Here is a 57036-nt window from a genome sequence, read left to right as displayed (position 1 = left end):
TTTCTCCGCCAGCGGGAGCAGCGTTTCGGCGGCTTCTTCCGCGATGAGGGACAGGTCGACGTGTTCGCGGGTGAAGGACCGCTCGTTGGCGCGGCTGAGCAGGAGCAACGCTTCGGTGAGGTCGATCGCTCGGGCGTTGACGAAGTGGAGGCGGTCGACGAGTTCGCCGGTGTGGCGGTCCGGATCGTTGCGGGCCACGTCGAGGAGCGTCTGCGTGATCGCCAGCGGGGTGCGCAGTTCGTGGGAGGCGTTGGCCGCGAATCGCCGCTGTTCGGCCACGTGCGCTTCGAGCCGTGCCAGCATGGCGTCGAAGGCGTCGGCGAGTTCGCGGAACTCGTCCCTGCGGCCCGGTAGCCAGATCCGGTGGGAGAGCGATCCGGTGGCGGCCATGCGGGTGGCGTCGGTGATGCGAGTCAGCGGGGCGAGCATGCGACCGGCGAGCAGCCACCCGCCCAGCAGGCCGAACACCAGCAGGAACACCAGCGCCGCGGCGGCGGCCTGCGCGAAGCCGCGCAGCAGGGCGGAGCGGATCAGGATGCCTCCGGGGACGTCGGCCCGGGAAGGCAAGTGGCGCAGGACGAACACCCACACGACCGCGAGCAGCAAGGTGCCCGCGACCATGAGGAACCCGGCGTAGCTGAGGGTGAGTTTGAGGCGAACGCTCAACCCGGGCTGCCTATCCACGCTCGCCTCCGGCGTCCGCTCCGGTGTCGATGCGGTACCCGACGCCGGGCACCGTGGCGATCAGCCAGGGTTCGCCGAGCCGTTTGCGCAGGGCCGAGACCGTGATGCGCACGGCGTTGGTGAACGGGTCGGCGTTCTCATCCCACGCCCGCTCGAGCAACTCTTCGGCACTGATCACCCCGCCTTCGGCGGCGACGAGGACTTCGAGCACGGCGAACTGCTTCCTGGTCAGCGCGACGTACCGGCCGTCCCGGTAGACCTCGCGGCGGAACGGATCCAGCCGCAGGCCCGCGATCTCCCGCACCGGCGGCCGGTGGTGCGCCCGCCTGCGATCGAGTGCTCTGAGCCTGAGCACGAGCTCCTGCAGCTCGAACGGCTTCGTGAGGTAGTCGTCGGCGCCGAGCCCGAACCCGGAGGCCTTGTCGTCGAGCCGGTCGGCGGCGGTGAGCATGAGGATCGGCATGCCGCTGCCGGAAGCGACGATGCTCTCGGCGATCTTGTCGCCGGAGGGCCCGGGAATGTCGCGGTCGAGGACGGCGATGTCGTAGGCGTTGACGCTCAACAACTCCAGAGCGGTGTCGCCGTCACCGGCGATGTCCGCCGCGATCGCTTCCAGGCGCAGCCCATCGCGGATGGCCTCGGCCATATAGGGCTCGTCCTCGACGATCAACACGCGCATGCGCTCCACGCTACGAGCCGGAGCCTATCGTCGTCATATCGAAAACCGGATACGTGCCGGCAACACCGTGCTGCCTTGACTGGCTGCATGCTCTACCACGAATCAGCCGTCCGGCGCGCCCTCGGCAAGGCACATGGCGCCGTCCCCGCCCCCGTGCCGGTCTTCGACGACGAGACCCCGGCCGTGGCCAACCTCGATCCCGAGCTGCTCGGTGCCCTGCGCCGAGCCGCGACCGACGCCGCCGACGACGGGGTCGAGTTCTTCGTCAACGGTGGCTGGCGCTCCCCGGAGTACCAGGAACAGCTTCTTCGCGACGCCATCTCCGAATACGGCTCGGCAGCGGAAGCCGCCCGCTGGGTCGCCACCCCGGACACGTCCGCGCACGTGTCCGGGAAGGCTGTCGACGTCGGACCCTCCGATGCCCAGGCGTGGCTGTCCGAACACGGCGCCAAGTACGGACTGTGCCAGATCTACCGCAACGAACCCTGGCACTACGAACTGCGCCCCGAAGCCGTCGATCACGGTTGCCCGGCCATGTATGCCGACCCCACGCACGATCCACGGATGCGGCGGTGACCGGTGCCATAGGAATTCCCCAAAGCGCCCGCTGACATTTCGTCTTTGTCTCGGCGGCCGGGGAGGCAGGGCGGCGATCGACCTCCCGGACCGCCGCCCTGCCTTCACCGTTGAATCGCTTGACGCAGCGCTCAGACGAGCGAGCCGAGAACCTGCGCCAGGTGGTCCAGCGCGCCGGTGAGGGTTTCGTAGCCGCTCGAGATAATGGTGGTGAGCATGTTCTTCTCCCTTGCAGGACCGATCAGGAAACTTTGGAACATTCGCCTTCGAAAGCGGTCTTAGAATTTCACCGTTGGGATTCCGCTGTCAAGACGTGCTACCACGACTAATTGTGACATGTTCGCACATTGTTTTAGGGCATGCCAAAATCGCCGAACCCGACAGGATTGCCGAAAAAGAGTGTCGAACAACGGTGATGAGTTGTCAAGGCATCTTGCAAAGTTGCCGTAACACTCGAAAACACTCATTTCGTTGACAGATCGATGACACCCGACCAGCAGCATCTGACAACACCCGAGCACGTTTTGGACGTTCCACGGTCTCGAAAAACCCGCTTGTCATAAAGATGAGTGTTTCCGAGATCCGGATTCGCCCTGCCGTGCCACCACGCGAAGCACACCTTCCGGACACCTTCCCGCGCCGGACCAGTCAGTTAAGGTGAATGAGATTCGCACAACGCGTTGAGCCTCCCAATCCGCCGCGGGGCGGGGAGCGCCGGTGTCCCCTCACCGGGGGAAAGATCTGCGGGTGATCCCTTCGCGCCTTACACTTCTCTGCGAGGGGAGTACTTCCCTAAGGTCGGCCCGGTCAGCACGGACATCCGACGGTGTCCTCGGGAGGCCACCCTCATCGCGCGGGTGAAGGAGACCTCGGACGCTTCTCAATGTTTGAGGAGGCCCGGGTGTCTGATCGTGTGTTTACTCTTGCTGCTTCATCGGAGTCAGTCGGTTCACCGTGGATGTGGACGGCCAGCATCGCGGTACTGGCGGGACTGCTGGTCGCCGATTTCCTGGTGACCCGCCGCCCGCATGAGGTCTCGACCCGGGAGGCCGTGGGCTGGTCGGTGTTCTACCTCGCCCTGCCGGTGGTGTTCGGACTGTTCCTGTGGGCGAGCTTCGACGGCAGCCAAGCATTGGAATTCTTCACGGGATTCGTGGTCGAGAAATCCCTTTCGGTGGACAACCTCTTCGTGTTCATCCTGCTGCTGACGGCCTTCGCCGTCCCGCCCGAGCTCGCGCAACGCGTGCTGCTGTACGGCATCGTCGGCGCACTGGTGCTGCGCGGGATCTTCATCGCGCTGGGCGCCGCCATGCTGCAAGCCGGAACCTGGGCGTTCCTGGTGTTCGGCGCGATCCTGTTCGTCACCGCGATCAAGATCCTGCACCAGGCAGCCAGCGGGGAACCCCTCGAACGCGACGTCTCGACCATGCGATCGGTGCGGTTGCTGCACCGCCTGATGCCCGTCACCGACGGTTACCGCGGCACCCGGCTCACCGTACGCGAAGACGGGCGACGCGCGCTGACCCCGCTGACCGTCGTGGTCGTGGCGGTTTTCGCCACCGACGTGGTGTTCGCCGTCGATTCGGTGCCCGCCGTCTACGGCGTCACCGAAGACCCCTTCCTGGTCTTCACCACCAACGCCTTCGCCCTGCTCGGCCTGCGTGCCCTGTACTTCGTGCTGCAAACCACCCTGGGCAAGCTCGTCCACCTCAACCACGGACTCGCGATCATCCTCGCGTTCATCGGAGTGAAACTGGTACTGCACTGGGCCCACGGAATCTGGCCCGCGGTACCCGAGGTCCCCACCCCGCTCTCGCTCGCGGTCATCGTGCTCATCCTCGCCACCGTCACGCTGACCAGCATGCGCGCCCGCCGCCGCGACACCGACCGAACCACCACCGGGACATGACCATGCTCACCGACACGCTCACCGACATCGGCCTGACCATCCTCGTCACACTCGCCCTGATCATCACCTGCGCGGCGCTGTCCTCCCCACGGCCACCCGGACCGCCCCGGCCACCCCGGCACCGTCCTGGTCTCGACCGGTGACGGCTTTTCGGCATCCGGGCACGTGACGGTCAGGTGGTGCGGTCGCGGCGGTTCCCGGCCGCCTCGCGACGCAGTTGGTCGGTGTGCTCGCTGATGGCGCCGAGCCGGTCGGCCAGCCCCGCGTGGTCGCGCGTCAGGTGCGCGCGGACCGCGGCCAGCGGCGGCAGCAGGCTGGTGACGTCGTCGTCGCCGAGCGCCGCGCCGAGCCGGTCGGCGCTTTCCCGGCCCGCCGCATCGAGGCCGTCCAGCGCGCTGACCTGACCAGCCAACTGCCGCAGGACCGCGGAGTTGCGCCGCGCCCAGTCCGCGACCGCACGGTCACCCGCGCGCCGGTCGCGCTCGGCGTCCACGCGCGCCTCCCCGGTCGTCTCCCCCGTCGCCGACGGCCGCAGCCGCAGGAACCGCCGCTCGGCGGCTTGGCGGCTCGCCACCCCCAACGCCGGGGCAAGGGAGGCCCAGCTGGTGCCGCCGGCGCGGGCCGCCGCGATCAGCTCCGGCTCCCAGGCGCCGAGCTGCTCCCGCACCGACCGCAACGCGGCCAGCGCCGCCAGAACCTGATCGGAGGGCACCGCACCACCCCGGGCGGCCAGCACCACCCCGTGCACGCGCTGAACGACCCGGGCCGGGTCCGCGTCTGCCATTTGTCATCCTCTCGACGACTCCATTCTTGTCATCGTTTCGATGACATGCTAGAACATTGCTGCGTGTTGACACCACGGCATCGTCAAACTCACCGGAGGTGGACTCGATGTTGATGCGCACCGACTTTCGCGAGTGGGACCGGTTCGCCCAGCAGATGCTCGGCGCCGCGGCTCCCGGGACCTGGTCCAGGCCGGCCGCGATACCGATGGATGCCTACCGGGCCGGCGACGAGTTCGTCGTCTGCTTCGACCTGCCCGGCCTCACCCCCGACGCCATCGAAGTGGACATCGAACGCAACGTCCTGACCGTCAAGGCCGAACGGCGCCCCCTGCCCGGCGGGGACGACGTCCAGACGCAGATCTGTGAACGGCCTCTCGGTGTCTTCTCCCGCCGACTGTTCCTCCACGACAAACTCGACGCCGACCACATCGCCGCAGCCTATGAAGCCGGCGTGCTGACCTTGCGCATCCCGATCGCCGAGAACGCCAAGCCCCGGCGCATCGAGATCACCGGCACCTCGTCCGACCGGAAGGAAGTCGAGGCCTGACCGCCTCGCCCGCGCACGAAAGGCACCACCGTGACCGCATCGCTGCACCTACCGACCGGCCACTCCCACCCCGCCATCACCGCGCTACGCGCCTACCTCGCCGACGTCACGAACGCACTCGGGATCGGCCTGGAATCCTGCACCGTCGACCACGACACCCCGGTCTCCGCCTACATCGCCCTCGACGAGCGCCTGCCCGGCTACCCCGACCGCGACGTCGCGCTGCTGTGGGACGAAATCCACGGCTGGTCCACCGCGATCGAAACCCACTCCGGCGAAGACCTCATCGTCATCCGCTACCTCGGCGGCACCACCATCACCCCCGCCCCCAAGCACATCACCCGATTCCTCACCGCCCTGCGCGAGGACGACCACCACATCGGACGCCTCGACCCACCAGCCATCCGCACCGCCGGCAACCTCACCGACCTCGAAACCGTGCTCCGCACCCGGAACACGACCTGAGCCGGGCGCCCGCTCAAGTTCCCGGCGTGGGGGTTGCCGGGGTGGCGCGGGCGAGGGGGTGGGTCGCGCACCGGACGCCGCCGCCGAACTCGGAGACGAGATCGAAGGTGAAGCCGCTGACGACGTCGGCATCGTGGCGCGCCAGCGCTTCGATCAGGCGGGTGTGTTCCTGGGGAACGACGACCTTGTTGGGGGCCAGGCACAGGGTGTTGCAGCCCATGGCGTGCGCTTCGTCGGCGGTGGCCTCGATGATGTCCCAGTCGCTGACGACATCCGGAAGCCCGTGCCGGAAAGCCGGTCGGTGACACATCGCCAGACCCGGGCGGATCACCGCGAAGACGCAGTCGAGGTGCAGCCACTGGCCGGCGAGGGGAACTTCGTGGACCCGGTAACCGGCGGGACGCAGCAGACGGGTCAGCCAGTCGATACCGGCGCGGTTCGAGGCGAGCCCGGAATTGCCCACGAGGATGTCGTGACCGAGCACGAACACGTCTCCCCCTTCGAGGAACGGACCCGCGCCCTCGGGGGCGATCGGATCGAGCGCGCTCGGCGCGGGCGAGGGCACCGCGAGGTATTCGGTGTGCGGTTCGGCGGCGAGCCGCCGGGTGAGGATTTCGCGGTAGGCGAAGATCTCTTTGCGTCGCGACGGCATCATCAACGATGCTTCGATCACCCGGTTGCCGATGACCGGCATCGGATCCCGGGCGAACATCGGATCTCCCCCGGCGACCACGTATCCGGCTTCGTGCTCGGTGAACCGCCGGGGCCGGTGCACCACCACCCCGTGCTCGCGGTAGCGATCGGCGAGGTCCTCCAGTTGCCGGTGCGTGGCTTCGATCCGCTCGGGGGAGTCGACGTCGCGGAAGGTTTTCCCGGCGCATCGCTCGGTCAGCTCGACCGCTTCAGCGGACAGGTACTTCCGCAGCGAATACGACACCGGCGCGATCAGCGAATCGGGATCGAAAATCCCGACGAACACCTCCCGCAACGGGGCGAACTCGTCGTGCACGCCGATCGACGGGGTGCGGACCATCGGGACAACCCTTTCTGGGCCTTGGCGGCCCGGCTCGCCGAGGGTGTCAGGAGGACTGCTGGCAACGAGTCAGGGCTTGTTGCGCGTCGTTGAGGGCGCTGGCCGCTTCGCTGGCCTTGGTCCGTGCCTGTTGCGCGTTCTCGTCGGCGAGTTTCGAGTCGGCGATGAGTTTGGCGGCCTCGGCGAGGAGTTGGGCCGCCCTGGCCTGGCTCGCGGCATCAGGGGAGGTGTTCGCGGCGGCATTGGCCTCGTCCGCCACGGTGTTGGCTTTGTCGGCCGCGGCTTTGCTTCCGGCGGCGGTGGTGTCGGCGGCCTTGGCCGCGCTCTCCGCGTTGGTCTTCGCGGTTTCCGCGGACGCGACCGCTTGCTGTTGTGGTTCACATGACCGAGCCGGGCTGGATGCGGGCGCCGTGCCACAGGCCGTGGTGACCGCGGCCAGCACGACCGCGGCCACTGCGACAGCTGAGGAGGCGCGGAGCCGCGAGACAGCATTCATGGAGGTATCTGATCCTTAGGTCATGAGTATCGGAAGCACGCTGAGGGCCACGCATGCGCGGGCTCAGGCGACTTCAGCATAGACGATGCCGCGCAGCCGGGCTCCGGCGCTCTCGCCAGAAAGGATCGGCCGCGTCCACGCGCACGACAAGCGGGAATTCGCCCATTCGTTTTTCGATCTCTGGTGAAATTCCGGCCTCGCCCATTATCGCCCTCGCCGCCTTCCGGGCGCCATGGTGATTGATGTACTTTTCCGGGAAACGGCGTGATCAGGTCGGCGCGGAGCATCGATTTTCGCTGGCCGGACAGCCATTGTGGCTGGGCTCTCACCCCCGCGGGGGTCGCAGTGGACCACTCCGACGTTTCCGCTTACCATGAGTTATCGGCCCCTCTGCGCAGAAAGTGGTTGCCGATTCCCTTCGCAAGGCGATGCCCGTCGGGGGCTCGCCAACAACATTCTTCACAACGAAAACGAACAAGGAAGATCAACGACGATGTTTCTGAAAATCGCGCCGGACGTCGCGCTGACCGCTGGGTCAATCGCGCAAGCGGTCGAGAAGTAGCCGAAAGTGGTAATGGTGCGGCAAGACAGTGCAGGCGCGTTCAGCCGTGAATTGGCGCGGCGGCTGGCGCAGCGGCGGTTGTCGTGGCGGAAGCTCGCCGATTTGGTCGGATACACGCCGAGCTGGTTGAGCAAGGTGAAGAACGGTGCACCGCCGTCGCTGGAGCTGGCCAGGCGGTGTGATGAGGTGCTGGACGCGGCGGGGCAACTGGTCGCGCTGGCCGAGGTCGAGGGCGACGCGGTCCCCCCGGCGCAGTTGCCCGCGGTCACGGCCTGCTTCACCGGCCGGGAACACGCACTGCGGCGCCTGGACGACGCGGTCGAACGCCCCGCGGAACCGGGGGCGCCGGCGGTGCTGGTGATCGACGGCCCGCCCGGCGCGGGAAAGACCGCGCTGGCGCTGCGCTGGGCGCACCAGGTCACCGACCGGTTCCCGGACGGGCAGTTGTACGTCGACCTGCGTGGGTACACCGCCACCGGACTCCCGCTGGCCGCGGAGGAAGCCCTGGAGGAGTTCCTCCGCGCCCTCGGAACACCCGCCCGCTCGATCCCCGCCACGGTTGGCCAGCGTTCGGCGTTGTACCGCTCCTTGCTGGCTACCCAGCGCGTCCTGGTCGTGCTGGACAACGCGGCCCATCCCGGCCAGGTCGAGCCGCTGCTGCCCGGTTCGGCGGAGTGCGCGGTCGTGGTCACCAGCCGCAGCCACCTGTCCGGGCTGGGCGTGCGGGCCGGTGCGCGGCACATCACCATCGGTTCGATGCCGACCGAGGAGTCCGTCGCGCTCCTGCACGGCATTCTCGGCGACGAACCCCTGCGCGAGGAGCCGGATGCGGTGTGGGCGCTGGCCGATCGCTGCGCGCACCTGCCCCTGGCGCTGCGGATCGCCGCCGAACGGGTCGCCGCCAGCCCGGACCACTCCGTGGCGGACGTGGTCGCCCAGCTGGCCGCCGAAGGTCTGGATCTGCTGACGCTCGACGACACCACCGCCGTGTGTCGCGTGTTCTCCTGGTCCTACCGCACGCTGACCCGCGCGGCGGCCCGGCTGTTCCGGCTGTCGAGCCTGCTCCCCGGGCCGCACTTCGGCACGGCGGTGGCCGCCGTCCTGGCCGAGGTGCCGGTCAGCGAGGCCCGCCGGTTGATCGACATCCTGGTCGACGCGCATCTGCTGGAGTCGCTCGGTCATGGCCGCTACCGATTGCACGATCTCCTCCGGAGCTACGCCGACGAACGCTCGCGCGCCGAAGACGGCCCCGCCGACCGCGCCGGGGCGATACGGCGGCTGGTCGAGTGGTACCTGGGCAGCGCGGTCGCCGCCACCGTCCAGATCGCGCCCTTCCGCACCCGCCCGCCGGACCTGGCGCCGACCGGCACCGACGTCGCCGCGATGACGTTCACCGACCCCGCCGCCGCGCTGCGCTGGTGCGAGACCGAGAACCACAACTTCGCGCCGATCAGCCGCCTCGCGCTCGAGCACGGCATGGCCGATGCCGCCTGGAAACTGGCCATGGCGCTGTTCGACTACTTCCTCCTGCGCAAACCGTGGTCGGCGTGGCTGGCCACCCACGACACCGCCCTGCGCGCCGCACAGGACACCGGCGCCCGGCACGCGCAGAGCTGGCTGCGGATCAACCTCGCCGTCGCCCACGCCAAGCGCCGCGACCTCGACCGCGGCCACCGGCTGTACCGGGAAGCCCTCGACATCAGCACCCAGCTCGACGACCAGCACGGCCGAGGCTGGGCGCTGTACGGGCTGGCGGGCCTGCTGTGCGAGCGCGGACAGCACCAGCACGCCCGCGAGCACGCCGAACAAGCGTTGACCTTGTTCAAGCAGCTGGATGAGCAGGAGGGCCAAGCGGTCACCCTGGCGGTCCTGGGCGAGATCCACCGCCAAACCGGCCAGTGCGACGCCGCGCTCGCGGCGACCCAACAGGCGCTGCGGCTGTGCGAGAAACAGTCCAACCACTACGGACGCGGCCGGAAGCTGGCCAAGATCGCGAAGATCTACCTCGCACGCGGAGACCGGGAACGAGCCCTGCAGTACCTCGCGCTCTCCCTGGAAGTACGCCAGGAAACCGGCGACCGATGGGGCCAAGCCGACACGCACCTCCTCCGCGGTGACATCCTCCGCGACCTCGGCCACACCGAAGCGGCGCACACGGCCTGGACGGCAGCACTACAGCTGTACCAGGAACTCGACGATCCCCGCGCCACCGACGCCACTGGCCGCCTCAACACATCCACCCACGAAAAGTGTTCCACGCGGGACCCGAATCGAGAAAACAATTGACCTCCGGGAATGCACACGATGAACCCGACGATTTCGGTAAGCCTCGACCCGTCCGAAGCACCCCGCTACTGGGCCGACCGGCGGGCCTTCGCACTCGTCCTGGCACGCGAGGACGGGAAGACGACGGGCGCCGTCGCACTGCTCGACCCCGACGACCCGGAAAGCGACCGCGGTATCGTCGCCGTACCGGACGCGCCCGCGGACCTGCTGGTCCCCCTCATGCGGGCCGCCGCGCGGCACGGCGGTGATGTCGGTGCCACCGAATTGCGCTGGACCGTCGACACCGGACACATCCCGTGCTCGGTGTTGGCTGAGTTGGGCGCTTTCCCGGGCCGCTTGGTCCGCCGGTGGTGGCAGCTCGAGCTACCGGCCGTCCGGAACCTGACCCACCGCACCCTCCTCGCGCACCGCCTCTCCACGCACGACGGTCCAACCCTCACCATGGAATTCCGCGGCGCCACCTACAGCGCCCGGGTCGACGGCGACACCGCGACCCTGACCCACCATCGCGACGACCCGGGCACCGTCAGCGGGCTGCTCGCCCTGCTGTCCACCACGCTCATCACGCTGCGCTGCGGGCATCCCGCCCTGCGCCACGTCGAGACCACCACCGCACCCGACGACGACAGGCACATCGCGGCACTGGTCGGCCTCGGCTTCACCCCCGCCACACGACAAACCGTCGAGTACCACCTACCGCTCGGCCCCAACCGCTGACTTCCCCAGTCGCCCGCGAACCAGGCCGGTCAGCGGATCTGCTTCGCGAGGTCGGCGGCAAAAGTCGAAATCCTGGTGTAGACGCCGGGCTTACCGGGTGCCCCGCATCCGCTGTCACTACCGAAGGAGACGACCCCGATCACGGTGTGGCCCACCACCAGCGGGCCGCCGGAATCTCCTTCACAGGAGTCCTTGCCGCCCTCCTGGTAACCGGCGCAGACCATGGTGCGCGGATCGTAGCCGGAATACGCTGCCGAACAGGCCTGGTCGGTGGTGACCGGGACGGTCACCGACCGCAAGGTGTCCGACCGCTCGCCGTGCAAGGCCAGCCGTCCCCATCCGAAAACCGTCGCTTCCGTGCCGGGGGCGTAGAGATCGCGGTGCTGGTCCTGTGCTACGGCTGCCGCGGGAAAGGGGATCCGCTGGCCGAGGGTCAACACCGCCATATCGCTACCGGTGCCATAACCGCGGTAGTCGGGGTGCTTCCACACGCTGGACACCGACGCCTGAACACCATCGCTGTCCCGCTGATGCTGCCTCCCGGCCACGACCCGCACCTCGCGTTGCGGCACATCCTCGGTGCAGTGCGCGGCGGTCAGCACCTTGGCCGGTGCGACCAGCACACCGCCGCAGAAAGTCCCACCGGAAGAATCCGCCAGGTACACCACGGAAGAAAACCGCTCAACCGGAAACTCACTACCACCCGTAATAGCACTGGCCGACCCCGGGACGGCGAGCCCGAACCCCATCGCCACGCCATAAACCAATACCCCACGCAAACCACGGCGCGGCCAACACAGCATGTCCGGTCCTCTCCCAAGCCACCGATCTTTGGAGGACAGCGTAGCGATATTCGCCAGCACGATCGTTCACTGAACTGGGTGGTCCATCAGGCCGGAAAAGACAAAACGGGCAGACCCGCCAACGCCCGGATCACCCACAGCGGCCAATGGGGGTGGGTCCGGTGTATCCGCGCCACGGCGGCGAGCCGCTCGGCCTCGGTGAGCGGAAAACCACTGACGCCGTTGTAGTAGACCGAGAGCACAAACGCATCATCCAAGGTGCCGCTGAAGAATTTCACCCGCATGGCTTGGTCGCCCCGGACACGAGCCGCGAGAAGGCGATGGATCCCATCGACAACGCGCATGGTGGGCCAGTGGACGACAATGGGCGGCACCGCGGCGGCCTCGGTCGCGAGCGCGAGGACGAGATCCCGGTCCACATCCCCGAAACGCGGCGATTCGCCGACACGCAAGGCGCTGAGCGCCACCAAACGCACGGTCGGCTCATCCGGCGTCCCGCCGCCCTGCGGCAGTAAAGAATCACGAGGTCGAGGAGGCTCGTCCAGCTTGATTCGACATGACACGCGAGTTCTCCCTCACGGAAAATGGTGCCAGGCCACCCAAGTATCACCGCAGCCAACCCGGGCCGCGAGTGGTGATCCGTTGAGAGTTTCAGGAAACAAACCGGCACACTACCGGTTCCGGCATGGCACCCCGCCCGCGTTCACACTGACCGCCTTCTCTGTCATTTCCTTCGATTGTCAACTGATCAGCACTGGTTTTCCTGCCGGCGTGCCCGGAGAGTGGAGCATGCACCTCCGACCACGACAAGAAACCGCCATCCATTATTACCGGAGTCATCTATGTGGGCACCGATTTCGATCGCTCTTCTCATTGGCTTCTTCGGTAACATGGCCCGTGGACACATCGAGATCGCGCTACCGTTCGGCTTCGCGCTCCTGGCCGTGATCGGTGTCGTACTCGGTCGGCGTAGGCGACCAACCGTGCGTACGGTACGACGAGAACGCAACCTGTGATCGAATGCGCTCCGCCAGAGCACGGATGATCAGTCAACCGTGATGGCTCCGTTTTGCTCCGGGTTCCGGGGTTATTCGCGGATTGGTCAGCCGACGTGGATTCGGGGGCGTTGTTCGGGGTTGGGCTCGATCTTGCGGATGATTTCGCGGACCACCGGCGGTGTGTCGCCCTGGCCGAGTACCAGGTACCGGAACATGTGGTAGAGCGGGCTGCCCTCGGTCCATTCGAAATGGCAGTGCGGCCTGGTGCCGGTGCTGTCCCGCAGCGCCAGCAGGATCGCGGCGAGCGCGTTGGGCACCGCTGGGCTGTCCGCGCGCAGGATCCGGTGGCCGTCTACTTCGACGCCGCGCACCCGCAGGGCGCCGCTGAACTCGGACGGGTCGCTGATGTCGATCTCGAGGAACAGGATGTCCGCGGCTCCGGGGACCGGGTTCATGCCGCGTTGCTCGATCTCCTTGGCGTCGTACTCCGCCTTGTCACCGGCCTGCCGTTTGTTGGCGATGATGGTGAGCCTGCCGTCGTGGTTGATCGAGTCGGTGACGTACCGGCGGGCGGTCTCGTCGAATTCGATCTTCTCCGCCCGCAGCTCGGTGGTCCGCGACACTCGGGAGATCAGCGAGATCACCACGATCCCGGCGATGAACGCCGCCGAGATGGCGATGCCGTCCGGGTGCTTGATGATGTTCGCGACGATCGCGTAGCCCAGCACCAGCGTGACGACCAGGAACCCGATCGCGGCGCGGCGCTGGCCGTGCCGCAGCGCGGACACGGTCACCGCGAACGCGGCGGACACCATCATCGCCAGCACGCCGGTGGCATAGGCGCCGGCCTGCTCGTTCGGATCCGCCTCGAACGCGATGGTGATCAGCACCGTGATGGCGGTGTACACCAGCACCACCGGTCGCACCGCGCGGCTCCACTCCGGCGCCATGCCGTACGCGGGGAGGTACCGCGGCACGATGTTGATCAACCCGGCCATGGCCGACGCCCCGGCGAACCACAGGATCAGGATCGTGCTGATGTCATACACCGTGCCGAATCCGCCGCCCAACTCCTGGTGCGCCAGGTAGGCCATGGCCCTGCCGTTGGCCGCCCCGCCGGGCTGGAATTCCTTGGCCGGGATGAGCACCGTGGTGATGAAGCTGGTCGCGATCAGGTAACACGACATGATCAGCGCGGCGATGGTGAGCAGTTTCTTCGAGTTCTTGATCCGCGACGCGAGCCGCTCCCGCGGGGTCTGGCCGCGCGCGGCCACCAGCGGCATCATGCTCACGCCGGTCTCGAACCCGGACAGGCCGAGCGCGAGCAGGGGGAACGCCGCGATGGCCGGCCACACCAGGCCGCCGAAGCCGAGACCGCCGGCGGTCAGCGAGTCGGTCCAGCGGGACAACGCATCGGAGGAGCCGAACACGTCGACCAGGCTGACGACCACGACGGTCGCGTTGGCCAGGAGGAACAGCGCCACCAGCGGGATCGCCACCGCGACGGCCTCGCTGAACCCGAGCAAGAACACCGCGCCGAGGATGAGCAGCAGGACCACGGTGATCAGGACCTCGTGGCCATGCAGGAACGCCGGGAACACCGGATTCTCGACCAGATGCACCGACGCGTCGGAGGCCGACAGCGTGATCGTGACGATCCACGCCGTCGCGACGAACCCGAGCAGGGCGAGCACGAGCAGCTTGCCCCACCAGAACGGCAGCAGCTTCTCCAGCATCGCCACCGACCCCTGGCCATGCGGGCTCTCCTTGGCCACGCGCCGGTACGCGGGAAGCATGCCGAACAGGGTGAGCGCCACGATCAACAGCGTCGCGAACGGGGAGATCGCCCCCGCGGCCAGGGCGGCGATCGCCGGGATGTAGGCGAGCGAGGAGAAGTAGTCGACGCCGGTCAGGCACATGACCTTCCACCACGCCTGCGGCTTGTGCGGCTCGTCCGCCTCGGGCCCCGGCATCGACACCCGGTGTTGCAGCATCCACCTGCCGAAGCCGCTGCCCTGCCCTTTCGGTGGCACCGGGCTGGTGACCTCGGCGGGCACCACGTAGTCCGCGTCCGTGTTCACTCGTGAACCCCCGTGATCAACGTCGGCAGTGCTGGGGAAAGCATGCCGTACAGATCGGCAAAGGCCGCACAGGCACTCGGTTTGACCTTGCCCCTGGGGCAAGGTCGCATGCTGGCCGGGTGAATCATTTCGAGACGACACGGCCCGCTCGCACGGACATGCTGCGGGTGGACGACACGGCGCTGGCCATGACCGACGGCGGTGGGGCCGGGCAACCGGTGGTGTACGTGAACGGCGCTTTCAGCAGTCAGCGTGCGTGGCGTCGCGTCATCACCGACCTGGGGGCATCGTGGCGGCACATCACGTTCGACATGCGCGGCCGGGGTCGGTCCCGGAGGTCCTCGGACTACTCGTTCGACGCAGCCGTGCGCGACCTCGGTGCCGTGCTGGACGCCACCGAGGTCGACCGGCCGATCCTGGTGGGCTGGTCGTACGGGGCGGCTGTCGCGTTGCATTGGGCGGCGCAGCGTCCCTCCCGCACGCACGGCCTGGTCCTGGTCGACGGCGGCTACCCCTACGCCTGGGTCGACGACGACGCGCGAACGCAGATCCGCCGCCAGTTCCGCCGGATGCGGTGGACGTACCCGGTCCTGCGCCGACTGGGCATGGCGGGCTGGATGTCCGCCGAGGAGCATGCCGAGGTCAGTATCGAGGCCAACGAGGTCATGGGCGCTCTCGACGGTCGCTACGACGCGGTGACCTGTCCGGTACGGTTCATCGCCGCCTCGGGCTCGAGCGTTGGAGGCACTGATTCGGAGTTCGCCCGCATGCGCGCCACACTCGACCCGGTCCTCGCCCGCAACCCCGACGTCCGACTCCACGCGACCGTCCCGAGCAACCACGTCACAATCCTGCGGAAGGACTTCCGGACCGTGGCGGGCGCTATCCGCGACACCGCCGCCGATCGAGGACACCGAACAGGAACATGACAGGTCACGGGCTCACCATCGGACAGGCCGCGTCGTTCGCCGGTGTCACGACGAAGACCGTGCGCCACTACCACCGCCTCGGACTGGTCGACGAACCACCTCGCGACCAGTCCGGGTACCGGCGGTACGGATCCGCGGAACTGTTGCAGCTCGTCCAGGCCAGAACCCTGGCCCGGGCCGGCCTCCCGTTGGCCGACATCCCGGAACTGCTCGCCGCCGAACCCGACCGGTTCGCGGCCACCATCGCCGAGGTCGACCGTCAACTCGCCGACCACATCGCGGAACTGACCGCCCGGCGCGAGACCCTGAACCGGCTCGGCAGCGGTGAGCGAGCACTGCTCCCCGATCGAGCCTGCGCCCTGCTCGACACCCTCCGCCGGCTCGACTTCGGCACCGAAACCGTCGGCATCTTCCGCGAGGGCCTGGTGCTGGCCAAGGCACTCCTCCCGGACGTCTTCGACGACTACCTCCGGCGGCTCGAGGTCGCGTTCGCCGACCCCCGATATGTCGATCTGATCAAGCGGTGCTGGCGGGTCGCCGAGTGGGAGCCCGACGACCCCCGCATCGACGACCTCGCCGCAGCCGCGGCCCAGTACCTGCTCGAGCACCCCCAACTCCTGGAAATCCCGCCCGAGCTTCGCACCCGCCCCGGCGCCACCCGCTACGGCCTGGTCAACCACCACCGGCAGGAACAGGCACCCTCATGGGCACGCCTGACCAGCCGTATCGAGGCCCACCTCCGCGACGCGGGAATCACCATCCCCGACCAGTAGGCACACAGCACAGCACGCCAAGCCCGGCCACACAGCTTCTCACCGCCCAACAGACGTCCTACTGCCTGCGACTTGGCTGAGGCCGACTGCTCCCTATCGGGTGTCTGATCGCTCAGGGCGTGTGATCGCCGGTCAGCGGCGGAGCCGCCGGGGCCGCGCGGTTATTGGGGTAGTGCTTCCGCGCCTCTCGTGAGCAGGGAGAAGAATCCCATCGCGCCGGTGCGGAAGGCCACGGAGAGGGCGTAGCCGATCGCGGCGTCGGCTGGGAGCACGTTGCGCCGTTCCTGAATCCAGTAGACGATGAAGTCGCCTTCGTCGTCGTCCATGGAGAAGTCGGCGAGCTTTGTTCCGTTGCGCACCAGCCCGGTGGTGGCGATCGAGTTGGGTTTGAACAAGTAGTCCGCTTCCGGGGTGGTGACCCGGACCCGGTACGAGCCGCGTGTCCACTTGCCCGGCCCCGGCACGATCTCCACGGTCGCCGTGTCGACGGTCATGGTGAGGTCTTCCGGTCGGCGGGAGCCGATGGGCACGAACCGGTCGACCTGCCCGCCGGGGATCCGTCGGATGACGACCGTGGGAACGCTGGGTCCGGAGACCTCGACGGTGCCGCGGTGGTCGTCGGTCAGGATTTCCATTTCTCCGAAGAACGCGTCCTCGACGACACTGGTTCGGATGAGACCCATCAGCCTGCCTTCTCTGGTTCCACTTCGGACACTAACAACTGCGTCGCCGCCAGTTCGCGGTAGAGCGTCGGGCCACTCGATGGACTCGAACAGAAAAGCGGGGCGCCAGGGCCTGGGGCAGGCTTCGACGCGGGCATCGTGTGCGTCGAGAAGCTTCGCTCGATTCCTCCGCGGTTTTCTTCTGCTTGGCTACCGGTACGACAGGATTGCTGCCAGAGACCGTCCCAGGTGAATTTCGCGCTACTACCCGGTGAGGTTGGCGGTGCCGGTGGCCACGACGGTCATCCAGTGCGGGCGCAGCCGGTAGTAGACCACCTCCGCGTCCCACTCGAACGCGTCCTCACCGTAGAAGCCTTTGAAATATGCGAGCAGCTCTGGCCACTCCGCGGCCGGCTCGGCGCCCTCGGGATTGAGGATTTCCACCGTGCCGTGCGTGAACACGCCCAGATCCCCGCCACGCATGTGCGCGACGCTGGCGGCGGGACGGGCGGCGAGGTGGCGGGCCTTGGCGGCGCCGCGGGCCGTGCCGAAGTACCACTTGCCATGCAGGAAGTGCCCGTCCACGCCGCTGATCCGCGGCTCCCCCTTCGCCGTCACGGTGGACAGGGCGAGGGTGCACATGCCGTCCAGGATCTCGGTGAGCTGCTTCGCGGTCAGGGTTTGCCCGGTGACGACCGAACGCAGGTGAGCGGTCGAGCGAGCCAAGGAGGCATCGAGCAGGGCTTGGAGCTCGTTGAGTTCTTCGGGCGTTTCACGCATGAGTCCACAGTAGCCAGCGCTGGACGATCCGCGCCGTAACACCGCTTCCAGGACGCCTGCAACGGTCCCGCTGCGGGTGTCCGCACGAAGGTCACGCCGGTGAAGCTCGACCGCAAGGTCATTTCTCCCGCCACCCACGTGGAGGCGGCAGCGCACACCGATAGGGCTGCATGGCCAGCGGCTCCGCCACCGGCCCGGCCGCCGGTGGTTGTCCGTTCAGCGCGAGAGACGCTGCATTTCCGGAATCGCCCGACAAACCAGTGATCAACTTGTTACCGTGAGTGCCCGTCGTCTTTGTGAGGGTGCTGTGACGACAGAACGCGAGAGGTCCGGAAGCGAGCAGCGACGAGCTGATTCGGCCGCTACGGTCGACAACGAGGTCCATGGCTCGGTGACAGGCGCGGTCGTGCAGGCGGGTTCGATCCATCATGTCTCGGTTGTCGCGCCCGCACCGGCACCGCCGTCAGACGAGAAGTTGCGCCTGCTGGCCACGGCATCCTGGAATCAGTGGACGGCCGCGGCCAACGAACGGCGGTTGCTGCATCCCGCTCCGTTGCCGATCCGGTGGCGCCGCTCGACAGCGCCGGTGGCCGGCCCGGAATCGGCCGCCACGTACCCGCGGTTCGATCCACTGCCCGGACTGACCGCCGTCGGCAGCGGCGAACCGCGTGCGGGCGCTCAAGACGCGTTGCACCGGATCTACGGGGGGTTGCCATCGGGGCGGCTACTGCTGATCGGGAAACCGGGGTCGGGCAAAAGCACCGCCGCGATTCTCCTGCTGCTGGACGCACTGCGATACCGAGCGCAGGCCACGCCGGACGAGCAAGCGCGGATTCCAGTGCCGGTGCTGTTCACCCTGCACGGCTGGCACCCCGGTCGCGGCGAATCCGTCACCGACTGGATGGCCGGCAAACTCGCCGAGACCTATCCGATGTTCCGCGGCCGCGCTGGTCGTCACGCAGCAACAGGCTTGCTGGCCGCCGGCCGCGTGGCCGGGTTCCTCGACGGCCTGGACGAAATCCCCGAGTCCGTTCGGCCTGGCGTCCTCGAAGCGTTGGCGGACGCCCCGTTTCGCCTGGTCTTGCTCACCCGCACCGCGGAAGCGGTCGCCGCGGCCGGCCACCGTCCCCTGGCCGGCGCCGTCGCGGTGGAACTGCGACCCGTGCACCCCACCGACGCCGCCACCTATCTCCGCCAACCGCTGGTCCACCCGCCACCAGCGCCCTGGCAGACGATCTGCGATCACCTCGCGGGGGTAGCGGAACACCGTCGACCGGCCAGCGCATTATCGGAAGCCCTGACCACCCCGCTCGCCCTGAGCCTGCTCCGCGACGTCTACGACCCGGCAGATCCGGTCGACGAACTCCTGGACACCGCGCGATTTCCCACCGCTGCCGCCATCGCAACCCATCTCCTCGACCACGCCATCACCGCCGCGTACACACCCCGCCCCGGACATCCCACTCCCCGCTACAGCGTGACGACCGCCCACCGCACGCTGCGCTACCTCGCCACCCGGCTCACCGAACAACACACCTCGGACCTCGCCTGGTGGCACATCCCCACCTGGACACCGCACCGCTCCCGACTGATCACGAGCGCCGTCGCGACCGTGTTCACGAACGAACTCATCTTCGGGCTGGGGATCGGTCTCGCGGTCGGGCTCGAGCTTGGTCTCGCGATCGGGTTCGTGTTCGGGCTCGCGCCCGTCTTCGTGGCCTCCACCGCCAAGCACGCGCGGGGAGTACCGGTCATGCCACGACGGATCGCCCCGCTCACCTACCGGAGCGCATCGCAGAATCTCGTGTTCGGGCTCGCGTCCGGACTCTCGGGCGGTCTGCTGGCTGGGCTCTCCGCCGGTCTCGTGTCCGGACTTTCCGCCGGGCTCGCCGCCGGGCTCTCGGTCGGGCTCGCCGCCGGACTTGCGGGTGTCGCCCTTCGCGGGCTCGTGAGCCATACCGAGCTTGAGGAAAGCCCGCTCGGGCCGGCGAATGTCTGGCGCCACGACAGAAACGCCGGACTCGTGTTCGTACCCGTGCTGGCGCTCGTGGTCGGTCTCCTGGCCGCGCTCACGGTCAGGCTCGTGCCCGGACTCGCATCCGGGCTGACGTCCAAACTCTCGGTTGTGCTTCCGGTCGTGCTGCTCGTCGGGCTCGGCACCACCTTGATGGTCAAACGCGCGGGTACCGCCGCGAGCGCACCCGGCTCCGCCGCCATCGACACCGCGGCGGCCTTGGTGCAACTCGCGATCCGGCACAAGATCCCGCTACGGCTCATCGCATTCCTGGAAGACGCCCGGAGCAGAAACCTCCTGCGCACGGTAGGACCTGTCTACCAATTCCGGCACGCCACACTCCAAGACCGGCTGGCACAGCCCACCCGCGAAGTACCGTCCCGCATCCAGGCAGGCCCCTCGCCAGGCGAGAATGCGCTGCGGTGACGAAGGGATTCGGTTGTTCCGTCACCGACGACCGCGCGGCTCGAGAACGGCGAGACGAGCGAGACCGACTTCACCGCGAGCTGTCCGATGTGGAGCGGCGCCAAGCCTCCGCCCTACGCCAAGCGGGGCCGCCCCTTGCCGTGGGCGACCCCGCTTGTGTGAATGCTGTACGTACCCCCGATGGGATTCGAACCCACGCTACCGGCGTGAGAGGCCGGCGTCCTAGGCCGCTAGACGACGGGGGCTTGGACTTTCAGCTGTCGTGTTGCGAGAGGAAACTTTAGCAGAAGCAGATTTTCTCTTCGCAGCTGGGGTACCAGGACTCGAACCTAGACTAACTGAACCAGAATCAGTCGTGCTGCCGATTACACCATACCCCAACGGCATACCGTTCCGGAGGAGATCCGGCTCAGCACCGCCGAGAGAAAATAGTAGACCACCGCCCGGCCGGGCTGTCAGGCGGGGTCATCGCTGGGCGGGCACGCCGACCCGGGCGAACTCGCTGACCAGCAGTTCCGGGAGCTCATCGAGCCCGTGGATGGCGTGCACGCCGGGTGGGACGTCCTGGACGCCACCGTCCCGGTTGAGCCAGACCGCGCCGAGTCCGGCGTTGCGGGCGCCGACCGCGTCGGTGTCGAGTTTGTCGCCGACGTGGGCCGCCTCGGCCGGGTCGCAACTCAACGCGATACAAACTGAGTGGAACATCACCGGATCGGGTTTGGCGACACCCACTTCACCGGCGATGGCGACGTGGTCGAAGAACCGGGCGAGCCCCAGATCGGCGAGTTTGGCCCGTTGGTGGGTGCCCGAGGCGTTGGTCACCGCGGCCAGCTGGACACCGGCGGCGCGCAGCCAGTCCAGGCACGGCAGGACGTCGTCGAACAGCCGCCAGGATCGCCGTACCAGATCCCGGCGGCGGCGTTCGAAACACGCGACGTCGTCCGAATCCACGAGTACGCCGAGCTCGGCGAGGAAGCTCCCGGTGCGCCTGTGGTGCATCGACTCGTAGTCGAGTTCGCCCGCGACGACCATCGCCACGTGGTGATCGGTGACCCGCTCCCACAGCGGCCACATGTCGGCCCGGCCGATCAGCGCGCGCAGGGCACGCCGACCGGCCGCGGTGAAGTCGACGAGGGTGTCATCGATGTCAAGGCAGACCAGGCGGAGGATGGGTGGCGACCACGGGTCCGGGTGGCCACCCGCGAGCGCGGTTTCGGAGTCGGTCGTTCCCGTGCGCGCGAAATCCACCCCGCGAGGCTAGGTCAAGAGCGTCTGTTCCGACTCGGCCGACAAGGTGAATACCTGTGCTCTGTTCGGAGAGTGATCGCTCTACGCTCAGTTGACAGGCAACGCCCGACGGAGCCGACCGAGCGATCGGTCTCGCCCAAGAAGTTCCATGGATTCATACAACGGTGGCGACACCGTGCGACCGGTCACCGCCACCCGAATCGGGGCAAAAGCCTTGCGCGGCTTGAGACCCAGCCCTTCCACGAGCGCGTTCTTGAGCGCCTCTTCGATGGCCGGGGTCGCCCAGGACGGTAACGCCTCCAGCGCTTCGATCGCGGCGCGCAGCACCGGCTCGGCGTCGGGCCCGAGCGCCTTGGTCGCGGATGCCTCTTCGGGCGCGAAGGATTCCTCGTCGATGAACAGGAAGCGCAACATCTCGACGGCGTCGCTGAGGACCGTCACCCGCTCCTGCACCAGGGGGGCGATGACGCGCAGCGCGGCGAGCTGCTCCTCGGTCGGCCGCTCCGGTAGCACGCCTCCGGTTGTCAGATAAGGAATCACGCGTGTCACGAAATCGTCAACGGCGAGCATCCGGACGTGGGTGCCGTTGATCGCCTCGGCCTTCTTCACGTCGAACCGCGCCGGGTTGGCGCTCACCTTGGTGATCTCGAAGGCCTCGACCAGCTCGGCGACGCTGAACACGTCCCGGTCGTCGGCGATCGACCAGCCGAGCAGGGCCAGGTAGTTGAGCAGCCCCTCCCGGATGAACCCGCGGTCCCGGTAGTTGAAGAGATTCGAAGAAGGGTCGCGTTTGGACAACTTCTTGTTGCCCTCGCCCATCACGTACGGCAGGTGGCCGAACTCGGGCACGAACTCGGCCACCCCGATCCGCCGCAGCGCCTGGTAGAGCGCGATCTGCCGCGGGGTGGACGGCAGCAGGTCCTCGCCGCGCAGGACGTGCGTGATGCGCATCAGCGCGTCGTCCACCGGGTTCGTCAGGGTGTAGAGCGGCTCACCGTTGCCCCGGACGAGCACCGGGTCGGGGATGGTGCCCGCCGGGAAGCTGATCTCCCCGCGCACCAGATCGGTCCAGCCGAGGTCCTCGTCGGGCATCCGCAGGCGCAGCACCGGGGTCCGGCCTTCGGCCCGGAACGCCGCCCGCTGCTCGTCGGTGAGGTCGCGGTCGAAGTTGTCGTAGCCCAGCTTCGGGTCCTGGCCGGCCGCCTTGCGCCGCGCCTCGACCTCCTCCGCGGTGGAGAACGCCTCGTACAGCTCGCCGGCCTGGAGCAGCCGGGCCGCCACGTCGGCGTAGATCTCCCGGCGTTCGCTCTGCCGGTACGGGCCGTGGTCGCCGCCGACCTCGGGGCCCTCGTCCCAGTCCAGGCCGAGCCACCGCAGCCCGTCCAGCAGAGCCTCGTAGGACTCCTCGGAGTCCCGCGCCGCGTCGGTGTCTTCGATCCGGAACACCAGGGAACCCCCGTGGTGCCGGGCGAAGGCCCAGTTGAACAGCGCCGTGCGGATGAGCCCGACGTGCGGGGTACCGGTGGGCGACGGGCAGAAGCGCGCTCGTACAGAAGCCGTGGTCTCAGTCATAGCCCGATCAGCGTATCTCCACCCCGAAGCCTTGACGCACCGAAGGTCCCGGGCCATTCTGAACTTATTCAACACCTGATGAAAAAGAGGTGAGGACGATGACCGAGCGCACGACCTGCGTAGTCGTCGGGGGCGGCCCCGCCGGGATGGTGCTGGGACTGCTGCTGGCCCGGGCCGGGATCGAGGTGACCGTGCTGGAGAAGCACGGCGACTTCCTGCGGGACTTCCGCGGCGACACCGTGCACCCGTCGACCCTGCAGCTGCTCGACGAACTGGGCCTCGGCGAGAAGTTCGCGGCCCTGCCGCACAGCGAGATCGACCGGATCAGCTTCCCGATCGACCGCGACCACCAGCTCACCCTCGGCGACCTGCGGCGGCTCAAGGTCAAGTACCCGTACATCGCCATGGTCCCGCAGTGGGACCTGCTCGACCTGCTCGCCGAGACGGGCAAGGCGGAACCGGCCTTCACGCTGCGGATGAACACCGAGATGACCGGCCTGATCACCGAGGGCGGCCGGGTCGCGGGCGTGCGCTACCGCTCCCCGGACGGCGAGGGCGAACTGCGGGCCGACCTCACCGTCGCGTGCGACGGGCGCTGGTCGCTCGCCCGCCGGGAGGCCGGGCTGGCGCCCCGGGAATTCGACGTCCCGTTCGACACCTGGTGGTTCCGGCTGCCCCGGAAACCGGGCGATCCGGCCGGAATCACCCCGCACATGCGGAACGGCCGCTTCGGGGTGGCGCTGCCCCGCGAAGGCTACTTCCAGATCGCCTACCTGGCCGCGAAGGGAAGCGATCCGCGATTGCGCGCGGCGGGCATCGAGTCGTTCCGCGAGGGGCTCGCCGATCTGTACCCGGAATTCGCCGATCGGCTGGACAGCCTGGAGTCGATGGACGACGTGAAGTTCCTCGACGTCCGGCTGAACCGCCTGCACCGCTGGCACATCGACGGGCTGCTGTGCATCGGCGACGCCGCGCACGCGATGTCCCCGATCGGCGGGGTCGGGATCAACCTCGCGGTGCAGGACGCCGTGGCGACCGCGCATCTGCTCGCCGGCCCCCTGCGCCGGGGCCGCCCGACCGAATCCGACCTCGCGAAGGTCCGCACCAGGCGGTGGCTGCCGACCGTACTGGTGCAGGGGCTCCAGCGCCTCCTGCACGCGAAGGTGATGCGGCCGGTGATGGAACGCAAGCGCAACGGCCCGCCGCGGCCGGTGGTCGAACTCCTGGGGCGCGCGCCGTGGCTGTCGGTCGTCCCGGCTTACCTGGTCGGCGTCGGGGTCCGGCCCGAGCACGCGCCGGAGTTCGCCCGGCGCCCTACGGACAGGAACCGCGAAAACTGAAGCTACCTGCGGACTTGCACCGGGGAACTCGCCGGCCGAAGGCCCCGCTATCGCGGCGGCAGGGCGCCCACGAACCAGAGCCGAGCCTGCCTCGCCGAGTAGCGCCCTGTCGACGTGATCGCGGAGCGAGTTCTCAGAGAGTTACTGAGCCTGTACCGGGTTCGTGAGGGTGCCGATTCCCTCGATGGTGATGGAGACCTGCTGCCCGCCGGTGATCGGGCCGACCCCCTCCGGGGTGCCGGTGAGGATCACGTCGCCGGGCAGCAGCGTCATGACCCCGGAGACGAACTCGATGAGCTCCGGGATCTTGTGCACCAGCGCCGAAGTACGAGCGTCCTGTTTGGTCTCCCCGTCGACCTCGCTGCGCAGCGCCAGGTCCGCGGGGTCGACGGCCGTCTCGATCCACGGCCCCAGCGGGCAGAAGGTGTCGTAGCCCTTCGCCCGGCCCCACTGGCCGTCCGACTTCTGCTGATCGCGGGCGCTGACGTCGTTGGCCACCGTGTAGCCGAGCACCGCGCTCGCCGCGCGGGCGGCGGGCACGTTCTTCACCGGCTGCCCGATGACCACCGCGAGCTCCCCCTCGAAGTCCACTCTGGACGAACTGGGCGGCAGTTTGATCGCCGCGTTCGGGCCGATCACGCTGGTGGAGGGCTTGAGGAAGATCATCGGGTCGGCCGGGACCTCGTTGCCGAACTCCGCCGCGTGCGCCGCGTAGTTGCGGCCCACCGCGATCACCTTGGTCGGCAGGATCGGCGCGAGCAGCCGCACGTCGGCCAGCGGCCAGCGGCGGCCGGTGAAGTTGGGCTGCCCGAACGGGTGTTCGGCGATCTCCAGGACCTGGGCGTCTTCTCCGTCGCCGTCCACCGAAGCGAACGCGACCCCACCGGGATGAGCAATCCGAGCTAAGCGCACGTCCGCGGAGTCTACGGCAGGCCCCGGTTTTGGGCCGATTGCCCGCTGGGCACGCGCTCGCGGGCTCCCTAACGTGGTTTGGACCACCCCTGCGAACCGGAGTCCCCGATGAAACTCCTCCGCCGCCTCCTGCTCCCCTGCCTGCTGCTGCCCCTCCTCACCCCGGCCACCGCCCACGCCGCCCCGGCCCCGCTCGGCGGCGGCAGCCCGCTCTCCACCCCCACGAGTTACCGGTGCGTCGCGTCCTTCGCCGCGACCGGGAACAAGACCGGTTACCTCATCACCAGCCCGCGGTGCGGGCGCCCCGGGGAGACCGTCCACAGCAACCGCGTCCTGGTCGGCGTGGTGGCCGCCGCCCCGATCCCGCCGGTGAACGCCTCGGTCGTCCGGGTCACCAACACGACGGACTGGAAACTGGTCGGGCGGATCCCGCCCGGGAACCCGCGGATCACCGGTTCCACCGAGGCCCCGGTCGGGGCGTCGGTGTGCATGCTGGGCCCGGTGAGCGGCTGGCACTGCGGAACCATCCAGGCCAAGAACCAGACGGTCAACTTCCCCGAAGGCACCCTGCACGGGCTGACCCGCACCACGGTCTGCGCCGAGCCCGGCGACGCGGGCGCCCCGTTCTTCAGCGGAGAACAGGCCCAGGGCGTGCTGGTCGGCGGGTCGGGCAACTGCGCGAGCGGCGGGACGTCCTACTTCCAGCCGATCAACAAGATCCTCGCCGTCTACGGCCTCACCCTGCTCACCGGGTGATCGCGCCCGAGCGGAGGCTCTTGTGGACCAGGGCGTCGCAGAGCGCGAGCCAGCTGGCTTCCACGATGTTCCCGTGCACGCCGACCGTGGTCCATTCGCGCTCGCCGTCGGTGGTCTCGACCAGCACGCGGGTCACCGCGTCGGTGCCGGGGTGCCCGGGCAGGATGCGGACCTTGTAGTCGGCCAGCTCGACACTGTCCAACCAGGACAGCTGCGGGGTGAGCGCCTTGCGCAGCGCGGCGTCCAGGGCGTGCACCGGCCCGATGCCCTCGGCGGTGGCGATGACCCGCTCGCCGCCGACGTGCACCTTGACCGTCGCCTCGGAGATCACCTCGCCATCACCGCGGTGGTCGAGCACCACCCGGTAGGACTCCAGGCTGAACGGCGGCTCGGCGAGCGCGTCGCCCTCCGGACCGTCCATTTCCCGGCGCAGCAGCAGTTCCAGCGAAGCGTCGGCGGCCTCGAAGGACCAGCCCTCCGCCTCCAGCCGCTTCACCTTCCCGACCGCGCTGGTGAGCGCTTCGGGCTGACCGGCAAGGTCGACCCCGAGCTCACGTCCCTTGAGCTCCAGGCTGGCCCTGCCGGCCATTTCGGTGACCAGCACCCGCATGTCGTTGCCGACCGAAGATGGATCGATGTGGTTGTACAGCAACGGATCCACCTTGATCGCGCTCGCGTGCAACCCCGCCTTGTGGGCGAAGGCCGACGCCCCGACGTAAGCCTGGTGGGTGTCGGGGGCGATGTTCGCGATTTCGGCAAGGGCATGGGAGACGCGGGTGAGCTCGGCCGCGCCCCCGGTGGGGAGCACCTCCATGCCGAGCTTGGCCACCAGGTTTCCCGTCACGGCGAACAGATCGGCGTTGCCGGCCCGTTCCCCGTAACCGTTGGCGGTGCACTGGACGTGCGTCGCGCCCGCCTGCACCGCGGCGATGCTGTTCGCCACCGCGCAGGACGTGTCGTCCTGGCAGTGGATCCCCAGCCGGAACCCCGTGCGCTCGCCGACTTCGCGCACGGTTTCGGCGAGTTGCAGGGGAAGCTGCCCGCCGTTGGTGTCGCAGAGGACGACCACGTCCGCCCCGCCGGAGGCCGCGGCGTCGAGCACCCGCAGCGCGGTGTCCGGGGAGTACGCGTAGCCGTCGAAGAAGTGTTCCGCGTCGAGGAAAACCCGCCGCCCCTCGGCGACCAGGAAGGCCACCGTGTCCCGCACCATCGCGCACGCCTCGTCGACGTCGACGCGCAACGCGCGCTCGATGTGCCGCAGGTCCGATTTGGCCACCAGGGTCACCACTGGCGCCTGGGAATCCAGCAGCGCGCGGACCTGGCTGTCCGATTCGGCCTTCGCGCCCGCCTTGCGGGTGGATCCGAACGCGACCAGCGCCGCGTGCTTGAGCGCCAGGTCACCGGCGGCGGCCTTGGCGAAGAACTCGGTGTCCTTCGGCAGCGCGCCCGGCCAGCCGCCCTCGATGAAGCCGACCCCGAGTTCGTCCAGCAGCCGGGCGACGGCCAGCTTGTCGGCCACCGAGTACGAGATCCCCTCCCGCTGGGCTCCGTCGCGCAGGGTGGTGTCGTAGAGGTGGAATTCGTCGCCGAGCGGGGTGCCGGCGGGTTCCGTGCGGGTCACGGTGATCTCCTGGTCCTGGTGGAAAGCCGAGCGGGAACTCATTTGGCCAACAAAAAACCTCCCGCATGGGTGCGAGAGGTTGCGCGCCGGATGCTCTGCTCGAGCACCTAACCGGCGCGCTGGCGAATAATGATCGCGGCGAGGGAAGCCATGGCCGCATCATGCCACAGCACCCCGCCCGGTCCAACTCGTGGTCGGAAGTTCCCGAATCCCGGGACAGGATTCACCCGAACGAGACGCTCGCCACTCACTCGACCTTGGCGTCGACCGGCGTATATCGGTAGCCTCCTATATATACATAGGCAACAAGCTATATAGGAGGCTAGCGATGGTTCTGCCGGTCACCGGGGTGAACGAGCTGATGCTCGAAGTGCACGACCTGGAGCGGGCCGAGCGGTTCTACACCGAAGTGCTCGGCTTCCCGGTGCTGCTGCGCTGGGAAGGCGAGTTCTGGCGCGGCCGCGAGGCGGTGTGGCTGCTGGCCGGGAACACCCGGATCGGCCTGGTGAAGCCCGCGCTCGGCATCGCGCGGGCCCGCCCCGGGGTCCACGTGCACTTCGCGATGCACGTCGAGGACGCCGACTACGACGAACTGGTGCGCGGCCTGCGGGAACGCGGCGCCGAGGTGGACGAGGTCACCTTCGGCACCGAGGGCAGCGTCAACGCGCGCTCGGCCTACGTCATCGATCCGGACCAGCACGTCGTCGAGTTCTGGACCTGGGACGCGACCCGGGGCGACACCGGGATCCCCACCGCGGTGACGCCGGGCGTCTACGGTCTCTGAACCGCACTGGCGCGAGTGGCGTCCACAGTGAGGTTTTCACGGTGTGCGGCCTTGCGCCGTGCTCGTGGGGCGCCCGGGTGCGGAACTCGCCTCCCGGAATGGGGATCTCGGTGAACCAAAACGGGAAACTCACCCGTCCGGAACGGGGGACTCGCGCCAGCGGGCCCCGGGCCTGGCGCGAGTTCCCCGTTCTGGTCGCGTGTGTTCCCCGTTTCGAGGATCCCCACCGCGGTGACGCCGGGCGTCTACGGTCTCTGCTGGACCGAGTGGCGTCCACAGTGGATCGGACACCGTGGACGCCACTCGAAGTCAGTTCAGGCGCAGCGCGATGATGGCGGCGCGGATGTGGTTGCGCTCCTGTTCGGCCCAGCTCGAATTCGAACTGGTCGCGATCACGCTCACCCAGGTGGAATGCGGGCCGGTGGGCGCGCAGACGATGGTCAACCGGACGTCCAGCGGGGCCAGCGCGCCCTGGACGGTGAAGTCGCCGTCGTCACCGCGGTCGTAGACCTGGTACCGGCCCCAGGAGGGGTCCGCCTCGAGCCGGGCGCCGATGTAGTTCAGCGCGTTCCAGTGCGGAGTGTCCAAACCGAACGTTCCCCAGTGGACGGCCGTGCTGAGCGACCGCGTGCCGACCTCGCTCGCCGGAATCGGGGTCGGGCCGTCCGCCGCCGCCTGGGCGCTCCCGGTCAGCACCAGTCCCGCCAGCGCCGCCGCGGCCAGCCCGGCCACTCGCCGTCGAAGTCGCATGATCTTCTCCCCTGCCGTTCGGAAATCCCTTGGTGACCGAGGGTTCCACCGGGGCTTCCCGGCCGGCAGGGACCACGGCCCGGGATCGGCCGGGAAGCACTCCCGGCCGCCCCGGGAAGATCAGCGCCCGGCCAGGAACGCCGCGAAGGACTGGATCGCCGCCGGGTTGCGGGGGCTTTCCACCAGCGCGGCATAGGGCAGGGCGAAGAACCGGCCGTCCCGCACCGCGGGCACCTCGGCCAGCGGCGGGTACGAGCGCAGGAACTTCTCCTTGTCCGCGACCGATCCCAGGTCACCGCCGTAGTCGTTGATCAGGATCACGTCCGGTTTCCGCGCGACGACCGCCTCCCAGTTCACCCTGGTCCAGCTGTCGTCCAGGTCGCCGAAGATGTTCTGCCCGCCCGCGCGCGTGATGATCTCCTCCGGACCGGCGTTGCGGCCCGAGGTGAGCGGCTGGTCCTTGCCGTCGTCGAAGAGGAACACCTTCGGTCGTGGTGCGCCCGCGGGAATCGCGCGCCGCACGTCGTCGATCTGCCGCTGGTACTCGGCGACGAGGCGCTCCGCGCGGTCGGCGACGCCGAAGACGTGGCCGAGGTTGCGCAGATCGGTGTACAGCGCGTCCAGCGGCGGCATGATCCCGCGCTGCTGCCCCTTGCCGTTGCGGCACGCCTCGGTCAGCTGGTAGCTCGCGATACCGAGCTGCCGCAACGATTCCGGGGTGAACCCGGTGCTCTCGGAGAACCCGTAGTTCCACCCGGCGAACACCAGATCGGCGTTCGCGCCCCGGACCACCTCCTTGCCGATCTTCTCGGCGAGCCTGGGCACGCGGGCGAAATCCGCCTTCCAGGACGAGGTTTCGATGCCGCCGTTCTGCCCGGAGTCGACCACGTAACCGGCCATCCGGTCGGCCAGGCCGAGCGCGAACATCATTTCGGTGATGCCGATGTCGTTGGTCACCACCCGCCGCGGCGGCGCGGGGTAGGTCGCCTCCTGACCGCAGTTGGTGACGGTGACCGGCTGTCCCGCCGCGGGCCCCTCGGCCACCGTGGCGCCGCAACCGGAAACCGCGAACACCGCGGCGGCGATCAGGGCCAGGACACGTCTGTCACGCATCGGCGAACTCCTCGTCGAAGTGGTCGAACAACAGTTGCGGCACCCCGGATGCCGGATGCGGCACGATGTGCGCCCGCACGCCGAACACCCGCGCGATCACCTCCGGGGTCAGCGCGTCCACCGGGGCGCCGCCCGCCACGATCCGCCCGCCGTCGAGCACGTGGACGGTGTCGCAGGCGGCGGCCGCCAGGTTGAGGTCGTGCAGCGCGGTCAGCACGGTCAGCCCGGACCGGCGCACCAGGCGGAGAACGTCCAACTGGTGCCGGATGTCCAAGTGGTTGGTCGGCTCGTCGAGCACGAGCACCCGGGGGCGCTGCGCCAGCGCGCGGGCGAGCAGCACGCGTTGCCGTTCCCCGCCGGACAGGGTCAGCACGCTGCGGTGTTCGAACGCGGACATCCCCACCGACGCCAGCGCCTCGGCGCAGATCGCGCGGTCCTCGGCGGTGGCCCCGGCCAGCGCGCGCCGGTACGGCAGGCGGCCCATCGCGACCACCTCGGCGACCGTGAAATCGAATTCGGTGTGCTGGTCCTGGGTGAGCGCGGCGAGTTTCCGCGCACTCTGCCCGTTGGTCAGTTCGGCCAGCGCCACCCCGCCCAGCCGGACCAGGCCCGCCGAGGGCCGCAACGCCCGGTAGACGCACCGCAGCGTGGTCGATTTGCCGCTGCCGTTGGGGCCGACCAGCCCGACCACCGTGCCGGACTCCGCGGTCAGGCTGATGTCCTCGATGAGCTGCCGCCCCGCCGCGGTGACCGCGACGCCGTGCAGTTCGACGTCCATGGGCCTACCTGCCCCCGAAAACATAGTCGCGCCGCCGCATCAGCAGCACGAAACAGGGCACGCCGACGGCCGCGGTGAGCACGCCGATCGGGAGTTCCTCGGGCGCGGCGAGCACGCGCGCGGCGACGTCCACCCACACCAGGAAGCACGCCCCGGCGAACGGGGCGACGGCGAGCACCCGGTGGTGGTCGGCGCCCATGACCATCCGGACCAGATGCGGCAGCATCAGCCCGACGAACCCGATCGCGCCGCTGACCGCCACCAGCACCCCGGTCATCGCCGCGCACACGACGAACAGCAGCCGCCGCATCCGGGCCACGTCCACGCCGAGGGTGACGGCGGCCTCGTCGCCCATGGCCAGCGCGTTCAACCGGCCCGCGCACGCGAGCAGGCCGAGCGAACCGGCCGCGACCACCAGGGCCGCGATCGGCAACGCGCGCCAGTTCGCCCCGGCGAGGCTGCCGAACAGCCAGAACAGCGCCGCCCGCGCCGATTCCCCGTTGGGCGCCTGGAAGACCAGGACCGTGGTGACCGCGAGGAATCCGTACGACATCGCGGTTCCGGTGAGCACGAGCCGCAACGGGGTCATCCCGTGCCGGGACCGCGAGGCGAGGTACACCAGCACGGTCGCCCCGAGCGCGGCGACGAAAGCGCCCGCCGAGAGCGCGTAAAGCCCGAGGGAAGCGAACGCGCCGAACACCGCCACCGCGGTCGCGCCGACCGAGGCGCCGGAGGAAATGCCGAGCACGAACGGATCGGCGAGCGCGTTGCGGACCATCGCCTGCACCGCGACGCCGACCACGGTCAGCCCGGCGCCCACCACGGCGGCCAGCAGCACCCGGGGCAGGCGGATGTCCCAGATGATCCGGTATCCGCCCACGTCGCCGGGATCGATCACCCCGCCGGTGAGCGCGGCCCGCAGGTAACTCCAGGTCTTGTCGATCGGCACGGCCACCGTGCCGATGCCGACCGAGACCACAATGGACACGGCGAGGAACAGGAGCAGAACGGCGAGCACCGGGACGAGCGGCCACGGTTTCCGCGCCGGTTCCACGGCCACCGCGGACGACGACACCAAGCGGCCCCTTTCTGCGAGGGCCTGCGAGCTGCCGCCGTACCCCGGCGGAATGACGCCGGGGCAAGGAAAAGCCAGCCTCCCGCAGACCGCGGCGGGATTGTGCGCGGACAACGCTTCGCAGCCGGTGATCGGGCTCGCCCGCGGACTCGCGTCCGCGGGCCTACCGTTGCGGGTCAGCGCCGGACTTCGACCGGACTTCCCCAGCTGGAAGCGGATTCAGTTGTCGTCGGCGGCCCGTTACGGGGTGGGCCGGGCGTTCGAGGAGACCAGCGCCGCGAGCCGGTCGCCGATCGCGTGCGTGGCGCCGGGCGAGGACTGGTCGCGGGTGGCCAGATCGAAGGCCACCGAGGCCTCGATCCGCCGCGCCGCCTCCTTCTGGCCGAGGTGGTCGAGCAGGAGCGACACCGAAAGCACGGCGGCCGTCGGATCCGCCAGCCCCTGGCCCGCGATGTCCGGGGCGCTGCCGTGCACCGGCTCGAACATGCTCGGGTTGCGGCGGGTGATGTCCAGGTTCCCGCTCGCCGCGAGGCCGATGCCTCCGGTCACCGCGGCCGCGAGGTCGGTGATGATGTCACCGAAGAGATTGTCGGTGACGATCACGTCGAACCGGGACGGATCGGTCACCAGGTGGATGGTCGCGGCGTCCACATGGGAGTAAGCCACGGTCACGTCCGGGTGCTCGAGGGAGACCTCTTCGACGATCCGCGACCACAGCCCGCCCGCGTACTCCAGCACGTTCGTCTTGTGCAGCAGGGTGAGGTGCTTGCGCGGCCGCTGCTCGGCCCGGTCGAAGGCGTCCGCGACGACCCGGCGGATGCCGAACGCCGTGTTGACGCTGACCTCGGTGGCGATCTCGTGCTCGGTGTCCTTGCGCAGCAGGCCGCCGTTGCCCGCGTACGGGCCCTCGGTGCCCTCGCGGACCACGACCATGTCGATTTCGTTCTGCTCGGCGAGCGGACCGCGCACACCCGGGTACAGCCGCGCCGGGCGCAGGTTCACGTGGTGGTCCATCTCGAAGCGCAGGCGCAGCAGCAGGCCGCGCTCCAGGATCCCGCTCGGCACCGACGGATCCCCGACCGCGCCGAGGAGAATCGCGTCGTGCTGGCGGAGTTCGCCCAGCACCGACTCCGGAAGCAGCTCGCCGGTGGAGTGCCAGCGCGCGGCACCCAGGTCGTAGTTGGTGATCTCCGCGCCCGGTACGACCTCGTTCAGTACCTTGAGCGCCTCGGTGACCACTTCAGGCCCGATCCCGTCACCTGGGATCACCGCGAGCCGCATCCACACACCTCCGTAGACCAGGGTCCGGGGTCCCGGATGCCCCATCCGCAAGAAAACTCCAGCGACGGCAGGTTACCGGCCGTCGACAAACGGGCGAAGCGGCACCACCCTTATGTCGGATCTTCCCGCTGTTCGGGACACCCGAAAGTGTAACGAAGGGTGCCCGGGAGCAAAGATCATTCGCTCCCGGACACCCTACTGATTTTTCAGCGCGGTCTACAGTTACCTTCCGGCATCGCGCCGACCGTGGAACTGCCCGGCGTTGATCTTCACCACGTTGGCCCTGTTCCCGGTGGCGTTGTGGTGGTTGAGCGCCAGCAACCCGAGCACGGTGTCCTTCGCCGCGGATTCGGCGTTGCGGTTCACCACGAGCGCGGTGCCCGGTTTGGCCGTGTAGCTCAGCGCCGGGTCGCCACCGCCCTGAACGGAGTAACCGGGGGCGAGCGCGTCGAACGACAGCGGCGTGCTCACCGAGTCGATCAGCCCGTCGGCGCTGCCCGGCGCGGGGTAGTACCCGGCGGTGCCGACCGTGTAGCTGATCCGGTGCGACGCCGCGTTCGGGTCGATCCCGAGCTTGGCGATGCTGACCGGCAGCACGATCACGTCCGTGTCGAACACGTTCGTGTCCGCGTCCCCGAGCTGCCCGTTGACCGCCTGCACGTCCACCGACGGGAAACCGGGCTTGTTCAGGTCGACCGTGTTCACCAGCAGCACGTCCGAAGAGGTCGCCTTGGTCACGTACGACTCGAAGTCGGGCTTGCCGTCACCGGTGGTGTCGATGTCGACGAACGGAACCGTGTTGCTGCCCAGGTTCGCCCAGTTGCTCCAGGTGGTCAGGCCGAACGCGAGCAGCGCGTTGCCCGGTTCGCCCTGCACCTTGGCCAGCGGCGCGGTGGACGCGGCGCCGACGTACCGCAGGTCGCCGCCCTTGGCGGTGCCGTTGAGCGTGCAGCCCTGGGTCAGGTCACCCGTGCATTCGGGCAGCTGACCGGATTCGGCCTGCAGTTCGAGCACGCTGATCAGCGACCGGTAGCGCTGGGCGCCGGAGCCCTGGTCGACGCCCTTGCCGGTGAGGTTGAGCACGGCCTGGCTCTGGTCGCCGAAGACCACCGCGCCCGGGGTGTTGATCGCCGAAACCGGTTTCGGCGCGGAGTAGACCGGCACGCGCAGGCCGACCGTGGCCCCGTTGCGCGGGGTCAGCACGATCCGGCCCGAGGCGTCCGCGAGGAACTGCCGGGCCGCGCCCGCCTGGACGGTCTGCATGGTCGGGTCGATGACCTTGCGCAACGCCTTCGGATCGGTGATCTTCAGCGTCACCTTGAGCGTCGCGACCCCGCGCGGGCTCAGCTTCACGGTGTTCGCGGAGAGCTGGTACTCCACTCCGGGAAGCTGGTTGATCCCCTCGTAGGCGGCGGCGAACTCGGCCGGTTTGACGCCCTTGTTGACCACCTTGACGGTTTTGGTCAGGGTGACCGGTCCGCCCGCTTCGACGGCGCCGAAGGAAACGCTGACCGCGCCCGGGTCGTCCTGGACGAACGCGAGCACCTGGTTGTCCAGCGCGGCCTTCGTGTCCACCCGGCCGCTGCCGACCCGCTGCGGGGCGTAGAGCTTGCCGGTGGCGTCCTTCAGGTCGTGCCCGGCGGTGTTGATCACCGCGGCCTTGACCTCCTCGACCGACCAGTCCGGATGCGCCTGGCGGAGCAACGCGGTGATGCCCGAGGTGTGCGGCGCCGCCATCGAGGTGCCGGACAGCACGGTCCGGTCGTTGCCGCTGCCGCGGAACGCCGACGCGATGGTGTCACCGGGCGCGGACACGTCCGGTTTCACCGCGGGACCGCGGACACCCCGCGAGGTGAAGCTGCTCGGCGTGTCCACAATGGACTGGTCATAGGTCTGCAGGCTCGCCCGGCCGGAACCCGCCAGGTGCACCTGCAGCGTCCCGGCGGTCAGCGCGGGCCGCAGCTGCGCGGTGGCCGAACCGGTGAACTGGAAGACCGGCACGCCCGCGTTCCCGGCGATCCCGGCGGCGAAGTTCTCCACCCCGGACGAGAACAACGCGCCCGCGGCGCCCGCGGCCTGCGCGTTGTTCGCCCGCACCGCGGAACCGCACGGGCGGGTGGCGTCGTTGTCGTCCCATTCGAGCCAGACGAACTTGCCGGTCACGGCGGCCTTGTCCGCCGCCGAATACGGTTTGCAGCCCGCGTTGTTGTCGGCGGAAATCGGCACGACCGGTTTGGTCAGGTCGAGCGTGTCGTATCCGGCGTAGTCCTGGCTGAACTGGCCGGGCTTCTTGCCGAGCAGGTTCGCCGGGGCGGTGACGTCCGCGGCGTCGCGCAGGACCGAGGCGTCCCGGCTGCTGGCCACGGTCAGCGCCTCGGGGGTGTTGCCCGGCGAGCCGCCGATGTCGAACAGGTCGCCGCCGTTGCCGCCGGAGAACACCGGCAGCACGTTGTTCGCGGCGAGCTTGCGCACGAACAGCGAGTCCGGGTCGTCCGGCGCGCCGTAGTCGCTGCCCAGGGACAGGTTGACCAGGTCGAGGTGGTCGGTGAAGTCGCCGTCGCCGTCCGGATCGAGCGCGTAGTCCAACGCCTGCGAGGTGACGTTGGTGGAACCGGCGCAGCCGAACACCTTGATCGCGTAGAGCAGCGACTTCGGCGCGGTGCCCGGGCCGATCCGCAGCTGGTTCACCGCGTCCGGGGTCAGCTTGGCGTAGTCGCCGGTGAAGGTGCTGCCGTCGGCGTTGACCCCGAAGCCGCCGATCGTGCCGGCGACGTGCGTGCCGTGCTCCCCGCAGGCGATCGGGTTGGGGTCCGGTTTCGGCGTCGGCGAACCGGTCTTGCCGTTCGAGTCGTAGTCGTCACCGACCAGGTCGGTGCCGCCGACCACCTTGGCGGTCGGGAAGTACGCCGGGGAGACCTTCGTGCGATCGATCGCCGCGTAGGCCTCCTTGGTGCCGGGGCCACCGAAATCGGCGTGCGTGTAGTCGACGCCGTCGTCGATCACGCCGACCCGGATGCCGTCGCCGAAGCGGCCGGTCTGCTGCCAGGCGTTGAGCGTGTTGGTCAGCTGCACGGCGCTGGAGTTGGTCCGCTGCTTCGGCACGACCGTGCGCACCGAGACGACGTCGTCGCGGTTGGCCAGTTCGCGGATCTTGGCGGCGTCGGCGGTCACGATCGCGCCCGCGACCGCGTTCGCGGTCTGCGCCAGCAACTGGGTGCCCGCGTCGGCCGCGCGCAGCTGGCCGACCACCGCGTCGACCGCGCCCGCCACGTCGGCCTTGGCGGCCTTCGCGGCCTGCTTCGCCTTCTCCTTGCCGTTGGCCTGCTCGGCGTTGAACGCGTCCACCGCCGGTCGTTTGGCCAGCTCGACGAACACCGTGGTCTTGCCCTGCGCGGCGTTCAGCCGGGGAGAAAGCTTGCCCGCCAGGCCGGCCGCGTCGGGTTGCGCGGCGCCGACGCCCTCGGCGAGCGGGAGCCCCTGCGCGATGGCGCCGGGGGCGGAAAGGAAAGTGGTCGCCAGCACGGCGGCGAATGCCGTGACCGACGACCGCGCGGCCCACGTGGGTACGCGTCTTGGTCTCATGAGTTCGTGCCCTCACCCGAGGCGGGTAGAAGAACCTGCCGCCGCTCGAACACACCCCCGACGGTGAGCATCCGGCGCGGCGCCGTGCCCTCCACGGCGCGCGGTTCAGCCTCGCGAGTGAAAACCTAATCGCAGAACGCTACCGTCGTACTGCTCCATTCGAGTGACGAAGACACGAATAGGGACTTCCGTATGGCGTTCACCCGCCAACCAGCCCGTCCCCGTTACCCCACCGTGACCAGCACGGGGACACGAACGGGGCCCCGAAAGTGGCAGCACTTTCGGGGCCCCCGGCGTGCGGAATCAGTCGAAGACGACGGCGCGGATGGTGCGGGCGCCCACGGCGGCGCCGATCGGCTCCAGGAGGTGGGCGTCGACCAGGCGGTCCACCCGCAGCAGCATGACCGCGTCGGCGCCGCCGGAGGTCTGGCTGATCTGCGCCGCCTCGATGTTCACCCCAGCCTCGCCGAGCAGCGTGCCGACCCGGCCCATGATCCCCGGCCGGTCCGGGTACTCCAGCAGCAGCACCTTGCCCTCGGCCCGCAGGTCGAACGAGCGGCCGTTCACCTCGACCAGCTTCTGCACCTCGTCCTTACCGGACAGCGTGCCGGAAACCGACAGCGTCACACCGTCCGGATTCACCTCGCGCACGGTCACCAGGCTGCGGTGGTTCGGGCTCTCCGGCTCGGTGACCAGTTCGACGGTGACGCCCAGCTCCTCGGCCAGCCGCGGGGCGTTCACGAAGGTCACCTGGCTGTCCACCACGCCCGAGAACGCGCCGCGCAGCGCCGCCAGCGGCAGGATGCTGACGTCCTCACCGGACAGTTCCCCGCGCACGACGACCGTGAGCGAGGACGGCGCCTTCGGGCTCAGCGCGGACAGCACCGTGCCGAGCTTCTGGGTCAGCGGCAGGTACGGGCGGACCTCCTCGCCGACCGTGCCGCCGCTGGCCACGTTCACCGCGTCCGGCACGAACTCGCCGCGCAGGGCGAGCAGCACCGAACGGGCCACGTCGGTGCCCGCGCGGTCCTGGGCCTCGGCGGTGGAGGCGCCCAGGTGCGGCGTGACCACCACGTTCGGCAGTTCGAAGAGCGGGCTGGCGGTGGTCGGCTCGGTGACGAAGACGTCCACCCCGGCGCCGCCGACGTGGCCGCTGCGGATGGCGTCGGCCAGCGCGTCCTCGTCGACCAGGCCGCCGCGCGCGGCGTTCACGATGATCACGCCGGGCTTGGTCTTCGCGAGCGCGGCCGCGTTGATCAGGCCCTTGGTCTCCGGGGTCTTGGGCAGGTGGATCGAGATCGCGTCAGCCCGCGCGAGCAGCTCGTCCAGGGACACCAGCTCGATGCCGAGCTGGGCGGCGCGCCCGGCCGAGACGTACGGGTCGTAGGCGATGAGGTTCGTGCCGAACGCGGCGAGCCGCTGGGCGAACAGCTGGCCGATCTTGCCCAGGCCCACCACGCCGACGGTCTTGCCGTTCAGCTCGACCCCGCTGAACGAGCTACGCTTCCATTCGCCGCCGCGCAGGCTCTGGTCGGCGGCCGGCACCCGCCGGGCGACCGCGAGCAGCAGGGCGACCGCGTGCTCGGCAGCGGAGACGATGTTCGAGGTGGGCGCGTTGACCACCAGCACCCCGCGTTCGGTGGCCGCGGGGACCTCGACGTTGTCCAGGCCGACCCCGGCCCGCGCGACGACCTTGAGGCGGTCCGACGCGGCGAGCACCTCGGCGTCCACCTTGGTCGCGGACCGGACGAGCAGGGCGTCCGCGTCCCGCACCGCGGACAGCAGCGCCGGGCGGTCGGTGCCGTCCACCTGCCGGACCTCGACCTCGTCGCCGAACACGCTGAGCACGGACGGCGCGAGTTTCTCCGCGATGAGGACGACCGGTTGGCTTGGCTTGCTCACGATGCGGCTCCCACGGCTTGAGTGTTTGGATCGAAGACGCGCTCCATCGGCCACGACGCTGTGCCCGGTCGCGCTGAGCTTAGTCAAGGATCGCCGACCTCGAATGGGCCCCCGTTAACTCGGCCGCAATCCCTCGAAAACAAGTTCGAGAAGTCCGGGTATGCTCGGCTGCGCGCGGCGGGGGCCGCGTCCCGTCCGCGGAGAGGGCCGAGCCCACCCCCTGCACCACCCGAAGACGAACGCACCCTTCTTTCCTGCCCGGTGCCAGCGGACCGCGGGCGTGACGGGAAGGAAGTGCGATGAATCCGTCGATACCGGCCACCGCCAATCTCGGACAGCTGCGCAAGCGCGCCAAGGAACTGCTGCGCGCGCACCGGTCCGGCGCCCCGGAAGCACTCGATCGCGTGAAATCGGTGCATCCCCGGCCGAGCGATCCGCTCAAACTCACCGAGGCCCAGCTCGTGCTCGCGCGCGAACTCGGATTCCCGAGCTGGCCGAAACTGCAGGCGTACGTCCGCCGCGTCGAAGCGCACGGGCCGGACCTGCAGCACGCCTACCACTCCGATGTGGACTACTACGCCGAACGCGCCTACGGCCTGCTGGCCTCGGCCGAGGACGGGACCGCCGACGCCGTGGCCGCCTTCGCGCGGTGGCGCCAGCCGCTCACCCGGCAGGGCGCGCGCACGGTCGTGGCGCGCGAACACGGCTTCGACTCGTGGCGGGCGCTGCGCAAGCACGTCGGCAACCTGGCCGGCAGCGGCGAGCCGTTCGCGCGCGCCTACCGGGCCGTGGAAGCCCGGGACCTCGACGGGCTCGCGAACCTCGTGGACCGGTTCCCGGAACTCGTGCGCGCCCGCGGTACCAACGGGAACGACCTGCTCGGCATGGCCGGGGCCACCTGCGACGAACGGCTGTCGCGCGTGCTGCTCGACCGCGGCGCCGATCCGGCGAGCGCCAACGCGCACGGCTGGACCCCGCTGCACCAGGCCGCCTACTCCGATCTCCCGCTGCTGGCCGAGCTGCTGCTGGAGGCCGGAGCCCCGGCCGACGTCCCGGCCCGCGGGGACGGCGGCACCCCGCTGATCGCCGCGCTGTTCTGGGGCCACCGGAAGACCGCGGAACTGCTCGCCGGGCACGGCCTCGCGCCCGGCAACCTCCGCGTCGCCGCCGGGCTCGGGCGGCTGGACCTGCTCGACGAACTGCTGCACCCGGACGGCACGCTCAGCGCCGAGGCGGGCGCGCATCGCGAGTTCTACCGGCCGCACAGCGGTTTCCCGTTCTGGCGGCCGTCGCCCGATCCGGCCGAGATCCGGGACGAGGCGCTGGCCTGGGCGGCCCGCAACGACCGGGTGGACGCGCTGCGCGTCCTGGTCGAGCGGGGTGCCCGGGTCGACGCGGACGTGTACCGCGGGACCGCGCTGACCTGGGCGGCCTTCTGCGGCCGGGTGCGCGCGGTGCGCGCGCTGCTCACCCTCGGCGCGGACCCGGACCGGCGGGGCACCTTCGGCGGACCGGACCACGGCCAAGGCGTCACCGCGCTGCACCTCGCCGCGCAGAACGGCCACCTCGACGTGCTCACCACCCTGCTCGACGCGGGCGCCGATCCGACCATTAGCGACGAATCGCACGACGGCCTCGCCGAGGACTGGGCGGACTTCGGCGAACACCCCGAAGCCGCCGAGCTCCTCCGCACCCACCGCCTCTCCTCGACCTAGGGGACGTGGACAAGCGGAGTCCTCAGTCCGTATTCTGCGGTAGCGGACTGAAGACTCCGCTTAGTCACGTCTACCCGAGGAGCGCCCATGGGTCCCCGCGAGTTGTTCGACCGCCTGTCCGCCGGAATCGCCGACGGCCGCTGGACCGAACTTCCCGAGCTGTACGCCGAGAACACCGTCGTGGAACACCCGCAGGCGGTCGGTGGACCATCCCGTTTGGACGGACGCGAGGCGGTCGCCGCCCGGTTCGCCCGGCTGGCGGACGGTTCGATGGAACTGCGCCCGCACGACATCGTCGTGCACGAGACGACCGATCCCGAGCTGATCGTCGCCGAATTCGACTACGCGGGGCGGGTCCGGGCCACCGGCCGCACCTTCGAGACCGCGAACATCATGGTGCTCCGCGCCCGCGACGGGCTGCTCGTGCACACCCGCGACTACCACGACTACCTCGCGATGGCCGCGGCGCGCGAGGAACTCGACGGTTTCGCGGCGGCGGCCCGGCAACGGCCCGCGGACGTGGCACCGTTCACCGCCCGCGTCCCGTCGGCGGCCGCGCCGGACAGCCCGCGCGGGGTGTTCGAGCGCCTGGTGTACGGCGTCTCGGACCGCAGGCTGGACGAGGTCCCCGAGCTCTACGCCGAGGACGCGTACGTGACCCATCCCTTCCACCCGTCGGCGGCGCCGCTCAAGGGGCGGGACCAGCTGCGCGAGCACTTCGCCAAGCGCACCGCGCGCTCGGCCGGGGTGGGCGCGGGAAACCTTGTGGTGCACGAAACCACCGACCCCGAGGTGATCGTGGCGGAGTTCGAATACCGCGGGGAAACCGGCACGGGTGGCGGGTTCGGAGCGTCGAACATCTTCGTGCTGCGGGTGCGCGACGGGCTCGTCGCGGAATCCCGCGACTACGCCGACCACGTCGCCTTCGCCGTCGCGGCCGGCACCCTCGACGACCTGGTGGCCGCCGCCCGGGACCGGGCCTAGGGATCAGTCCTCGAAGGGGACGTCGAATTCGCCGTCCTTGACGCCCAGGACGAAGGCCTCCCATTCCGACGGCGTGAAGACCAGGATCACGCCGTCCGGCTTGGAGGACTGGCGCATCGCGACGTAGGTGACACCGTCGGTGTGCGGCACGAACGCGTACTCGACGGCGTCCTCGAGGGTTTCCCCTTCGGGCTCGGCTCGCTGCCAGTCGGCCTTGCTCAGGTCGAGTTCGTCCCGGATATGCGCCTTGTCGTCCACCGGCTGCTCGTTCATGCACACCAAGGTATCGGTGCACTCGCCCAGCGTCACCAACGGCCCGCCGGGGACGCGTTCCCGGCGGGCCGTTGGCGCGGAAGAGAATCAGGCGAACTGGCGGATGAAGTTGTTGATCTCCGCGTTGCCCAGGCGGCTGTAGTACCCGGGCGCCCCGGTCGCGGCGCAGCCGTCACCGCCGCTCACCACACCGAGCTGGAACCAGGCCTTGCGGCCGTCGTCCAGGGTCGCCTTGACCATCAGCGGGCCGCCACTGTCGCCCTGGCACGAATCCTTGTGCGAGACCCCGGCGCAGACCAGCGTGTCGTCGATCTTGGTGTCCGGGTACGAGACCCGGCATTCGGTCCGCGAAATGATCGGGACGTCGACCTCCTGCAACCGGTCGGGGTAGGAAACGTTGCCGTTGCCCGGATTGCCCGGTGACTGCTCGATCGTGTTGCCCCAGCCGATCACCCGCGAGGTCGTGCCGGGGCGCTCGAGCGCGTCGGTGCCCGCGGTCGGCAGCAGCGGGGAATCCACGTTCGCCACCGGCTGCTTGAGGATGAGCACGGCCGCGTCGTAGTTCGGGAACTTGTACTTCGGGTGCACCGCGATCTGCTGGATGTCGCGTTTCTCCCCCGCGTCGCTGGAGAGCACCGTGGTGCCGACGACCACCTGCACCGACTCCGGTTTCGCGCCGGCCGCGCAGTGCGCCGCGGTCAGCACCACCCACGGGCTGATCAGGCTGCCGCCGCAGAAGTGCCGGTCGCGGCCGTTCCCCGGGGCGCCCTTCTCCTGCACGCTCACCATGAACGGGTAGGCGCCTTCGGCCGCGGGCTTCCCGCCGACGATGTTCGGCTGCACCCCACCGGGCTGGGCGGCCGAGACCGGCGACGCCGCGAAGCCCGCCGCCGCCACCGCCATCGCCAGGCACACCAGAGTTCTTCGGAACATCCGCACCCCTGTCCTGTAGCTGATCGGGTGCATCGCCCCTCGACAGGCGACACACAGCCGATACGCTATCGACGGAGCGTGTTCGGAAGAACCCGCCTAAAGTCGGGCTGATCCCATCCGGGTGACCGCTGGTCGAATTACCACAAAAGCAGCGGGGCCCGCGATCGAATCACGAGCCCCGCTGGCAGAAATAGGCTTTGTTACGCCGTTTCGGTGATCGGCCGGTCGACCCAGGACATCAGGCCGCGCAGTTTCGCCCCGACCTCCTCGATCGGGTGCTCCTTGCCCTGCTGACGCAGGGCGGTGAAGTTCGGCCGCCCGTTGTCGTCCTCGGCCACCCATTCCTTGGCGAAGCTGCCGTCCTGGATCTCGCCCAGGATCTTCTTCATCTCCGCCTTGGTCTGGTCGGTGATCACGCGCGGGCCGCGGGTCAGGTCGCCGTATTCGGCGGTGTCACTGCAGGAGTACCGCTGCCGCGCGATCCCGCCTTCGTAGATCAGGTCGACGATGAGCTTCAGCTCGTGCAGCACCTCGAAGTAGGCGATCTCCGGCTGGTAGCCCGCCTCGACCAGGGTCTCGAAACCGGCCTGGATGAGGTGCGAGGTGCCACCGCACAGCACGGCCTGCTCGCCGAAGAGGTCGGTCTCGGTCTCCTCGGTGAAGGTCGTCTTGATGGTGCCCGCGCGGGTGCCGCCGATGCCCTTGGAGTAGGACAGGCCGAGCGCGAGCGCGTTGCCGGAAGCGTCCTTCTCCACCGCGACCAGGTTCGGCACGCCCTTGCCGTCCACGAACTGGCGGCGCACCAGGTGGCCCGGTCCCTTCGGCGCGACCAGCACGACGTCCACGCCCTCGGGCGGGGTGATGTAGCCGTAGCGGACGTTGAAGCCGTGGCTGAAGAACAGCGCGTCACCGGGCTTGAGGTTCGGCGCGATGTCGTTCGCGTACACGGTGCGCTGCACGGTGTCGGGCGCCTGGATCGAGATCAGGTCCGCCTCGGCGGCGGCCTCGGCGGGGGTGAGCACCCGCAGGCCTTCCTCCTCGGCCTTGGCCCGGGACTTCGACCCCTCGGGCAGCCCGATGCGGACATCGACCCCGGAGTCGCGCAGGCTCAGCGCGTGCGCGTGACCCTGGCTGCCGTACCCGATGACCGCGACCTTGCGCCCCTGGATCAGGCCGAGGTCGGCGTCATCGTCGTAGAAGATTTCCGCTGGCATGAGGGGTGTTACTTCCTTCCTGACTTATTCGGCAAAACTTGGGGGTTTCAGCGTGGTGCGGTGGCGGTGATCGACCGGGCGCCCCGGCCCACCGCGACCATGCCGGACTGCACGAGCTCGCGGATGCCATAGGGTTCCAGCATCCGCAGCAGCGCGCCGATCTTGTCCGACGTACCGGTGGCTTCGACGGTCAGCGCCTCCGGCGAGACGTCCACCACCTTGGCCCGGAAGAGCTGCACGGTCTCCAGCACCTGGCTGCGCACCGTGGCGTCCGCCCGGACCTTCACCAGCAGCAGTTCGCGCTGCACGGCCGTGGACTTCTCGAGTTCCACGATCTTGATGACGTTGACCAGCTTGTTGAGCTGCTTGGTCACCTGCTCGAGCGGTAGCTCTTCGACGGCGACCACGATCGTCATCCGGGACACCTCGGGGTTCTCCGTGGGCCCGACGGCGAGGGACTCGATGTTGAAACCGCGGCGGGAGAACAGACCGGCGACCCGGGCGAGCACACCGGGGACGTTCTCCACCAGAACGCTCAAAGTATGAGTACTCACTGGGACACCTCGTCGTCGTCGAACAGCGGGCGGATGCCGCGCGCGGCCATGATCTCGTCGTTGCCGGTCCCGGCCGCGACCATCGGCCACACCTGGGCATCCTTGCCGACCACGAAATCGATCACCACGGGGCGGTCGTTGATCTCCATCGCGCGGCGGATGACCCGGTCGACCTCTTCCTTGCTCTCGCAGCGCAGCCCGGCGCAGCCGAGCGCCTCGGCGAGCAGGGTGAAGTCCGGGATCCGGTGCTTGTGCGTGCCCAGATCCGTCTGCGAGTACCGCTCCGAGTAGAACAGGTTCTGCCACTGGCGGACCATGCCCAGGTTGCCGTTGTTGATCACCGCGACCTTGATCGGCGCGCCCTCGATGGCACAGGTCGCCAGTTCCTGGTTGGTCATCTGGAAGCAGCCGTCGCCGTCGATCGCCCACACCGGCGTGTCCGGGCAGCCGAACTTCGCGCCCATCGCCGCGGGCACCGCGAAGCCCATGGTCCCGAGGCCGCCGGAGTTGATCCAGGTGGCCGGCTTCTCGTACTTGATGAACTGCGCGGCCCACATCTGGTGCTGGCCGACGCCCGCGGTGTACACGGCGTCCGGGCCGACCAGCTGGCCGATCCGCTCGATCACGTACTGCGGCGACAGGGTGCCGTCGTCGGGCCACTCGTACCCGGCCGGGAACGTGTCCCGCCACGAGTTGAGCTGGGTCCACCAGTCGGCGAGGTCCGGGCGGTCGTTGTCGGCGCGGATCGCGGCGATCAGCTCGGCGATGATCTCCGCGCAGTCCCCGACGATCGGCACGTCCGCCTTGCGGTTCTTGGAGATCTCGGCCGGGTCGATATCGGCGTGCACGACCGTCGCCTCCGGGGCGAACGAGTCCAGCCGGCCGGTCACCCGGTCGTCGAACCGCGCGCCGAGCGCGATCAGCAGATCGGACCGCTGCATCGCGGCCACCGCGGCGACCGAACCGTGCATCCCGGGCATGCCCAGGTGCTGGCGGTGCGAATCGGGGAACGCGCCGCGGGCCATCAGCGTGGTGACCACCGGGATGCCGGTCAGCTCGGCCAGTTCGGCCAGCTGCTTCGAAGCCTGCGCCTTGAGCACGCCGCCGCCGACGTAGAGCACCGGCCGCTTGGCCTTCGCGATGAGCCGCGCGGCCTCGCGGACCTGCTTCCCGTGCGGGCGCAGGGTCGGGCGGTACCCGGGCAGGCGCATCTCCGGCGGCCAGGAGAACGAGGTGGTTTCCTGCAGCACGTCCTTCGGGATGTCGACCAGGACCGGGCCGGGCCGCCCGGAGGCGGCGAGGTGGAACGCCTCCGCGATGGTGCGCGGGATGTCGGCCGGATCGGTCACCAGGAAGTTGTGCTTGGTGATCGGCATGGTGATGCCGCAGATGTCGGCTTCCTGGAACGCGTCGGTGCCGATCAGCGCCCGGGTCTGCTGGCCGGTGATGGCGACCACCGGCACCGAGTCCATGTTCGCGTCGGCCAGTGGGGTGACCAGGTTCGTCGCGCCGGGGCCGGAGGTGGCCATGCACACGCCGACCTTGCCGGTGGCCTGGGCGTACCCGGTGGCCGCGTGCCCCGCGCCCTGTTCGTGGCGGACCAGGACGTGCCGGACCTTGGTCGAATCGAGCAGCGGGTCGTAGGCGGGCAGGATGGTCCCGCCCGGAATTCCGAAGACGACCTCGGCCCCGACGGCCTCGAGCGAACGCACGAGCGACTGCGCGCCGGTGACCCTTACCGGGGTACCGGCCGGCGGCGCGGGCTTCGGGCGGGCTCCTGACTGGCTGGGCGACGCCGGGGCATTCGGCCCCGATGCCGTCTCCGATCGCGAGGTGGCGCTTGTCATCGGTTCTGCCTCGTGGGTGTCTCGGTGCTGCTGGACTGTGGGGTCGGGGGCTTCACTCGTTCGGGTTACGCGGTTTGTCGGTCGGTTCTAGGCAACAAAAAACCCTCGCCGACCGAAAGGTCGCACGAGGGTCGCGCGTCGACGCAGCGGGGTCTTCCTAAGCGTCGACGCGCTTGGGAAGTACGAGGCCGGTCAGTGCTGTCACGGGTGAGACGTTAATCGGTCGCCGTCAAGGGTGTCAACTCTGCGGGATCGTGATTCCGCATACTGGACATTCCGATAGTTGGACGACCCGCTTTCTCCCGGTCGCGGCGCGCGGTGCACCATCATGGGGTGGCGGAGAAAGAACGGTATGAGCAGCCGGAACAGCCGAGCAAGGCCCGGAAAGCGGTATTCCGAATCCCGGGAACCGCGTATATCGCCATCGTGCTCCTGGTCATCTGCATCACCCCGGTCGCTCTCGGCGGCATTCCCGGCCTGCAGGCGCTCTACCTCGTTCCGCTCGGGCTGATCGTCTTCGTCGCCCGGACCCGCACCGTCGCCACCGTCGACGGGCTGAGCGTCCGCACCGTGTTCGGCAAGCGCGAGCTGCCGTGGTCCGCGCTCAAGGGGCTCGCGCTGACCCCGCGCGCGAAGGTCCGCGCGGTCCTCTCCGACGACACCCAGGTAGCGCTGCCCGCGGTACGCACGCGGCACATCCCGGTGCTCTCCCTGGTCAGCAAGGGACTGATCGCGGACCCGTCCGGGCTGACCGCCGACATCGAGCCGGAGGACCAGCCCACCGAGAACCACGGGCAGCCCAAACCGCAGGAGTAGCCTGCCAGTAATCGCCGTGCGTGCCGCGCCCACCAGGCGCCACCACCGCGCCGCCGGCCACCGCCTGCGGCAGGAGAAACACCCGAGCTTTCCCGCGCGATTCGTTCGCGCGCAACACCTTGGAGGAGTCATGCCCGCGCTGCGCTCCCGCACGACCACCCACGGCCGCAACGCCGCCGGAGCCCGTTCCCTGTGGCGGGCCACCGGGATGACCGACAGCGATTTCGGCAAGCCGATCGTGGCGATCGCCAACTCCTACACCCAGTTCGTGCCGGGGCACGTGCACCTGAAGGACCTCGGCGAGATCGTGGCCGAGGCGGTCCGGGAGGCGGGCGGCGTGGCCCGCGAGTTCCACACGATCGCGGTGGACGACGGCATCGCCATGGGGCACAGCGGAATGCTCTACTCGCTGCCCTCGCGGGAGATCATCGCGGACTCGGTGGAGTACATGGTCAACGCGCACCAGGCGGACGCGCTGGTGTGCATCTCGAACTGCGACAAGATCACCCCGGGCATGCTCAACGCGGCGATGCGGCTGAACATCCCGACCGTGTTCGTCTCCGGCGGGCCGATGGAGGCCGGGAAGGCCGTCGTGGTCGAGGGTGTGGCGCACGCGCCGACCGATCTGATCACCACGATCGCCGCGTCCGCGAACAGCGCGATCGACGACGAGGGTCTGTCCATTGTGGAGCGATCGGCCTGCCCGACCTGCGGCTCCTGCTCGGGCATGTTCACCGCGAACTCGATGAACTGCCTCACCGAGGCGCTCGGCCTCTCGCTCCCGGGCAACGGATCGACCCTGGCCACGCATGCCGCCCGGCGCGACCTGTTCACCGGCGCGGGCCGCACGGTCGTCGAACTGTGCGAGCGGTGGTACGGCGCGGACGACGAAAGCGTGCTCCCGCGCTCGATCGCGAACAAGAAGGCGTTCGAGAACGCGATGGCGCTGGACATGGCCATGGGCGGTTCGACGAACACCGTGCTGCACATCCTCGCCGCCGCGCAGGAGGGCGAGATCGACTTCACGATCGACGACATCGACGCGATCGGGCGCCGGGTGCCGTGCCTGTCCAAGGTGGCGCCGAACTCGGACTACCACATGGAGGACGTGCACCGGGCCGGCGGCATCCCGGCCATCCTCGGCGAACTGCACCGCGGTGGCCTGCTCAACGCCGACGTCCACGCGGTGCACGCGCCCACTTTGGACGAGTGGCTGTCCACCTGGGACATCCGCGCCGAGTCGCCTTCCCCCGAGGCGATCGAGTTGTTCCACGCGGCGCCGGGCGGGGTCCGCACCACCGAAGCCTTCTCCACCTCGAACCGCTGGTCCGCCCTGGACACCGACGCCGCCTCCGGCTGCATCCGTGATCTCGAGCACGCCTACACCGCCGACGGCGGGCTGGCGATCCTGCGGGGCAACCTCGCCGAGAACGGCGCGGTGATCAAATCCGCGGGCATCGACGAATCCCTGTGGCATTTCCAGGGCCCGGCCCGCGTGCTGGAAAGCCAGGAGGAAGCCGTTTCGGCGATCCTCGGCAAGAAGATCCAGCCGGGCGAGGTCCTGGTCATTCGCTACGAGGGTCCGGCCGGTGGTCCCGGAATGCAGGAAATGCTGCACCCGACCGCGTTCCTCAAGGGCTCGGGACTCGGCAAGAAATGCGCGCTGATCACCGACGGCCGGTTCTCCGGCGGATCGTCCGGGATCTCGGTCGGCCACATCTCCCCGGAAGCCGCCGCGGGCGGCACGATCGGGCTGGTCCAGGACGGCGACCAGATCCTGCTCGACGTGCACGAGCGCCGCCTGGAACTGCTCGTCGACGCGGACGTCCTGGCCGAGCGGCGGGCGAAGATGGAGGCGAGCGAGCGCCCGTGGCAACCGGCGGAACGGCAACGCCCGATCACCGCCGCGCTGCGCGCCTACGCCCGGATGGCCACCTCCGCCGACACCGGAGCCGTCCGCGACCCCTCCCGGTAATCCCGAACTGTCATGAGGGGACCCCTCCGGACAAAATACGTCCGGAGGGGTCCCCTCATGACATCGGTGGCCTAGCGGAAGACGAGGATCACGACGAGGGAAGCGGCGGCGGCGAGGAGGAGACCGGCGAAGCCGAAGCCCACCGGTTTGCGACGCCACGGGGTGTTCACGTCGATCGAGATCCGGCCCGGACCGGTGAACAGCAGGGCGAAGGCGACCGCGGCGATCAGGAGCTCGTATTCGAAGCCCGTGCCCATCTCCATGCCCATGAAGAAGCCGGTCTTGGCCTTCAGGTAGAGGATGTTGCCCATCACCCCGAGGATCGCGGCGGCGCCGAGCGGGGTGAACAAGCCCAGGATCAGCAGCAACCCGCCGCCGGTCTCGGTGAGCGCGGTGACCCAGGCCAGCAGGGTGGTCTGGCTCGTGTAGCCCATCGAGGCGAGTCCCTGGGCGGTCGGGCCGATGCCGGGGCCGTCGAACCAGCCGAACAGCTTCTGCGCCCCGTGCCCGGCCATGATCACGCCGACCACGACGCGCACGACCAGCAGGCCGAGGTCGGCGCCGCCGTGCCAGCGGGACCCGGAGTCCCGGGCCTCGTCGCTGGTGTCGGACAAGGTGCTGGTCGGGGCGTTTCCGGTACTCGTGGAGTAGCCGGAACTGTCGAACTGGCCCGTGCTTGCGTACTCATCGTCGTGAGTGGTCACGCGCGCAGAGTAGGCGATCTCGCCCGAATGCGGGAGGACGAATCGGTGAACGGTCACCAATCCGGGCATTAACCCCGGTCAGTGTCTTTCTGAGAACTCGCTCCGCGATCGCGTCGACAGGGCGCTACTTGACCTGCCACGCTCACTTTTCGCTGTTGGGCGCCCTGCCGCCGCGATAGCGGGGCCTTCGGCCGGCGAGTTCCCCGGTGCGAGTCCGCAGGTGCTCCTGTCTTTCAGACGTTTTGGTCAGTACTCCCCGTGCACCAGGTTGTTCGGCAGTTCTCCGCTCGCGTAGAGGGCGATCTCGGCCGCGGCCACCGCGTAGGAGCGCCGCTGCAGGCCGCGCGCCGCCCCGGCCACGTGCGGGGTGATGATCAGCCCCGGCGCGGACCACAGCGGGTGGTCCGGTGGCAGCGGTTCGGGGTCGGTGACGTCCAGCGCCGCGCGCAGGCGGCGCGCGGTCAGCTCCGCGAGCAGCGCGTCGGTGTCCACCACGCGGCCCCGGGACACGTTGACCAGCACCGCGCCGTCCGGCATCGCGGCGAGGAACTTGGCGTCCACCATGCCCTGGGTCCGCGAGGTCAGCGGCACCATCAGGGCGACCGCGTCGTGCGTGCCGAGCAGCTCCGGCAACTCCTCGACGCCGTGCACGCCCTCCCGCGCGGTCAGGCCCACCAGGGTGACCTTGGTGTCGAACGGCAGCAGCCGCCGGCGCAGCTGGTGGCCGAGATCCCCGGCCCCGACGATCAGGACCCGCTTGTCCTGCAGGGTGTCCGTGGTGTGGCGCCGCCACCGGTGGGCCTCCTGATCGGCCGCGAACCCGCTGAGCTCGCGATACACCGAAAGCAGCATCGCGACCACCCATTCCGCGGTACTGCCCCCGTGCGCGCCGCGGCAGGTGGACAGCAGGATCCCGTCGGGCAGCGTGCCGATCCAGTCCTCCGCGCCCGCGGCCAGCAGCTGGATCAGCTTGAGGTTCGGCAGCCCCGCGAGAACCTCCTGGCTCTCCGCGGCCGGGTGGAACCCCGGGATCAGCACCTCGGCCTCGGCCGCCTCCGGTGGCAGGGGCTCGCCCCATTCGTAACGCACCGCACGCACACCGCTCAGCTCACCCAGCGCGGTCACACCGTCGTCGTCGGGCACGAGCACGGTTATGGTCATGATCACCACCGTAATCGTTGTTCGGGACCGCTTACCACAGGTTCACGAGACGACACCTAGGCTTCCAGACCGTGCGCATCCGGAACGGCAGGACCCCGCGGTGGCCGCTGGCCCTCGCGGCCGCCGGCGCGCTGCTGCTGTCCGCCTGCGCCGATTTCGAGGAGCGGGCGGCCGGTCAGACCTTCGCGCCCGCGCCCGAAATGACCCCGAAAGCCGGTCCGCGTCCGGATCTGCCCGAGGTCAACGGCGGCTCGGGCGACGGCCAGCCCGGCCCCCGGACGTCGCCGACGCCCATCCCGCCCCCGCAAGGATGCACCGATTTCGACAAGGCCGTGGTGGAAACCTGCCTGGACACGGTGTCCGCGGTCGCCGCACTGCCCACCGACGGCTCGGCCCCGCCGAACGCGCTGGCCGCCGAACGCAAGAGCGGCCGCGTGCTGCGGGTCGCGGCGAACACCGATCCGGACGAACTGGCCAAGCTGGACGTCGACGCGGCCGGGGACGGCGGGCTCACCGGGCTCGCGCTCTCCCCGAGCTACCCCGAGGACCAGCTCGTCTTCGCGTACGTGACCACGGCGAGCGACAACCGGGTGGTCCGCCTCGCCAAGGGCCAGCCGCCCAAACCGATCCTGACCGGCATCCCCAAGGGCGCCACCGGCAACCGCGGCGCGATCATGCCGGACGGCAAGGGCGCCCTGCTGGTGGCCACCGGCGACGCCGGGAATCCCTCGGCCGCCGCGGAGAAGGGCTCGCTCGCCGGGAAGGTTCTGCGCATCGACCCCGGTGGCCAGCCGGCCAAGGGCAACCCGCAGCCCGAGTCCGCGGTGGTGGCGACCGGCCTGCACTCCCCCGGCGGCCTGTGCAAATCCGGCGACGGGGCCCGGTTGTGGGTCACCGACCGCACCCCGGACAAAGATGTGGTGCACCGGATCCAGCTCGGCGCTTCGCTGTCGGTCCCGGCGTGGACCTGGCCGGACAAGCCCGGGGTCGGCGGTTGCGCGGACTCGGGCAACGCGATCGACGTGGCCACCACGGCGGCCCACCTGCAGATCCTGCCGATCACCCCGGACGGCGCGGTGGGCGGCAAGCCGAGCACCGCGTTGAAGGACTCGAACTACGGCCGGTTGAGCGGGATGGACGCGATCGACCAGAACTACGCGTTCGCTTCCACGGTCAACAAGGACGGCGGCACGCCGGTGTCCAGCGACGACCGGGTGGTGCTGGTCGCGCTGAAACCGATCACCGGCGGCGGCATCGGCAAGGACTAGCGCAGCCAGCGCTCGCGGGCCGTGGCCTCGGACTTCCATGAGGGGACCCCTCCAGACGAAATTTGTCTGGAGGGGTCCCCTCATGGAAGAACTGCTCACGACTCCGGGGGCAGCGGGGCGGGGAGTTCGACGCGGCGGCCGGAACGGGACGACTCCAGGCCCGCTTCGGCCAGGCGCAGGCCGCGCGCCCCGGCGAAGAAGTCGTACCGGTGCGGCCGCCCGGCGAGCACGTCCCGCAGGAACTCCTCCCACTGCGCCTGGAAACCGTTGCCGAACTCCGCGTTGTCCGGCACCTCCGCCCACTGCGCGCGGAACGCCTCGGTCGCCGGGAGATCCGGGTTCCACACCGGTTTCGGGGTCATCGACCGGTGCTGCACGCGGCAGCCGCGGAGCCCGGCGACCGCGCTGCCCTCGGTGCCGTCGACCTGGAACTCGACCAGCTCGTCCCGGTTGACCCGCACCGCCCAGGACGAGTTGATCTGGGCGATCACGTCCCCGTCCAGTTCGAAGATCCCGTACGCCGCGTCGTCCGCGGTCGCGGCGTACCGCTCGCCGTGCTCGTCCCAGCGTTCGGGGATGTGCGTGACCGCCTTCGCCGTCACCGCGCGCACCCGGCCGAAGAGGTTCTCCAGCACGTAGTTCCAGTGGCAGAACATGTCCAGCACGATCCCGCCGCCGTCCTCGGCGCGGTAGTTCCAGCTCGGCCGCTGCGCGGACTGGTGGTCGCCCTCGAACACCCAGTAGCCGAACTCCCCGCGGACCGACAGGATCCGGCCGAAGAACCCGCTGTCCACCAGCCGACGCAGTTTGCGCAGGCCGGGCAGGAACAGCTTGTCGTGCACCACCCCGTGCCGCACGCCCGCGTCCTCGGCCAGCCGGGCGAGCGCGAGCGCGTCCGGCACCGACTCCGCGACCGGTTTCTCCGCGTACACGTGCTTGCCCGCGGCCAGTGCGGCCCGGACCGCCTTCTCCCGGGCCGAGGTGATCTGCGCGTCGAAATACACGCTCGCGGAATCCTCGGACAACGCGGTATCGAGGTCGGTCGTCCACCGGTCGATCCCGTGCCGGTCGGCGATCTCCTTCAGCTTCGCGGGGTTCCGGCCCACCAGGATCGGTTCGAGCGCCACCCGTTCGCCGCCGGGCAGGGCCACCCCGCCCTGCTCCCGGATCGCCAGCACGGAACGCACCAGGTGCTGGCGGTAACCCATCCGGCCGGTGACTCCGTTCAACACCACGCCCAGGCTCATCGGGGTATCCCTTTCTCGTTCCGGATTTCCACCGCGACTGTCCACTTCGGACGCGTGGTGGCTACCCGCCGCGGTACGGCGGCGTGACGCCGTCGATCCGGTACTCGTCGCGGCGGCCGCACATGCCGTAGCCGCCCCGCCGCGACGGGGTAGTCATCCGCACACCGGAGGCGGCGAGATACGAGAAATCGCCGTCCGCCAAGGCTTTCAGCTGCTCGCCGGTCCGTTCGGCCGCGGCCAGCGCGCCCGCGCGCCAGCGGGGCTCCCAGCCGGGAACCTTCGGCGCGACGAGTGCGGCGGCCGCGCGGTGGAACTCGCGCAGCGGCCCGTAATCCCCCTCGAGCAGCGCCGCACGCAGGTCGAGAAAGCCCCGGACCGCCAGATCCCGGCGCCGCCGCGCGGCCGCCTCGGCACCCGGATCGTCCGGATCGGGCAGGGTGGCCGCCGCGGCGTAGGCGGCCGGATCGGCGAGCACCTCGGGCGGGAAGGTGAACACCGCGTCGCCCGCCTCGGGCAGGCCGCTGTTCTGCATCAGCACGGTGACCCGCAGATCCCGCTGCTGCACCATGCGGTGCACGGTGCCCGGCGAGAACCAGGCGACGACCCCGGCCTCCAGTTCGGTCTGCTCGTAGCCGTCCCCGCTGAGCGTCTGCACCGCACCGTGCCCGCCGGTCACCACATACGCCTCGGTGCACGCCAGGTGCACGTGCGGGCTGCCGCCGCAGACCCCGTCCTCGGCCGCCCATTCGTAGGCCCGCACCTGCGAGACGCCGATGGCTCCGGGCAAGGGGAAGTCGCTCATCACCACTCCAGCGCTTTGAGATACCGCTCGATCCGCTCCCGATCCCACGCGCCGTCCGCGACCACCACCCGGTACCGGTAGGCGAAACTCGCGCCGGGCGCCAATGCGAACTCCTCGAAGAACGCCCAGGAGAAGGCGACGGTCGGGGTGCCGTGCGACCGCACGAACCAGTGCGACTCGTGGATCGCGTCCGCGTTCTCCGGCGCGTGCGCGAAGATCAGCGTGGCATGCGCGTCGACGCCGTCGTGCTCGCCGACGAAGGCCAGCCACGGGGCCTGCCGCCCCATCATCTCCTCGCCGCCCCGCCCGTCCGGCGCGAGGATCTCGCCACCGCCGAAATCGCGCGGGCCGCGCCAGTGCAGGCCGGTGTACCCGGCCAGTTCCCGGCCTTCGGCGGTCGGGCTGCCGAAGACCAGCGGCTCGCCGCGCACGTTGGTCAGCTCGATCGCCCAGTCCAGCGCCCAGGCGCCTTCCTCGGCGTCGACCGAATGCACCACGAGGTCGCGGCGCTCGCTCGCCCACTCCGCGCCGCCGTTCTCGATCCAGGTCAGCAGTTCGCGGAAGGCCAGCCGGTCTTCTTCGACGGTGAACTCGGCGAACCCGTCGTGCCGCATCGAGCCGATCCGGCCGGGCAGGTCCTGGTACCAGGCACCGGGCACGTAGGTGTGCCCGCCCCAGAAGTTCTGGCCGGACAGGTGGCTGGCGGTCATCTGGATGCCCTTGTGCCAGCGGTGGTCGTGCGGCCGGTACCCGCTCACCAGATTGCCCGACAGCGTGCGCAGCGGATGCGCGTAGGGTTTGCGCGCCTCGTACGCCACCGGATCCGGTTTGTACACATAGGACAGAAGTTCGACGCCGCCGGATTCCACGGTGATCCGCTCGCCGTGCCGGTGGGTGACGGTGATCGGCTCGCTCACGGGACGATTCCCTCCTTCAGGCCGCCGTGCATCCGCGCGTAGAACGGGTCGTCCCGGGTGATCTCGCCCGCGAGCACGGGCAATCCGGTGAACGCCGATTTGTACAGCGCGGCGATGAACTCCAGCACCCGGCGACCGTCGGCGCCGCCGCACTCCGGGCGCGTGCCGGTGCGCAGGTCCGCGAGCAGGTTCGTCAACTGCGCGGCGTGCGAGCTTTTCTCGTCCGTAGCGGGCTCCCGCCACGCCCGCACGCGCGGCTCGTCCTCGACGTGCGGTGCGGGGGTGTAGACGAAGTCGTCGTTGCGGTAGCCGTAGAGATGGGTCAGCTCGACCGTGGCGTCCGCGCAGTCCAGCCGGATCCGGCTCACCTCGTGCGGCGAGAGCACGCTGTTCACCACGGTGGCCAGCGCGCCGGAGGCGAACCGGACCAGCGCGGTGGACACGTCCTCGGTTTCCACGTCGTGCACCAGCCGCCCGGCCATCGCGCGCACCTCGGCCCAGTCGCCGAGCAGGTGCAGCAGCAGGTCCATCTGGTGGATCCCGTGGCCCATCGCGGGGCCGCCGCCCTCGGTCGCCCACTTCCCGCGCCACGGCACCGCGTAGTACTCGGCGTCCCGGAACCAGGTGGTCTGGCAGTGCGCGACCAGCGGCCTGCCGAGTTCGCCCGCGGCCAGCAGCCGCCGCAGATGCCCGGCGCCCGAGCCGAACCGCTGCTGGAACACGAAGGCCGCGTACGGACCGCCCGGCGATTCGGCCGCGACGATCTCGTCGTACCCGGCCAGGGACAGGCACGGCGGTTTCTCGCACCACGCCCACGCGCCGCTGCCCAGCACGGCCCGGGCCTGCTCGACGTGCAGCCCCGGCGGAGTGCAGATCGACACGAGATCCGGGCGCTGATCGGCGAGCATCTCCGCGAGGTCCCGGTAGCCGGGGATGCCGCCCGCCTCGGCCCGGAAGTCCGCGAGCCGGCCCTCGTCGAGGTCGGCGGCGGCGACCACCTCGACCTCGTCGGCGTGCGCCCGGTAGGCGTTCAGATGGCTGGCCGCGATGCCGCCCGTGCCCACGACGGCCACCCGGAAGCGCTTTCCCGCTGTCACGCACGCACCCCCCGACGAGGGACTCGCGCCAGCGCCCCGATGATCCGCATGCCCGTCTCCCCACCCCGACGCGGGTTCTGGAAAGCGCTTTCTCACTCGCACGGTAAGGAGCGCCCGCGACCGGTGTCAACCCTCGCCACGCGCCTGGTCCGGGGCCGCACTGTCGCGAGGGGGCAGACCAGTCGGAGCGGACTCCCTTTTGACAACTGCCGGAAAACGAGAGGAGCCGGGTACAATTCGAACGTTCAGCGGTGCCGGTGTGCAACCGCTGAATTTCCGCGGTTGCACACCGGTGACGCACTCGAGGCAGTCGCACTGCGACGGGACCCGACCCGATCATGGCGCTATAGTCGGAACTCCGCGGGCTGGGTGGCGATGATCAGGGTCCACACTCACCCATTGATTTCGAAGTGGGGCCAACGAGTCAGGGCGTTGTCGAAGCATGCCTTGCCTGCTTTTTGTTGTTCCTGGAAATCCTGAAGTATTGACTGCGAAAGGATTTGTTTTCCATGTCAGTTGGCACGCTGGAAACGCTTGCGGTCGAGGATCTCGACCTCGATCTGGAAGTCGTCGTTGTGGAGCAGGAGCAGCAGTTCCTGGGGGCCGCCAG

General features: G+C 69.5%; 53 protein-coding genes and 2 tRNA genes (2 of these 55 running past the window's edge). 19 read left to right on the top strand and 36 right to left on the bottom strand.

What is annotated here, in order from left to right; genetic code table 11:
• A protein-coding gene (locus FXO23_RS23220; RefSeq protein ID WP_158887505.1) for a sensor histidine kinase crosses the window boundary here: on the bottom strand, positions 1-684 show its 5' portion. 405 nt of this gene lie to the left of the window's left edge; the window shows 684 of its 1089 coding nt (coding positions 1-684); its start codon is at positions 682-684; its stop codon lies beyond the left edge, outside the window.
• Positions 677-1363, bottom strand: a complete 687-nt coding sequence (locus tag FXO23_RS23215) for a response regulator transcription factor (protein WP_158887504.1) — start codon at positions 1361-1363, stop codon at positions 677-679. Before FXO23_RS23215 ends, FXO23_RS23220 begins: the two co-directional genes overlap by 8 nt.
• An 87-nt stretch (positions 1364-1450) precedes the next feature.
• Between FXO23_RS23215 and FXO23_RS23210 the strand changes: the two genes are divergently transcribed.
• Entirely contained in the window at positions 1451-1939 is a 489-nt protein-coding gene (locus FXO23_RS23210) for a M15 family metallopeptidase (protein WP_158887503.1), read from the top strand.
• Between the two features lie 131 nt (positions 1940-2070).
• Here the strand turns inward: FXO23_RS23210 and FXO23_RS52295 are convergent, their stop codons facing one another.
• Positions 2071-2199, bottom strand: coding sequence for a hypothetical protein (locus FXO23_RS52295; RefSeq protein WP_281356577.1), 129 nt, complete (start codon positions 2197-2199; stop codon positions 2071-2073).
• Between the two features lie 698 nt (positions 2200-2897).
• Between FXO23_RS52295 and FXO23_RS23205 the strand changes: the two genes are divergently transcribed.
• Together FXO23_RS23205 and FXO23_RS50790 are read left to right on the top strand one after the other, a co-directional pair.
• Complete coding sequence (locus FXO23_RS23205) at positions 2898-3848, top strand: TerC/Alx family metal homeostasis membrane protein (protein WP_246257689.1); 951 nt, start codon at positions 2898-2900, stop codon at positions 3846-3848.
• The gene (locus tag FXO23_RS50790) at positions 3845-3991 is read left to right on the top strand and encodes a hypothetical protein (RefSeq protein WP_179956851.1); all 147 of its coding nucleotides are present in this window, start codon (positions 3845-3847) and stop codon (positions 3989-3991) included. Before FXO23_RS23205 ends, FXO23_RS50790 begins: the two co-directional genes overlap by 4 nt.
• A gap of 29 nt (positions 3992-4020) precedes the next feature.
• On the opposite strand, the gene FXO23_RS23200 is transcribed toward FXO23_RS50790, so the two are convergent.
• A complete protein-coding gene (locus FXO23_RS23200) occupies positions 4021-4632 on the bottom strand; it encodes an HSP18 transcriptional regulator (RefSeq protein WP_158887501.1) in 612 nt (203 codons plus the stop codon).
• Between the two features lie 107 nt (positions 4633-4739).
• On the opposite strand from FXO23_RS23200, the gene FXO23_RS23195 reads away from it, so the two are divergent.
• Together FXO23_RS23195 and FXO23_RS23190 are read left to right on the top strand one after the other, a co-directional pair.
• Positions 4740-5180, top strand: a complete 441-nt coding sequence (locus FXO23_RS23195; protein WP_158887500.1) for an Hsp20/alpha crystallin family protein — start codon at positions 4740-4742, stop codon at positions 5178-5180.
• A gap of 30 nt (positions 5181-5210) precedes the next feature.
• Complete coding sequence (locus FXO23_RS23190) at positions 5211-5645, top strand: DUF6292 family protein (protein WP_158887499.1); 435 nt, start codon at positions 5211-5213, stop codon at positions 5643-5645.
• A gap of 13 nt (positions 5646-5658) precedes the next feature.
• On the opposite strand, the gene FXO23_RS23185 is transcribed toward FXO23_RS23190, so the two are convergent.
• The 3 genes from FXO23_RS23185 to FXO23_RS23175 all read right to left on the bottom strand — a co-directional run bounded on the left by FXO23_RS23185 (position 5659) and on the right by FXO23_RS23175 (position 7870).
• Positions 5659-6678, bottom strand: a complete 1020-nt coding sequence (locus FXO23_RS23185; protein ID WP_158887498.1) for a dimethylarginine dimethylaminohydrolase family protein — start codon at positions 6676-6678, stop codon at positions 5659-5661.
• 46 nt (positions 6679-6724) lie between these two features.
• Positions 6725-7174, bottom strand: a complete 450-nt coding sequence (locus tag FXO23_RS23180; protein ID WP_158887497.1) for a hypothetical protein — start codon at positions 7172-7174, stop codon at positions 6725-6727.
• A gap of 459 nt (positions 7175-7633) precedes the next feature.
• Positions 7634-7870 carry a hypothetical protein gene (locus FXO23_RS23175; RefSeq protein ID WP_158887496.1) on the bottom strand — a complete coding sequence of 79 codons (237 nt, stop codon included), beginning with the start codon at positions 7868-7870 and terminating at the stop codon, positions 7634-7636.
• Position 7871: 1 nt separating this feature from the next.
• Here FXO23_RS23175 and FXO23_RS23170 point away from each other — a divergent pair, with 1 nt between their 5' ends.
• Complete coding sequence (locus tag FXO23_RS23170) at positions 7872-10022, top strand: ATP-binding protein (protein WP_158887495.1); 2151 nt, start codon at positions 7872-7874, stop codon at positions 10020-10022.
• A gap of 18 nt (positions 10023-10040) precedes the next feature.
• Positions 10041-10739 (top strand): hypothetical protein, encoded by a 699-nt coding sequence (locus tag FXO23_RS23165; protein ID WP_158887494.1) that lies wholly within the window; start codon positions 10041-10043, stop codon positions 10737-10739.
• Positions 10740-10768: 29 nt separating this feature from the next.
• Here the strand turns inward: FXO23_RS23165 and FXO23_RS23160 are convergent, their stop codons facing one another.
• The 3 genes from FXO23_RS23160 to FXO23_RS23150 form a co-directional block, all read right to left on the bottom strand.
• Positions 10769-11602, bottom strand: coding sequence for a S1 family peptidase (locus FXO23_RS23160; protein ID WP_158887493.1), 834 nt, complete (start codon positions 11600-11602; stop codon positions 10769-10771).
• A 26-nt stretch (positions 11603-11628) separates the two neighbouring features.
• Complete coding sequence (locus tag FXO23_RS23155; RefSeq protein WP_218952129.1) at positions 11629-12018, bottom strand: hypothetical protein; 390 nt, start codon at positions 12016-12018, stop codon at positions 11629-11631.
• A 626-nt stretch (positions 12019-12644) separates the two neighbouring features.
• The gene (locus tag FXO23_RS23150) at positions 12645-14621 is read right to left on the bottom strand and encodes an APC family permease (RefSeq protein WP_179956850.1); all 1977 of its coding nucleotides are present in this window, start codon (positions 14619-14621) and stop codon (positions 12645-12647) included.
• A 158-nt stretch (positions 14622-14779) separates the two neighbouring features.
• Here FXO23_RS23150 and FXO23_RS23145 point away from each other — a divergent pair, with 158 nt between their 5' ends.
• Positions 14780-15550: an alpha/beta fold hydrolase gene (locus tag FXO23_RS23145; RefSeq protein ID WP_158887491.1), complete on the top strand. Its 771-nt coding sequence runs from the start codon at positions 14780-14782 to the stop codon at positions 15548-15550.
• Positions 15547-16323, top strand: a complete 777-nt coding sequence (locus FXO23_RS23140) for a MerR family transcriptional regulator (protein ID WP_158887490.1) — start codon at positions 15547-15549, stop codon at positions 16321-16323. Before FXO23_RS23145 ends, FXO23_RS23140 begins: the two co-directional genes overlap by 4 nt.
• 161 nt (positions 16324-16484) lie before the next feature.
• Here FXO23_RS23140 and FXO23_RS23135 read toward each other — a convergent pair whose 3' ends face one another.
• Together FXO23_RS23135 and FXO23_RS23130 are read right to left on the bottom strand one after the other, a co-directional pair.
• Positions 16485-17006, bottom strand: a complete 522-nt coding sequence (locus tag FXO23_RS23135; protein WP_158887489.1) for a hypothetical protein — start codon at positions 17004-17006, stop codon at positions 16485-16487.
• Between the two features lie 243 nt (positions 17007-17249).
• Positions 17250-17765, bottom strand: a complete 516-nt coding sequence (locus tag FXO23_RS23130; RefSeq protein WP_158887488.1) for a pyridoxamine 5'-phosphate oxidase family protein — start codon at positions 17763-17765, stop codon at positions 17250-17252.
• A 277-nt stretch (positions 17766-18042) separates the two neighbouring features.
• Here FXO23_RS23130 and FXO23_RS23125 point away from each other — a divergent pair, with 277 nt between their 5' ends.
• Positions 18043-20205 (top strand): NACHT domain-containing protein, encoded by a 2163-nt coding sequence (locus FXO23_RS23125; RefSeq protein WP_179956849.1) that lies wholly within the window; start codon positions 18043-18045, stop codon positions 20203-20205.
• Positions 20206-20377: 172 nt separating this feature from the next.
• On the opposite strand, the gene FXO23_RS23120 is transcribed toward FXO23_RS23125, so the two are convergent.
• From FXO23_RS23120 to gltX, 4 genes are all read right to left on the bottom strand, one after another.
• A tRNA-Glu gene (locus FXO23_RS23120) sits at positions 20378-20450 on the bottom strand.
• Between the two features lie 63 nt (positions 20451-20513).
• A tRNA-Gln gene (locus FXO23_RS23115) sits at positions 20514-20585 on the bottom strand.
• An 85-nt stretch (positions 20586-20670) separates the two neighbouring features.
• Positions 20671-21366: an HAD family hydrolase gene (locus tag FXO23_RS23110; RefSeq protein WP_158887534.1), complete on the bottom strand. Its 696-nt coding sequence runs from the start codon at positions 21364-21366 to the stop codon at positions 20671-20673.
• A 174-nt stretch (positions 21367-21540) separates the two neighbouring features.
• Complete coding sequence (gltX, locus tag FXO23_RS23105) at positions 21541-23025, bottom strand: glutamate--tRNA ligase (RefSeq protein WP_158887487.1); 1485 nt, start codon at positions 23023-23025, stop codon at positions 21541-21543.
• Positions 23026-23123: 98 nt separating this feature from the next.
• Here gltX and FXO23_RS23100 point away from each other — a divergent pair, with 98 nt between their 5' ends.
• Complete coding sequence (locus tag FXO23_RS23100) at positions 23124-24365, top strand: FAD-dependent oxidoreductase (RefSeq protein WP_158887486.1); 1242 nt, start codon at positions 23124-23126, stop codon at positions 24363-24365.
• Between the two features lie 141 nt (positions 24366-24506).
• On the opposite strand, the gene FXO23_RS23095 is transcribed toward FXO23_RS23100, so the two are convergent.
• Entirely contained in the window at positions 24507-25277 is a 771-nt protein-coding gene (locus FXO23_RS23095; RefSeq protein ID WP_158887485.1) for a fumarylacetoacetate hydrolase family protein, read from the bottom strand.
• Between the two features lie 108 nt (positions 25278-25385).
• Between FXO23_RS23095 and FXO23_RS23090 the strand changes: the two genes are divergently transcribed.
• Positions 25386-26033, top strand: coding sequence for a S1 family peptidase (locus FXO23_RS23090; protein WP_158887484.1), 648 nt, complete (start codon positions 25386-25388; stop codon positions 26031-26033).
• Here FXO23_RS23090 and cimA read toward each other — a convergent pair.
• The gene (gene cimA, locus FXO23_RS23085) at positions 26023-27654 is read right to left on the bottom strand and encodes a citramalate synthase (RefSeq protein ID WP_158887533.1); all 1632 of its coding nucleotides are present in this window, start codon (positions 27652-27654) and stop codon (positions 26023-26025) included. The genes FXO23_RS23090 and cimA overlap by 11 nt on opposite strands.
• A 328-nt stretch (positions 27655-27982) precedes the next feature.
• Here cimA and FXO23_RS23080 point away from each other — a divergent pair, with 328 nt between their 5' ends.
• Positions 27983-28438, top strand: a complete 456-nt coding sequence (locus tag FXO23_RS23080; RefSeq protein WP_158887483.1) for a VOC family protein — start codon at positions 27983-27985, stop codon at positions 28436-28438.
• Between the two features lie 309 nt (positions 28439-28747).
• On the opposite strand, the gene FXO23_RS23075 is transcribed toward FXO23_RS23080, so the two are convergent.
• From FXO23_RS23075 to serA, 7 genes are all read right to left on the bottom strand, one after another.
• Complete coding sequence (locus FXO23_RS23075; RefSeq protein ID WP_158887482.1) at positions 28748-29188, bottom strand: hypothetical protein; 441 nt, start codon at positions 29186-29188, stop codon at positions 28748-28750.
• A gap of 120 nt (positions 29189-29308) precedes the next feature.
• Positions 29309-30301, bottom strand: a complete 993-nt coding sequence (locus FXO23_RS23070) for an ABC transporter substrate-binding protein (RefSeq protein ID WP_158887481.1) — start codon at positions 30299-30301, stop codon at positions 29309-29311.
• A complete protein-coding gene (locus FXO23_RS23065) occupies positions 30294-31079 on the bottom strand; it encodes an ABC transporter ATP-binding protein (RefSeq protein ID WP_158887480.1) in 786 nt (261 codons plus the stop codon). Before FXO23_RS23065 ends, FXO23_RS23070 begins: the two co-directional genes overlap by 8 nt.
• A 4-nt stretch (positions 31080-31083) precedes the next feature.
• Positions 31084-32154, bottom strand: a complete 1071-nt coding sequence (locus FXO23_RS23060; protein WP_425484891.1) for a FecCD family ABC transporter permease — start codon at positions 32152-32154, stop codon at positions 31084-31086.
• A gap of 240 nt (positions 32155-32394) precedes the next feature.
• Positions 32395-33435: a 3-isopropylmalate dehydrogenase gene (locus FXO23_RS23055; RefSeq protein WP_158887479.1), complete on the bottom strand. Its 1041-nt coding sequence runs from the start codon at positions 33433-33435 to the stop codon at positions 32395-32397.
• A 222-nt stretch (positions 33436-33657) separates the two neighbouring features.
• On the bottom strand, positions 33658-37017 hold the full coding sequence (locus FXO23_RS23050) for a S8 family peptidase (protein ID WP_158887478.1): 3360 nt from the start codon (positions 37015-37017) through the stop codon (positions 33658-33660).
• Positions 37018-37320: 303 nt separating this feature from the next.
• Positions 37321-38919, bottom strand: a complete 1599-nt coding sequence (gene serA / locus FXO23_RS23045) for a phosphoglycerate dehydrogenase (protein ID WP_158887477.1) — start codon at positions 38917-38919, stop codon at positions 37321-37323.
• 299 nt (positions 38920-39218) lie between these two features.
• Here serA and FXO23_RS23040 point away from each other — a divergent pair, with 299 nt between their 5' ends.
• Both FXO23_RS23040 and FXO23_RS23035 read left to right on the top strand, forming a co-directional pair.
• On the top strand, positions 39219-40634 hold the full coding sequence (locus tag FXO23_RS23040) for an ankyrin repeat domain-containing protein (protein WP_158887476.1): 1416 nt from the start codon (positions 39219-39221) through the stop codon (positions 40632-40634).
• Positions 40635-40721: 87 nt separating this feature from the next.
• Entirely contained in the window at positions 40722-41618 is an 897-nt protein-coding gene (locus FXO23_RS23035; RefSeq protein WP_158887475.1) for a nuclear transport factor 2 family protein, read from the top strand.
• Positions 41619-41621: 3 nt separating this feature from the next.
• Here the strand turns inward: FXO23_RS23035 and FXO23_RS23030 are convergent, their stop codons facing one another.
• The 5 genes from FXO23_RS23030 to FXO23_RS23010 form a co-directional block, all read right to left on the bottom strand.
• Positions 41622-41891 carry a DUF397 domain-containing protein gene (locus FXO23_RS23030; RefSeq protein WP_158887474.1) on the bottom strand — a complete coding sequence of 90 codons (270 nt, stop codon included), beginning with the start codon at positions 41889-41891 and terminating at the stop codon, positions 41622-41624.
• Between the two features lie 87 nt (positions 41892-41978).
• Positions 41979-42824: a S1 family peptidase gene (locus FXO23_RS23025; protein WP_158887473.1), complete on the bottom strand. Its 846-nt coding sequence runs from the start codon at positions 42822-42824 to the stop codon at positions 41979-41981.
• 200 nt (positions 42825-43024) lie between these two features.
• The gene (ilvC, locus tag FXO23_RS23020) at positions 43025-44038 is read right to left on the bottom strand and encodes a ketol-acid reductoisomerase (RefSeq protein WP_158887472.1); all 1014 of its coding nucleotides are present in this window, start codon (positions 44036-44038) and stop codon (positions 43025-43027) included.
• A 47-nt stretch (positions 44039-44085) separates the two neighbouring features.
• The gene (gene ilvN / locus FXO23_RS23015; RefSeq protein WP_158887471.1) at positions 44086-44592 is read right to left on the bottom strand and encodes an acetolactate synthase small subunit; all 507 of its coding nucleotides are present in this window, start codon (positions 44590-44592) and stop codon (positions 44086-44088) included.
• Positions 44589-46439: an acetolactate synthase large subunit gene (locus FXO23_RS23010; RefSeq protein WP_158887470.1), complete on the bottom strand. Its 1851-nt coding sequence runs from the start codon at positions 46437-46439 to the stop codon at positions 44589-44591. Before FXO23_RS23010 ends, ilvN begins: the two co-directional genes overlap by 4 nt.
• Before the next feature lie 333 nt (positions 46440-46772).
• Here FXO23_RS23010 and FXO23_RS23005 point away from each other — a divergent pair, with 333 nt between their 5' ends.
• Positions 46773-47255 (top strand): PH domain-containing protein, encoded by a 483-nt coding sequence (locus FXO23_RS23005; RefSeq protein WP_158887469.1) that lies wholly within the window; start codon positions 46773-46775, stop codon positions 47253-47255.
• A 130-nt stretch (positions 47256-47385) separates the two neighbouring features.
• Complete coding sequence (gene ilvD / locus FXO23_RS23000) at positions 47386-49230, top strand: dihydroxy-acid dehydratase (protein WP_158887468.1); 1845 nt, start codon at positions 47386-47388, stop codon at positions 49228-49230.
• 71 nt (positions 49231-49301) lie between these two features.
• Here ilvD and FXO23_RS22995 read toward each other — a convergent pair whose 3' ends face one another.
• Both FXO23_RS22995 and FXO23_RS22990 read right to left on the bottom strand, forming a co-directional pair.
• On the bottom strand, positions 49302-49934 hold the full coding sequence (locus FXO23_RS22995) for a DoxX family protein (protein WP_246257682.1): 633 nt from the start codon (positions 49932-49934) through the stop codon (positions 49302-49304).
• 246 nt (positions 49935-50180) lie between these two features.
• Positions 50181-51095 (bottom strand): 2-hydroxyacid dehydrogenase, encoded by a 915-nt coding sequence (locus tag FXO23_RS22990; RefSeq protein ID WP_179956848.1) that lies wholly within the window; start codon positions 51093-51095, stop codon positions 50181-50183.
• A gap of 71 nt (positions 51096-51166) precedes the next feature.
• Here FXO23_RS22990 and FXO23_RS22985 point away from each other — a divergent pair, with 71 nt between their 5' ends.
• Positions 51167-52363, top strand: a complete 1197-nt coding sequence (locus FXO23_RS22985; protein WP_158887465.1) for a PQQ-dependent sugar dehydrogenase — start codon at positions 51167-51169, stop codon at positions 52361-52363.
• Between the two features lie 95 nt (positions 52364-52458).
• On the opposite strand, the gene FXO23_RS22980 is transcribed toward FXO23_RS22985, so the two are convergent.
• The 4 genes from FXO23_RS22980 to FXO23_RS22965 all read right to left on the bottom strand — a co-directional run bounded on the left by FXO23_RS22980 (position 52459) and on the right by FXO23_RS22965 (position 56426).
• A complete protein-coding gene (locus tag FXO23_RS22980) occupies positions 52459-53610 on the bottom strand; it encodes a Gfo/Idh/MocA family protein (RefSeq protein ID WP_158887464.1) in 1152 nt (383 codons plus the stop codon).
• A gap of 61 nt (positions 53611-53671) precedes the next feature.
• Positions 53672-54412: a cupin domain-containing protein gene (locus FXO23_RS22975; RefSeq protein ID WP_158887463.1), complete on the bottom strand. Its 741-nt coding sequence runs from the start codon at positions 54410-54412 to the stop codon at positions 53672-53674.
• The gene (locus FXO23_RS22970) at positions 54412-55329 is read right to left on the bottom strand and encodes a DUF6807 domain-containing protein (RefSeq protein ID WP_158887462.1); all 918 of its coding nucleotides are present in this window, start codon (positions 55327-55329) and stop codon (positions 54412-54414) included. The genes FXO23_RS22975 and FXO23_RS22970 overlap by 1 nt, the downstream gene beginning before the upstream one ends.
• Entirely contained in the window at positions 55326-56426 is a 1101-nt protein-coding gene (locus FXO23_RS22965; protein ID WP_246257680.1) for a Gfo/Idh/MocA family protein, read from the bottom strand. Before FXO23_RS22965 ends, FXO23_RS22970 begins: the two co-directional genes overlap by 4 nt.
• 509 nt (positions 56427-56935) lie before the next feature.
• On the opposite strand from FXO23_RS22965, the gene FXO23_RS22960 reads away from it, so the two are divergent.
• Positions 56936-57036, top strand: the 5' portion of a protein-coding gene (locus tag FXO23_RS22960) for a hypothetical protein (protein ID WP_158887461.1). 52 nt of this gene lie beyond the right edge of the window; 101 of the gene's 153 nt are visible here — the first part of the coding sequence; its start codon is at positions 56936-56938; its stop codon lies beyond the right edge, outside the window.

Origin of the sequence: Amycolatopsis anabasis, assembly GCF_009765355.1 — a bacterium.
GTDB classification, from domain to species: Bacteria; Actinomycetota; Actinomycetes; order Mycobacteriales; family Pseudonocardiaceae; genus Amycolatopsis; species Amycolatopsis anabasis.
Note: the sequence above shows the minus strand (reverse complement) of the source record. Positions and strands in the feature narration are given on the sequence as shown.

Bases quoted from the DNA above. Each gene is read 5' to 3' on its own strand.
- FXO23_RS23030 (WP_158887474.1), bottom strand. From the start codon at position 41,891: ATGAACGAGCAGCCGGTGGACGACAAGGCGCATATCCGGGACGAACTC.
- FXO23_RS23055 (WP_158887479.1), bottom strand. From the start codon at position 33,435: ATGCGGCTCGCGGTGATCCCAGGTGACGGGATCGGGCCTGAAGTGGTC.
- FXO23_RS23010 (WP_158887470.1), bottom strand. From the start codon at position 46,439: ATGACAAGCGCCACCTCGCGATCGGAGACGGCATCGGGGCCGAATGCC.
- FXO23_RS22990 (WP_179956848.1), bottom strand. From the start codon at position 51,095: ATGACCATAACCGTGCTCGTGCCCGACGACGACGGTGTGACCGCGCTG.
- FXO23_RS23140 (WP_158887490.1), top strand. From the start codon at position 15,547: ATGACAGGTCACGGGCTCACCATCGGACAGGCCGCGTCGTTCGCCGGT.
- FXO23_RS23050 (WP_158887478.1), bottom strand. From the start codon at position 37,017: ATGAGACCAAGACGCGTACCCACGTGGGCCGCGCGGTCGTCGGTCACG.
- FXO23_RS23180 (WP_158887497.1), bottom strand. From the start codon at position 7,174: ATGAATGCTGTCTCGCGGCTCCGCGCCTCCTCAGCTGTCGCAGTGGCC.
- FXO23_RS23135 (WP_158887489.1), bottom strand. From the start codon at position 17,006: ATGGGTCTCATCCGAACCAGTGTCGTCGAGGACGCGTTCTTCGGAGAA.
- FXO23_RS23200 (WP_158887501.1), bottom strand. From the start codon at position 4,632: ATGGCAGACGCGGACCCGGCCCGGGTCGTTCAGCGCGTGCACGGGGTG.
- FXO23_RS23065 (WP_158887480.1), bottom strand. From the start codon at position 31,079: ATGGACGTCGAACTGCACGGCGTCGCGGTCACCGCGGCGGGGCGGCAG.
- FXO23_RS23080 (WP_158887483.1), top strand. From the start codon at position 27,983: ATGGTTCTGCCGGTCACCGGGGTGAACGAGCTGATGCTCGAAGTGCAC.
- FXO23_RS23165 (WP_158887494.1), top strand. From the start codon at position 10,041: ATGAACCCGACGATTTCGGTAAGCCTCGACCCGTCCGAAGCACCCCGC.
- FXO23_RS50790 (WP_179956851.1), top strand. From the start codon at position 3,845: ATGACCATGCTCACCGACACGCTCACCGACATCGGCCTGACCATCCTC.
- FXO23_RS23025 (WP_158887473.1), bottom strand. From the start codon at position 42,824: ATGTTCCGAAGAACTCTGGTGTGCCTGGCGATGGCGGTGGCGGCGGCG.
- FXO23_RS52295 (WP_281356577.1), bottom strand. From the start codon at position 2,199: ATGTTCCAAAGTTTCCTGATCGGTCCTGCAAGGGAGAAGAACATGCTC.
- ilvD (WP_158887468.1), top strand. From the start codon at position 47,386: ATGCCCGCGCTGCGCTCCCGCACGACCACCCACGGCCGCAACGCCGCC.
- FXO23_RS23090 (WP_158887484.1), top strand. From the start codon at position 25,386: ATGAAACTCCTCCGCCGCCTCCTGCTCCCCTGCCTGCTGCTGCCCCTC.
- FXO23_RS23035 (WP_158887475.1), top strand. From the start codon at position 40,722: ATGGGTCCCCGCGAGTTGTTCGACCGCCTGTCCGCCGGAATCGCCGAC.
- FXO23_RS23145 (WP_158887491.1), top strand. From the start codon at position 14,780: ATGCTGCGGGTGGACGACACGGCGCTGGCCATGACCGACGGCGGTGGG.
- FXO23_RS22980 (WP_158887464.1), bottom strand. From the start codon at position 53,610: ATGAGCCTGGGCGTGGTGTTGAACGGAGTCACCGGCCGGATGGGTTAC.
- FXO23_RS23205 (WP_246257689.1), top strand. From the start codon at position 2,898: ATGTGGACGGCCAGCATCGCGGTACTGGCGGGACTGCTGGTCGCCGAT.
- FXO23_RS23100 (WP_158887486.1), top strand. From the start codon at position 23,124: ATGACCGAGCGCACGACCTGCGTAGTCGTCGGGGGCGGCCCCGCCGGG.
- FXO23_RS23070 (WP_158887481.1), bottom strand. From the start codon at position 30,301: ATGCGTGACAGACGTGTCCTGGCCCTGATCGCCGCCGCGGTGTTCGCG.
- FXO23_RS23185 (WP_158887498.1), bottom strand. From the start codon at position 6,678: ATGGTCCGCACCCCGTCGATCGGCGTGCACGACGAGTTCGCCCCGTTG.
- FXO23_RS23195 (WP_158887500.1), top strand. From the start codon at position 4,740: ATGTTGATGCGCACCGACTTTCGCGAGTGGGACCGGTTCGCCCAGCAG.
- ilvC (WP_158887472.1), bottom strand. From the start codon at position 44,038: ATGCCAGCGGAAATCTTCTACGACGATGACGCCGACCTCGGCCTGATC.
- FXO23_RS23040 (WP_158887476.1), top strand. From the start codon at position 39,219: ATGAATCCGTCGATACCGGCCACCGCCAATCTCGGACAGCTGCGCAAG.
- FXO23_RS23210 (WP_158887503.1), top strand. From the start codon at position 1,451: ATGCTCTACCACGAATCAGCCGTCCGGCGCGCCCTCGGCAAGGCACAT.
- FXO23_RS23215 (WP_158887504.1), bottom strand. From the start codon at position 1,363: ATGCGCGTGTTGATCGTCGAGGACGAGCCCTATATGGCCGAGGCCATC.
- FXO23_RS23130 (WP_158887488.1), bottom strand. From the start codon at position 17,765: ATGCGTGAAACGCCCGAAGAACTCAACGAGCTCCAAGCCCTGCTCGAT.
- FXO23_RS23075 (WP_158887482.1), bottom strand. From the start codon at position 29,188: ATGCGACTTCGACGGCGAGTGGCCGGGCTGGCCGCGGCGGCGCTGGCG.
- FXO23_RS22975 (WP_158887463.1), bottom strand. From the start codon at position 54,412: ATGAGCGACTTCCCCTTGCCCGGAGCCATCGGCGTCTCGCAGGTGCGG.
- gltX (WP_158887487.1), bottom strand. From the start codon at position 23,025: ATGACTGAGACCACGGCTTCTGTACGAGCGCGCTTCTGCCCGTCGCCC.